Source organism: Paenarthrobacter sp. TYUT067 (genome assembly GCF_023656375.1).
Taxonomy (GTDB): Bacteria; Actinomycetota; Actinomycetes; order Actinomycetales; family Micrococcaceae; genus Arthrobacter.
The window spans coordinates 115,344-162,771 of the sequence record NZ_JAMOIT010000012.1 but is presented as its reverse complement, the minus strand read 5'-3'; the positions used below and the strand labels follow the sequence as shown (position 1 = coordinate 162,771).

Sequence of the window (47,428 nt, the reverse complement as noted above, 5' to 3'; positions counted from 1 at the left end):
GGTCTGGACTCCCAGGGAGTCCGGACCCTTTGTAGTTGGTTGGGTTTACCTGCAACACATGCTCGTCGTGCCGCAGGCCACAAAGTGCTCCGCCGTGAAGCGTCGTCATCTATCTTTCCCGGCCATATGGCCGGCCGCTTGTCCAAGCAGCGCCCGTCCGTAGTCGTTACCGTTGGGTGTACGCACTACCGTGTGCATGTGGAAAGGCGCCGGGGTGTCGTTGTTGAGGAACACACCGGTGTGGTGGTCGAGTTCCAGGATGGCTACAGGGCTTTGGATCCGGAAGTAGAAGGCTTCCTCGCCTCGCCAGCCGCCGATCCATGAGAACCAGGTGTCCTGGTAGTGTTCTTGGATTTCCCGGAGGCGGGCAGCGCGCGGTCCAGCAGGCAGGTAGGCAATGGAGTCCTCCACGAGTCTGTCCAGGAGGGCCAGGGCGGCAGGGGGCATGGATGGGACTGGAATGCCTTCATAGGGAATGACCCGGTTGTCCTGGAAGCAGCCTGCCAAGTGCCGTTCGTCTCCGGAGTGCAAACGCCCCTGCGGCATGGCGGGGTCTTGCATCTCTTGGTACACGGTCGCTTCGTCGCGAAGCTCAGCCGTGAGGGCGGACATCAGCTCCCGGGCCCACTGGATGCGTTCTTTGAAGACCCTGAGGCCTTGGAACGGTCCATCGTCAATGGTGTCTGGTTCGGCGCCGAGGAACACTGGAGAGATGACCATTTGGCTGCCCACTACCAGGCAGTTGAGAGCGACATGGTGGCCGAACAGCTGCCAGCCCCACGGCTCCGTTTCCGAGGGAGTTCCGTACAGGGCAAAGTTGTAGCTGTACTCGTTCATGAGCAGCGGCAGGTCCACCAAGTCTCCAAGGAAGCCGTTGATGCGCATGAGGTTGCGGGTCAGCGCATACCCTTCCGGGCTGAGGCTGGCCTCCACCACGGCCAGGGCGGCATCGCGGACTGGGCCGTCGCATTCATCCAGGCGAAGCCCGGTATCGTGTTGCAAGAATTCCGGGTTGGCCCAGCTCTGCCACTCGTGGGCGTCAACGGCGTAGCAGAGGCGGTCCAGCTGCGCGGACGGCAGCAGGGCCAGCAGCTTCCCGGCCGCGGCAACCATCCCCGACGTCGGAGCCTCTTCCCCGGGCAACGCTTCAGTCAGTGTGAACAGCCCTTCACGGACCACGCCATCGTTGGTCACGCCGACGAAGGGTGCTGGATACAGCTTCTTCCATCCCTCGATCATGGGGCCGGCAAAGGAATCGGCTTTGGCGGCTTCGGCATAGGCCCGCGCGTCCAGGCCGCGGAGTTTCGCTACGCGGGGGTGGTCCGGGGTGTACAGGTAGTCACGAAATGACGGCGTCGACATGGGTTGCCTCCTCGGTTTTCTGGCTTTCGGTGGGTGCCCACCCCGCGGCGATGCGGAGGGCACGTGCTGCTGAGGCAGCGGACGAACCCCGCCACGCGATGTGTTGATCGGGGCGGACCAGCACAGCGTCGGCAGCCCAGAAGTCGGACATCGCAGTCCCCCGGTTGTCAGGTCCTACTGCCAGCACCGTCACGGGTACGCCGAGTTCGGCAGCTGCGATCAGGATCGGCGCGTACGTGTTTTCGACGTCGCCACCCTGGTGGGATCCGGCGTCCACCAGCAAGGAGAACCCAGCCCCCAGGTGGTCGTAGATGGAGGTGGAGTCCGGCAACCATGCGTGGGGAAGCATGGCTCCGGGGCTGGCGGTGGGAACGTACCGGATGGGATCTTCCGCTGGCACGGGTGACCCATCCGGGACGACCAGTGAAGAGGCGGTGTAGTTGTAACCAAGCACCAGGCCCAGGGAATCGAACTCGCTTTGCTTGACACTGAGTGCTTCGTGCGCGCGGGCCCGGGCAGCTGCGCCGTCTTCGCCTTCAAGCTCCAAGGCAGGGTCCGCGAAATGGTAAGCCAGCGCCTTTCCATTGGCCGCGGCGTCGTTGATGGTGCGTTCGGCCACGGGTCGCCGTTCCAGGCCGTAGCTGTCCAGCAACGCCGGACCCGCCCACCCCTCCAAAGCGGCTGCAATTTTCCATGCCAGGTTGGCGGCGTCTCCGATGCACGTGTTGAATCCATGGCCACCCCACGGTGGGTTCTGGTGTGCGGCATCGCCCACCAGGAACACGCCGTCGTGACCGTAGGAGGGCGCCAGAAGCATGCGGGCAGTCCACGGGTCGGTGGCGATGACGTCAACCTCGACGTCGGCACCCACCAGGGAGCGCACCATCGCCACCGGGTCCAGTTCCTGCCCTTCCGGGGAGACGTCGACGCCTTGGATAATCGCCCACCAGGTCTGGTCCAGGTTCATGCGGCCTACCATGCCGGCTGTTCCGGGGCCGAGGACCCAATACTGAACAGCAGGATCCAGGCTGATGGTCCCGGCCAAGTCGCTGGAGCGGAAGAGGATGCTGATGTTGGAGAGCGCCGCGGATCCGCCCTCCAATCGGATCTCCAGGCCTCGGCGGACGGTTGACGAACCGCCGTCCGCGCCGGCCAGGAATCGGCACCTGACTGGCCGGCTGTTGCCTGCCTCGTCAGCCACGGTCACGTACTGACCACCGTGCGCGTGGGCGGCAAACTCCTCCACGCGCAATCCTGTCAAGAGACTGGCGTGTGGTGATGCGGCCACGGCTTTACGGAGCACCGTCTCCAGCACCGGTTGGGGTACCTGCTGCCCGCACTCCGGCTGCGGCCCGTACCGGCCTGTCTCAAGTTGGAAGGCATTCGGGAAACGACGTATTTCGCGTCCGGTCAGGGACGAACAGAAGATGACGTCCTGGGCGAAGTCCACGGGCAGCGGCGCCGCTTCCCGCAGCTGTGACGCCAGGCCGAGCCGGCGCAGGTGCGTCATGGTCCGGGCATTCGTTGTCTTGGCGCGCGGACGGTCTTGGTCGATGCTTGTGCGGGGCTCAATGACCACGCTTTGAATACCGCGGTGAGCCAGATCCAGGGCCAGGAAGAGTCCGCTGGGACCTCCACCGGAGATCAGGACGGGGACCTCGTGCGGAAGGTCAACCAAGCGCGCCTGGTTGATGGCGTTCATCAGGCCCTCGCCCGGAGTGATGGCTCACCGATGGGGGTCACCAGGGTGCCAAGTTTCTCAATCTCGACCTCGACTGTGTCTCCTGCCTGGAGCAGCCACTGCGGTGTTCGTGCGTATCCGACTCCCTCGGGTGTTCCTGATGCGATCACATCGCCGGGGTGGAGGGTGAGAGTTTCACTGATCAGCGAAATGATGGCCGGGACGGAAAAGATCATGTCGCGGGTGTTGCCGTTCTGGACCTCGGCGCCGTTGACCCGGGTGCGGAGCTGCAGGCCCTCGCGAAGGTCACCGACCTCGTCGCGGCTGACCAACGGACCCAAGGGGCCAGTGAAGTCGCCGTTCTTGCCGAGTGTCCACTGGGACGTGAGTTTCTGGGCACGTCGTGCAGTGATGTCGTTGAAAGTGGAGTATCCAAACACAGCTTCGGCGGCTGTAGCCTCGTCAGCGGACTCCACGCGTTTGCCGATGTACGCGGCTACCTCGCCTTCCCAGTCCAGGCCCGCCTCGCCGCCCGGAACCGGGACGGGAACGTGGCCCACGGAAAGGGACGCCGTCCACCGGCCAAACAGCGTGGGATACGGCGGGAGCTCCTGGTCCTTGTAACTGCCTTCTGCGGCGTGGGCCTTGTAGTTGAGACCCACGCAAATCACTCGTGCCGAGGCAGGGACCAGTGGCACTTCGGTGACGTCAGTTCGCTCGAAGCCCGCGCTGGCGTCCGTGACGATCGCCGATGCTTTCTCGTGCCAGCGGGCGGCGTCGGCCCAAAAGTCCGTGGCGGCCGCCAGTGGAAAGACGGAACTGCCGCTGAGGGCTGCTACCCAGGTGCCGCCGTCGTGGTTGATGCCTATGTACTGCATGGTGGGCCTTTCAGCTTCGCCCGGAGGCGGTTATTGGTAGGAGGGCACGGCAAGGAGACCCCATGGGGTGCTGCCGGGCTGGGTTGGAAAATTAGAGGCTGGCCGCTTGTTGGCGGAAGAACGCGACCGTGGCGGCCAGCGCCTTCTGCGCAGCTGCCGGACTTCCGTCCTTGAGCGACCACATGTGGTCGGCGTCGTCGATGAGGAGAAGTTCGACGTCGGCGCCTGCCTTCTGCAGCGCGGAGGCCAATGACTCCGATTGGGCGGCAGGGACGAAACGGTCGGCGGTGCCGTGGATCAACAGGAAGGGCGGAGCTTCGGAATCGACGTAGCTGATAGGGCTGGCTGCTGCTGCCTTGTCAGGGTTCGCCGCAAGGACCGCACCCACCAGCAGCTCTTCGCGGGATCCGGGATCGCTGGCGCGGGCGATTGCGTCAGGCAGGGCTTGTTCCCCCATGCGGGTCAGGTCTGTTGGCGGGTACCACGCGGCGACTGCCGCAACGCCGTTGACGCCCTCTCCCCTGAGCCCAACCAAGCCGGCAAGGTGCCCCCCTGCAGAGTCACCCCAGGCGTAAATACGGTCCGGATCCACACCGTACTGGTCTGCGTGGTCCCTGAGCCACTTCACTGCGGCGAGCGCATCCTGGAGCTGGGCCGGGAACAGCGCTTCGGCGCTCAAACGGTAATCGGCTGATGCCACCACGAACCCGGCATCGGTGAGGGCGTCGAAAGGCGCCAGACCGAAGGCGTCGCATCCGGGGCCCAGAGAGGATCGCTCGCCTACGCGCCAGCCGCCACCGTGGAAATGGACGACGGCGGGACGGAGGTTTTCGTGGCCGGTGTCCCTCGGCGGGGACTCCGGCAGGTAGAGGTCGAGCAAGAGCGGGCGCGAGCCGTCATCGCCGGTGCGGGCAAACTCGACGCCCTTTAAGTGGCGACCGTCCGTCATCGTTGACTCCCTCTGCTTCGTTGGCCGGATCCTCGATGTTCCGTGCCTTCTCTTCAAGGATGTCGAACTCGGGCCCGGACCAGAACCGTCAATTTCAATCATTGGAACCGCCAGCGGTCGCAAGCTCTGTTGCCAGGAAAGCCAGCCCTCGCTGGACGATGCCCAACGCCGCGGAGTGGTTGAGGTACCCGTGGGTGGCTCCCTCCTCGAGCCGGAACGCTACATCGATTCCCGCGCCTCGAAGGCTTGCGGCATACAGTTCAGCCGAGGGACGGAGGTCGTCGTATTCGCACGCAAGTATCGCGGCCGGCGGCAAACCTGAGGGATCTGAATTCCCGGGCACGGCATACGATGATGCCATGCCGGCGGGCCCGCCAATGTAGTTTTCCATCATGGCCGTGCAGTCTTCGGCTGAGAAGCGCAGGATGGGCGGCAGTGAAGCCATTACGGCGGATGCTTCCTTAAGCGGCGGCACCGTCGAGTGCAGGAACGGGTAGGCCAGCAGCATCTTCGCCGGCAGCTGCTTGCCTATGTCTTTCAGGTACATTGCGGCTCCGCCGGCCAGATTGGCTCCTGCGCTGGCCCCGCCAAGGCACAGGTTGTCGGGTTCGATGCCAAGGGCCGGGGCCTGCTCAACAGTCCAAAACCACGCAGCGAGGACATCCTCGTGCGGCACGGGAAAGTGCACGCCGTCCCTGGCAAGCCGGTAGTCAACGGACACCACCACGCCACCTGTCCTGGCCACGAGCTCGCGCGCCAGCTGGTCGGCTTCGCGCATCTGGACGTCACCGCCGCCGAAACCGCCACCGTGCAGCCAGACCAGGCCGGGAACACCGCCGTCGAACGCGTTCCCCCGAAGCGGCCCGTAAACGCGCAGCGGGCCGTACACACGCAACGGAACAGGGCCGTTGGGACCTGGCGCATGGGTGACCACCATAGGGACGTCGGGAGGCACATACGGGAGACCTGCACCGCTGAATGCCTCAAGCCGGTTCACGCCCGAAGGATCTGCCAGAAGCTCGGCGAAGGACGAGGCGCCTGCCACCGGCTCCATCAGCGCACCGAGTTCGGCATCGAGGCTCATTGCTGCCCGAATTCACGTCGGAAGAAGTCAACGGATGTCTCCAGAATCCAGTCAATTTGATCTTCCGCGAAGAAGAAACAGTGGTCGGCGCCGTCGATGGTGATGAGCTGGTTCTGTACCCCTTCGCGCACCAGCGCGTCGGCGAGAAGTTCGCTTTGGGAATGCGGCACCAGACCGTCCCTGTTGCCGTGAATCAGCAGGAACGGAGGGGCTCCGGCTGTGACATATCCAAGGGGGCTCGCGGCGTGCAGCAGGCCCGGATCCGGCGAGCCTCCCACCAGCATCGTTCCGGGATCAAGGGAAGCTCCTCCCGGGACCGCCGCCAGCAGCGGACCGCTCAGGAAAGACTCCGCTCCTTGCTGTCGCGGAACATCGTTGAGCGAAGAGACGCCGTAGAAGTCCACGACGGCGCCAATAGCGCTGGACTGGCCCTGCACGCCCAGGCCGCCTTCGAGGTCGTCCCGGGAGCCGGTGAGCCCGAGGAGTGCAGCGAGGTGGCCTCCGGCCGATTCGCCCCAAGCACCGATCCTGTCGGCATCGATATCGAAGACGGCCGCGTGGTGCCGCAAATACCGGACGGCTGCCTTGATGTCGTGGAGCTGGGCTGGAAACGGCGCTTCCAGGGAGTGCCGGTAGTCCACCGTCGCGCAGGCAATTCCGGCTTCGTTGAGGCGGCGGAACACCGAGTTCGGCGGGAACGTCGGCGGCAGCTCCCGACGGTCACCCAGCTGGAACGCTCCCCCGTGGATCCACACCACCATCGGGACAGCGGCCTCGGCAGCCTTCCGGGGCAACCACACGTCCATGGAAAGACGGCGGAAGCCGACGGTGATGGCGTAGCTTAGTTCCCGGTGCAGCAGCGACTCCTCCGACACCTCTTCAGGCTTCCCGGGCGCCTGGAAGGCTGGAAAGGGCGGCGGGGTGGGTACGCGGTGTGGATCGATGCTGATCTCGGCAGTCTCTGCTGGTGTTTCAAGGGTCACTGGTTGCTCCATGAGTCTTGGGTAGAAAGTCAGGCGTAATGGCAGGCGACGTCAGCTTCGCCCACGCGCCGGAGGGCAGGTCGTTCGGAGGCGCAGAGTTCGGTAGCCAGCGGGCAGCGTTGCCGGAAAGGACATCCACCCGGGGTCGCTGCCACAGCCGCGGCCGTTTTAACTCCCAGGGACTCACGAACAGCACGGCGCTCAGCTTGCTCGGCTGGGCGCGGCACCGGTGATGCCGCAACAAGGGCCTGGGTAAACGGATGCTTGGGTGATTCAGTGACTGCTGCGGTTGGACCGGATTCCATCACCTGCCCGCGATACAAGACCACCACCCGCTGGGCCAAGAACTGGACCACGGAGATGTCATGGGCGATGAACAAGTAGCTCAGACCGCGCTCATCGCGCAGATCAGCCAGAAGGTTCAATACTTGCGCCTGCGTTGACAGGTCCAATGCGCTGACCGCCTCGTCGCAAACCACCAGCTGTGGTTCGCAAATGAGGGCGCGTGCCACCGAAATACGTTGCCGTTGGCCACCCGAGAACTGGCTCGGGTAGCGGTCCACGGCTTCGCGAGGCAAACCGACCCGTTCCAGCATGTCCTCTGCCTTGGTGCGGGCCTCGCCGCTGGCGACGCCCCGGACGCGCAAGGGCTCTGCCAATGACGCACCAACGGTCTTCCGGGGATTCAGCGAAGAGTTAGGGTCCTGGAACACGGCCCTGAGCTCACTGCCGATGGCCCGGCGTTTGCCCGAACCGGCATGAGTGATGTCTTCACCCTTGAATTCCACGGAACCGCCGGATACCTTCTGGAGGCCCAGGACCGCTTTGCCAATGGTCGATTTGCCCGAGCCGGACTCCCCCACCAGACCCACCGTTTCACCGGGATGTATGGTCAAGCTGACACCGTCGACGGCGGGCGGCGCGGCAGCGGCTCTCCGTCCCCTGCCGTAGCGGACCACGAGGTCCTTGACCTCCAGCATCGGCTCCGGCCGGACGGTCCCGGGCGATGGGCTCAACAGCGGGGTTTCGATGCTCATGCCATGTCCTTTTCAACGATGTCCAGTCTGTGCCGGGCGGGTATGTCAGCCGGAACCGAGTGTTCTGATGGGATGTCGGTGGGCACCCACGCCAGTCCTTCCATGGCCAGTTCGTCGGCCTTGACGCAACGCACCAGGCCCGATTCGGTTCCCGAGGGAAGGAGGGGTACGGGTACTTGGCAGGCGGATCCTGCGAACTGGCAGCGTGCCGCGAACCGGCAACCTGTGGGCCAATCCTTGGGCTGCGGGACCTGGCCCTTGATGGTGGCCAGTCGCTCGGGCATGTCGTGCGCCGTGTTCGCGTGGGGATCAGCGGCAAGGAGCGCCAGGGTGTAAGGATGCCGTGGGCTGTCCAGGATGCTGGCTGTGCGGCCGTTCTCCACTACTTGACCGGCGTACATGACTGCAACCTGGTCGCAGATGTCGGCCACCACCCCGAGGTCGTGCGTCACCATGACCACGGACATGCCGGTGTCCCTCACAAGCGTCCGCAGGAGCGACAAAATCTCAGCCTGGACAGTGACGTCGAGGGCGGTGGTGGGTTCATCAGCCACTAGCAGGCGTGGATTACCGGACAACGCCAGGGCAATGGCGACGCGCTGGGCCATGCCGCCCGATATCTGGTGCGGGTAGGTCTTGAGGATGCGCTTGGCGTCTACGATGCCCACCTTTTCCAGCAGGCTCAATGCCTCCGCATTGGCTTGGTTCTTTCCCACCGAGCGCAATCTGCGAATGGCTGAGGTCAACTGGTAACCAACGGTGAACATGGGATCGAGTGCCCGCATGGGCTCCTGGGAGATGAGGGCGATGTCGCGCCCCCGGATACCTTCCATGTCCTTGTCCGTGGCGGCGGCAAGGTTCATGCCGTTCCAGAGAATCTGGCCCGCAGTCACAGCCACGCCGGACGGCAGCAGCCCCATGAGCGAGAGGGCGGTCATCGTCTTACCGCAGCCGGACTCGCCAACCAGTCCCAGGACGGTGCCGGGTTCGACGTCGAAGGAGACATCCGTGACCAGCGGAGTTCCGCCGTCGACCCCTACGGAGAGGCCGCGGACGCTGAGCTTGCCGGCCTCAGGCGCATCCTGAACGGGAGGAGCGGCTGCCGCTGCTGCAGCAGCTTGGACAGAGCGCTTGCGGCGGACCGCTGCCGAGGGCAGGTGCGAGGCCGTGGCGTTGGGGGCCTTTCCCAGTGCGTTGCCGATGGCGTTGGCGGACAGCACTGTCAGTGCCAGGACGACGCCAGTGGGAACCATGAGCCAAGGGGCGTCGTAAACGTGCTGGGATGCGCTCTGGATCATGCCGCCCCAGCTGGGCTGCGGGAGGGGTGGGCCGAAGCCGATGAAGGCCAAGCCGGCCTGGATCAGGAGGCCCACCGCGAAAATCAGCGCAGATTGCACCACTATGGTGGTGGCCAGACCGGGCAGTACATGGCGGGCACTGATGGCGAGCGGGCTCAGCCCATCCACCTTGGCAGCATCAACGTACAGCTGGTTTTGCAGGGACTTTGCTTGGCCGAGCATGACCCGGTAGATGCCTGCCGAGATCAGTACGCCGAGGATGGCCATGATCAGGGGGATGTTGGTACCGACGGCGCCAATGACGGCGAGGATAATGACAGTTCCAGGCAACGACATCATGATTTCGGTGACCCGGCTGATGACACCTTCGGACCGCTGGCTGTTGGCAGCTGCCAGCGCCAACAGGGTTCCGAGTCCGACGCCGACAATCACCGTGATGAAGGACGTCCCCAGCGTTTCGGCCGCTGAGGCGAAGATGCGGCTGAGGATGTCACGGCCCAGTTCATCCGTGCCCAGCCAGTGCGTGGCAGTGGGTCCGGAGAGCACGGCGGTGAAGTCCTGGTCTTCGGTCTTAAAGGGCAACCACCATGGCGCCGTGAGCGAAGCGACAACCATCGCGGCCAACCAGAGCGTCCCGGCGACGCCCCCTGGTGAGGTGAGCAGTCGATGCCCTGAGAGCTTCGTCAAGGCCGTCCTGCGCAGGGATGCCGGCGTTGTTGCTGGAAGTGTGGGAATCATGAGGCACGCAACTTCGGGTCAAGGAATTTGGTGGCGAGTTCGAGCACCAGGTTCACAGCCACGACAACAACCGTGGCGATGACCACCACACCCTGAACGGCCGGGGCGTCGTGGGTGCTGACGGACGTTTGAACAGCCTGGCCAAGCCCCGGCATGGCAAACAATTGTTCCGCGATCACGGATCCGCCGAACAGGCCGATGAACTGCAGGGCGATGCCTGCAACGATGGGCAGGCTCGCATACCGGAGGGCATGGATATAGAGAATTTTCCACGTGGGAGTGGCTGTGGCCCGGAGGGTCCGGATGTGTTCCTGCTGCAACGCCTCAAGCATCGAAGCCCTGGTCTGCCGGGCAATGAACGCACCGCCTCCAACGGCCAAGGTGATGACCGGCAGGGCGAGGGACATTGCCCAATCCTGCGGGGAGACTTCGAACGGGACGTAGCCGGTCGCCGGGAACACGGAGGACTGGACGGCGAAGAGATAAACGAAGATCACGCCGATCCAGAAGGCCGGCAGTGCCACGAGTAATCCAACAAACCCGCCGATCATTTGATCCAGGAAACCACCACGAACAGCTGCGGTGACCCCGAGGATGATGCCGAAGACTGCGCTGAGAACAGTGGCGCCCGCGGCGAGGGAAGCCGTGACGGGAAGTCTGTTGGCAAGATCGGCGCTAACGGACCGGCCGTCGATGAGGGAGTTTCCGAGATTGCCTTGGACGGCATCACCCAACCAACGGAAGAACTGGCTTACCAGCGGATCATTCCAGCCGAGCGTTTGGTTCAACTGGTCGATGGCCTCTTGCGAGGCTCCCGCCCCGAGAGCTACCGCACCTGGGCTGCCGGGCATCGCGTGGACCAGCAGGAATGCCAGTACCGCCACCACCAGCACGGTGGCAAGCGCCATGAAAAGGCGCTTGGTGACGAACATTGCCATGGTGACCTCCATTGGTCGGGCCGGGTGCCAGTTCCGGAGAATTGGCACCCGGTCGTTGGTGGATCAGTTGGTGGGTGCGTAAGAGGACAGCAGCGGATACACGTTGCTTCCAGCGAACTTCACCTGCTGGACCTTCTTGGTGTTGTAGCCCTGGTTGGTCAGGGACTCATAGAGCGGGATCATCCAGCCGGACTCCACCAAACGGGTGTTGAGCTTGGTGAGCGCGGCCTTTTTGGCGGCATCATCCTTGGCAGCGGCAACCTCTGCGGTCGCTGCGCTCAGTTGCTCGTCCGTTGCTTTCTGAACATTGGTGAAGCCATTCAGGATTGCGCCGTACATGAGGCCGACCGGGTTGTCCCAACCCAGCGGGGAGTACCCCAGCGGGGTAGTTGCCACAGCGGCAAAAGCCTCATCGGTGGAGGCTGCCAGCTTCACGTTCATGGTGATTCCGACGGCTGCCAAGTCCTTCTGCACTGCTTGAAGATCCGTTTGCGTCTGGGCTCCGGCAATGATGGTGAATTCAAAGCCGCTGCCATATCCAGCTTCTTCCAGGAGGCTCTTGGCCTTCGCTGGATCGTAGGCATACTTGGTGTTCAGCTCTTCGGTGAACCCTGCCGAATCCTTGGGCAGTGCGTTCCACGCCGGGATATCGCCCTTGTGGAGGGCATCCACCAGAGCTTGACGGTTGATGGCGTACTGGAAGGCCTGGCGGACCTTCTCGCTCGCAAACGCCGGCGCGGTCTTCCCGGTCTTGTCAAAGGAGATCATCGTCTGGACGGTGCCGCCGATCTGGGACACCCCAACGCCCTTGGACTTGGCGAAGTCAACTGTGGGCGAGGTCAGGGATGCGACGTCCGCCTGGCCCGAGACCAGCGCGTTGGCACGGGCCTGCGGGTCCATGATGACGCTGAACGTGATCTTGTTGTACGGGTACTTGGCGGCGTCCTGGTTCTTGTCGTTCTTGGTGAAGACGTACTTGTTGCCCTTGACGGTTGTTGCGCCGTCCAGCGTGTAAGGCCCAGAGCCATCAGGGGTGGTAGCCAGGCTGGCGGTGTCCGCAACGCCGTTCTTACCGACAATCATCCCCAAAGTGGACGTGAGGTTCTTTTCGAACCCCGGCTGGGCTTTGGCGAAGGTAATCGCCACCTGGGTGGGGCTGACCACGTCAACGGAGGTGACCTCCTGCGCTCCGCCCTTGGCGATTGCTGAGTAAGCACTGAGCGCGGCGTCACTCCGGCGATCAAGGTTTGCCTTGACCAATGCCGCGTCCAAGGTTGAGCCGTCGGTGAAGGTAACACCTTCCTTGAGAGTCAGCGTGAGGACGGTGTTATCCGCGTTGTAACTGAACTCCTTCGCCAGGCCCGGACCCACACCGCCGTCCGGCTGCAGTGTCATCAGGTTCTCGTACAGGCCTTCGAAGAACTGCCGTTGGGCATCCGAGACACGCAAGGGGTCGTAGCCGAACGAAGCGCTGTCGCTGTCGGTGGCAATGGTCAGCGTGCTCTTGTCCACGGTGGACGTGGCAGCTGTACCGCCGCCGCAGGCTGTCAGGGATCCGAGAAGGAGCGCCCCGGCCAGGACGGCCGCGCTCCGACGTGCAGGTGAGGTGAGGAGATTCATGTGCTGCGCCTTCGCATTCGTGATGGAATCGTGAGTCGAGATGTGGGACCGGCGGCCTGAACATTGTCGGCTGTGACCTGTTCGGGCCGATCCGTCGGCGCCCTCTCGTCAGATGGCTTCCGGTAACCGGCTTCTTCAAGAGTCGTAGGCGGGCAGCACTTCCCCCCACGTGAATTTCATTGGTTGAAACAGTATTGTGGTGGAGGTCACTCATGTTCTTGAAAGGATTCAGCTCTATGGCGGTCAGCGAGGGGAACGAGGCCGGAAGGCCGCTGCGCGGCAAACGTCCCAAACAGGGCGAACCCGTCATTGACCGCGCCCTGAGCCTGCTCGCCGTCTTCAGCGACCGGCGTCGCGCCTTGACCCTGTCCGACATGGCGAGACTGGCTGACATGCCGGCCCCCACTGCGTTGCGCCTGATCGCCCGACTCGTAGCCTGGGGCGCCTTGGAGCGTCTGGACGACGGCCGATACGTCGTGGGGGTCAGATTGTGGGAGGTAGCGTCGCTGTCACCGCGCGGGCACGGTGTCCGGGAGATCGCGCTGCCATACCTTGAGGACCTCTTCGCCGTGACGCGCCACCACGTACTGCTTGCCGTGCGGGACAAGAACGAGGCCGTCCTGATCGAGCGGTTGTCGTCCAAGGAAGCAACGGAAGTCGCCTACCGCGTCGGCGGACGTGCACCGCTAAGGTCGACGGCGGTGGGCCTGGTCTTGCTGTCCGGCGCGGACGCCGACTTTCAGGAGCTGGTCATCAACCAGCCACCCGACGTCGAAGTGGGCGTCGATTCGATGCCTGAAGGCCAGCTAAGACGCACGTTGTCCGACGTCCGCAGAACTGGCGTGGCCATGATCCGACGGTCAGCACCGTCGCATACCGTATCCGTCGCTTCACCAATTTTCGGTGCCGAAGGGTCCGTGGTGGCGGCGCTGTCCATCGTGGTTCCGGACGGCGCAACACCACCCAACGTACTGGCTCCTGCGGTACAAGCTACAGCGAGGGCGGTATCACGCAACCTGGGATACAACCCCGGGCCCAGCGAGAGTGTGCGGATGCGCTAAGAATTTAGCGCAGGCTTGCAGTGACACCAGCAGATGCTGTCCAGACCGGACCTGGTTCAGAGTTCGTCGGTGACATAGAACTGGAGCTGGGCCCGGACAGCGTCCACGAGGTCTACTTCGTCGGGCGCGAGCAGCCATTGCTGGTTGAGGCCGTCACGCAACCCGGCAATCTGAGTCGCCGCGATGTCCAAGGGGACATTTTTAGGCCGGTATCGGCCGGTTCTTTCAAGGTCTTCGAGTGCCGTGCGCGCTGCTTGCCTGACGAGGTGGTACCAACGGACGAAGTACCCGTGGGCGGGATGGGTCGGCGCGAGAGCTTCAGCTGCGACGATGCAATACATCGCAAGATCGGATGGGGAAGCGACGTCACGAGCAGTGAGGGCGACGAGACCGCGGAGGAAAGACACCCCGTTCCCGGCGCCGACGTCGATATGACGGTTGGCCCGTTCGACCCGGCGGTCCAGGACGGCTTCCAACAGTGCGGCCTTGTCGGGGAAATGGTGCGACATGCCGGTATGCGACATCCCGACCCGCACCGCTATTTCCCTCATGGACGCTCCGTTGAAGCCTTTGGCAGTGAACACCTCGACCGCGGCGTCAAGGATCTGCTCACGGCGTTGCTCCGAGGCCAGGGCTTGCTTGCTTACACGGCGCTTGACGGCGACATCTGAGGAAAGGGGCACGTCCCTATTCTCTCTCGTAGCGGTGGCGGTAGGTGCACGTTCGCGGGAACCGTGTTCCACTGCGTCAGCCTACCTTCCGTATCGGGATGATGAGCACAGCACCGATCAGGCCTGCGACAGCACCTGCGTAAAAGAGGGCACTGAAGTTTTGTGGAAGATCAGGCGACGTACCGATCGCCAGGAGCGCCGGCGCGATCGCCGGGACAAGGATCGAGGGAAGCGAGTTGGCAAGGGCCATGATTCCAAGATCCTTGGCGGTGTTGTCCGGATTGGGAAGAACCTGCGTCACGAGGGCGAAGTCCACCGCGAAGTACACTCCCTGGCCGAGGCCGAGGACCGCGAAGCCGATGAGGAATTCTTCGAAAGACTGGGCACTGGCCACCAAGACGAGACCAACGGCAAATACCACCGCAGAGGCCACTACGAACGGTTTCCGGCGGCCGGCTTTGTCCGAGGCCTTACCGGCGAGAGGTGCGGTCAGCAACGAGATTCCGGCCAGGACAAGCCCTGCCAGGAATACACGCTGCCCCACTTCGGCCGGCGGAATGTGAAGCTGCATGATCATGTACAGAGCCTGGTAACCATTGACCGCTGCGACTGCGAAGAAGATGAGGAGGCGGCTGCCGAACGCCAGGGCATAGCCACTGTTCCGGATCGGGTTCACCCAGAAAGTGCTCAGCACGTCCCTGACGCTCGTCCGCGGACGGGCTTCCACGGGTAGCCGCGGATCTCTCAGAACCGCCGCGAACACGATCAGGCCCACCGAAGCCACGGCAGCCGGCAGGAGAAACATCGCTGCAAATGAGGGAGCGACCAGCTGAGCCAGAAACAGGCCAACGACTGCTCCAATGCCGCCGGCGATGCCATACACCGCAGAGGCCGGACCGCGACGCTCGGGCGCCAACTGGTCGGCGATGGTCGCGCCGATAGCAGCCTGGGCGGAGCTTAGGCAAAGGGTCATCACCACCCAACCCGCTGTCAGAACTGCAGCGTTGGCAGCGACCAGGCAAATCACGGCACCGAGGAGGAAGAGGACGGCGCCGAGCACGAGGAAGGGCCGCCGTCGGCCAAAGCGGGACGTCGTGCGATCGCTGAGCCGGCCGAATACCGGGTTCCCGATCAGCGCGAACACGCCCGCAACGCCGCTAACGATCGAGAGCAGCGTTGTCGCATTCCCTGGGTCCAGTTCATTGGCCTTGAGCTGCAGGGTAAGGATGGCGGTGCCAAGTCATGCCGCGTAGGCCGCAACGGAGGCAATTCCCAAACCGATGAGATAGCCGGTTCCCGGGTTACGGAAATCGTTCGAGCCGCCCTGGGGCAGGGAGACCGCCGCCCCAGAGGCAGGTGTGGGGGCAGAAGGGACAGTGGAGTCCAGTGTCATGAAGAAGCGCCATTGCTCAAGAAAGTCCGACCGGCTGGCTGCCGATCAGCATCGACAGTATCGCATCATCTTCCAGTTGTTAAGTTTTTACCTTACAGCTGTTAGGCTTTTCGAGATTTGCCGGACCAAAGGAGCTTTCCATGACCGATTCGACCACCACCCTGCCCGTCAGTGCGTCTCCCCTGGAGGCAGCGAATGAGCGGGTCCGCAAGTCATTGGCTCACGGCTCGTGGGTCCAGCCCACGGAATCAGGGCCATTCACTCCCGGCTCGCGTCCGGCGTATCTCCTGCGCGCCGAGTTCACTGTCCAAGATCTTCAACCCGCTTGGCTGACCGCCACCGCCCACGGAATGTACGAGGTTTTCATCAATGGTGCGAGGGTCGATCAGGACGAACTGAAGCCCGGCTTTTCTTCCTACCGCCGCCGCTTGCCCGCGCAACGATACGACGTGGGGCGCCTTCTTCGTCAGGGCCTGAATGTTGTAGGCGTGATTTTGAGCGATGGATGGTTCAGGGGCCGCCATGGGTTTGAGCGGAGGGCCGACGGTTTTGGTACCGAAACCGGCGTCCTCCTCTCGATCGAAACGGGAGCCGGTCCCATCGCCGTCTCGGGCGCGGACTGGTTATCGCGTGAAAGCTGGATTCAGGCTGCAGATCTCATGGACGGCCAGCGGGAGGACCGGCGTCTCTACGATGCGGAATGGGCTGATGTCGGCGCCGATCTCTCGGCTTGGCAGCCAGTCGCCGTAACCGGAAGCGGCGCGGCGAACCCATCACGACTGGTCGCGGAGGACCGCCCGCCGATCCGCCGCATCGAGACTTTGCCGCCCCGCGAGACCACCTGGAACGCTGACGGAAGCGTCGTCGTCGATTTCGGCCAAAACATCAACGGCTGGGTGCGCCTGTCCACCCTCGGCCCGTGCGGCACTCAACTGACACTGAAGCATGGCGAGCACATGGCAGGCGATGGACAGGTGAATACGGATCACCTGCGTGCTTTCAGGTTCAGCGATCGCACGCTGCTCGAAGCAGGCCAGATTGATCAGGTCACCAGCAACGGCGCTGCGGGCGATGTTTTTGAACCGCGCCACACCACCCACGGCTTTCGCTACGTGCAGATCGACGGATACCCGGAACCAATGGACTTGGGCATCGAGGCGGTGGTGGTGCATTCAGACCTCCCCCGGGCAGGTCGATTCATCACCTCCGATGAAGAGCTCGCCGCCCTCCACGACAGCGTGGAGTGGAGCTTTCGGGGCAACGCGTGCGGCGTCCCCTCGGACTGCCCCCAGCGTGAACGGTCCGGTTTCACAGGTGACTGGCAGGTCTTCGTAGAGACCGCCTCGCGGATGTTCGACGTCGTGGACTTCAGCCGCAGCTGGCTTCGTGACCTCGCCACCGATCAGTGGGCTGACGGACGCGTCCCTACAGTCATACCGAACCCCGCGGGCGATGCCCCCTCGGGGATAGCGTTTGAGGATATGAGTGCGGGCTCTGCAGGGTGGGGTGATGCTGCCGTTCTTGTTCCGTGGGAGTTGTGGCGCCGAACAGGAGATGCCTCAATCCTCGCCGAAAGCTTCCCTGCGATGCAGCGGTGGGTCGACTTCGCAGCAGGCGCGGCAGCGGCGGGCAGGCATCCCGATCGCGTGGCCTCGCGCCCGGACGCCCGCCCTCACGAGCAGTATCTCTGGGACACCGGTTTCCATTTCGGCGAATGGCTCGAACCCGGAGTCACCCCAAACCCCGACCCCCGCACCGACCACGGCATCGTCGCAACCGCGTTCCTCCACCGCTCTGCCCACCTGCTGGCACTCACCGCCGATGTTCTGGACAAACGCGACGCCGCCGAACGGTACCGCTCGATTGCCGCCGGCGCCCTCGGCGCCTGGCGAGAAGAATACCTCCTCGGTAATGGAAAACTCGCCGTGGACAGTCAAGCCACATACACGCGGGCCCTCGCTTTTGGCCTCCTACCCGAAAACCAGCGCGCAGCCGCAGCCGCCCACCTCGCTCACCTGGTGGAAGCTGCAGGGAACACCGTCGGCACGGGTTTCCTGAGCACCGGCCAACTGCTCCCTGCCCTGGCAGATCACGGACAGGCGGCGGCGGCAATGCGCCTTCTGCGCTCCCACCAATCGCCGTCCTGGCTGGCCATGCTCGACCGGGGAGCGACCACGATGTGGGAATGGTGGAACGGCGTCGACGGGACAAAGGTCAGCGGCTCACTCAACCACTACTCCAAGGGCGCGGTGGCGTCCTTCCTGCACACCCACGTGGCGGGGCTGCGGCTCCCGAGCGAACCAAGCATCGACGACGCCGGCGGGAGGCTCATCCTGATCGAACCCGTGGCGATCGGCACCTTGGCAACCGCAGAAGCGCACTTGGACTTTCCCGTTGGCCGAGCCTCGGTCGCGTGGTCACAGCGCGGCGAAACAGCCGAAATCACCGTCATTGTTCCCCACCGCGCAGCTCTCCGCCTGCCCGACGGCACAACACGCACCCTTTCGAAGGGTACCCACACCATCCATACCGACATCACTGCACAGCGAGGAGCATAATGCCCACCTTCCAGAACCCCGTCGTCCGAGGCCACGCACCCGACCCGTCAGTCATCCGCGTCGGAGAGGACTTCTATCTCGCCAACTCCAGCTTCCGCTACCTCCCCGGAATCCCTATCCTGCACTCCCGCGACCTCGTGAACTGGCAAACCGTTGGCTTTGCCGTATCCCGCCCCGCCCAGTACCGCCGCGACGGCGAGCCGGGCGAGATCAACCTTTTCGCCCCTACCCTGCGCTATTACGACGGCGTCTTCTACCTCATCTGCACAAACGAGGCCGATAACCAAGGCAACTTCTACGTCACCGCAACCGACCCCGCCGGGCCCTGGTCAGACGCGATTTGGGTAGACCGCGAAGCGTTCGACCCCTCCCTCTTCCGCGACGACGACGGCCAGTGGTACTACCTCCGCCGCTCTTTGGAATTCGGAGCGACCGACGGCGCGCTCGGCCCCTTTGTGCAGGCGAACATCGACATCAAAACCGGGGAACTCGGAGAGATGCGCCCTATCACGGCTAACCGGCGCGGCTTTTCGTCCAATGACATCGAAGGCGCCCACCTGTATCGTCGCGGCGACTGGTACTACCTGTTCGCGGCCGAAGGCTCCAGCTGGAAAGGCCACATGCAGACCATCGGACGCAGCCGCTCGCCTTGGGGACCCTTCGAACCCGCACCGCACAATCCCGTTTTGACGCACGCGATTTGGTCGCTCACCCGTTCCAGACGATCGGTCACGCAGAACTCGTCGATGACGCCAGCGGGAACTGGTGGGCCCTCACTCTTGGCACCCGGCACCCTGCCTTCTCGTCCCACCACACCCTGGGTCGTGAGACGTTCCTCGTCCCGGCTACATGGGAAGAGGGAGACTGGCCTCATATCGGAGACGCCGGCCACGTGGCAGTTGAGTACCGCGACATCGATCTCCCCGGCGACCGTGTTGCTGCGGCGCCGGACGGCCGCGTCTCATGGATCAATGGCTGGCGCACCCTCGGCTCCCCCGAGGACTTGAAGGTCGCAGCGGACGGTTCCGTTACCCTCTCCGCCGGGGCCGACCTGAGCGACCCGAAACCGCTCGGAACACTCCTGCTCCCCCAGAACGAATACCACCAGGAATTCACCGCCACAGTAGTACCAACTGACGGCGTGGCGGCAGGAATCGCAGTCTGGGCGAACAGCTCCCACCACTACTCTGCACTCGTGCGCCGGGAGTCCGGCCAGCTCATCCTGCGGTTCCGCAAGCGCGTTCAAGACCTCACAGTCCAGGAAGAGCACGTCCTGGACAGCGATGAAGAGGTACGACTCACCATCGAAGCCGAAGCGTCGGTGTATCGGTTCTTCGCCGATGCCGGGGGCAAACGAACAGTGGTCGGCGAGGGTGCAGCGAGCCTGCTTTCTGCTGAAAACATCGCCTGGTTCACCAACGTCAACTTCATGCTGGCCGTCGTCGGAACCGACACCAACAAGGGCTCCGCTGTCTTCTCAAACGTCGCCCGCAACCCTCGCGAAACGGTCCCGCCACGCCCCTTCACCATCCCCCGCTGACCCCAAGGCTTGGCGGTCTGGATCAGAGTCGATCCGGCCCATGTCCTGCAACAGGGCCGCGGCGTCGTCTGTGCGGGTTGGCGTTGCGACTCCGCACGGACCCGCGTCCTGACCCACACCGCCGAGGTCCGGGACCACTTGGCGGCAGTCTTCTTCTGAAACGCTTAAGGCGCCGACGGCACTCAACCCTGAGGAAGCCCTCCGGAAGGCACATAACCTACGGACGAGCATGCTCGACAGCAACGACTTCCCCACCGACGAAGACTGCACCACACTCATCGCAAACTTCCAATTCCCGCACCTCCGCGACCGGCTCATGGCAGACATCCCCGGCATCAACGAACCACCCCAACACATCCTCTTCGCCCAAACCCACACGGCCCCGGACTGGTCACGTGTCGAATGGGCACAACAACTCCTCCTCCACGCCTACACCAGAACCAGCCCCCAACACTCAGCACCCATCCTCACCACCATCGGATACATCAACTGGTGGGAAGGCCGAGGATCCAAAGCACACCAATACCTCCAACTCGCCCTCGACACCGACCCCGGCTACCGCTTCGCCAGGCTCACCGACCACATGCTAGGAGCCGGCATCATCGCCGGCTGGAACACCAACAAAAGCACCGCCTACAAAACCCAACTTGACTCGCCCTAAGGCTCCTCATCGAGTTCGCCAACAGGGGCCGTGGCCGTCCTGCCAGACCTTCAAAATGAATCAACAGGCCGCGGCTGACTGAGCAGAGAGCCCGCCAACAACCCGCTTTTCGATAACCTCCCCAGACTTGGCGCTTCAGCTCTGGCTTCCGGTTGGTACGTGACGCAGTGGCAAGCTGTCCGCAAGGGCAGTGGTCAGCCACGGTTCATGCCTCGCCCTTCGTTCAGGGCATTCATTGCGGAAATGTGCTGCGCTAGGTAGTTGAGTCCTACATCCATCTTGGTTTGCCAACTCAAGGTGGCGGCCCGGAGTTCTCCGGCATCGATCGCCTCAAAGATCTCCGTGTTTTGGTCAAGAATAACCTTTGGCGAAAATGCATAACGTGCGCCCATGACCGCAAAATGCATGAATGCCTGCTTGGTGAGTGTCTCTAGAATTGCCGGTATTCGATTTAGACCAGATCCCTCAAACAATGAGATTTGGAAATCCATATCCAAGTGGTGGGCTCGGGTGACATCGTTGCGGCGAGCACAATCCCCGAGCTCATCAAGGTGGTGCTTCACACGGGATCGGTCTTCAGGGCTCCATCGGCTTGCCGCCCGGACCACGATCGCTCCCAAAGCGCGCCGAGCCAGATAGGTCTCTGATACGTCATCCAAAGAGGGAATTCGTACCACGATGGAATCTGATCTAGCGGCTGTCACCAACCCATCTTCAGTGAGAGCGCGAACGGCCGCGCGAATGTCCCGCACTGGCGCGCCAAGCAGGCGATTTAGCGCCCCTAGGGAAATTTCACTTTCGCCGGAAAAGGTACCGTCGACCAACCCCTGGCGAATTGTTAAAAGAATATCTTCGGCCAGCGCATTTCCGCCCCCTGGGAAGTCATCTCCGCTTGTACCCAGGACGCCAGACTCTTTACGGTCAACAGTCCATGAAAAGGGTGCCCGCCCGCTTTGGTACCAGCGGCGTATGCGCCATTCCAAGTCCGCCAATGACTCACCCGTTGGTGCTTCCGGCAGGAGGTCCAATGCAGCCACAAGCTTCTGCCATTGCCAGGCATCGGCGAAGCGAGCTGACCGCCGGACGCCGGCAGGCAAGGAATAGTTGCCACTGGTCAGAACCATGGATTCTTCAGTAAGGACGTAACCGCCGGAATCCAGCGATGACCACAGGTCCGGTCGGTCACCCGTGTAGCTCGGTTCGTGCCCGACACCTCGAAGAAGGTCGGCAGCCAGCACTGTCCGTAGCCGCCTCTTGCTGCTCGTAGACAGACTGGCCGGATAGCGGATACGCGACGCACGGGATGGATTGAGGACAAGACAGGACCCGGTCGGTCCAAGGGCGAATCCGACCAAAACCATTTGCCGATCCTTGAGCAAGGCCCTTATCGGCTCTATGTCCTGATCGGGCTCGGCGAACTCCTTCCAGGTCCGCGCCACGAACGACTGGCTCAGGCCGACAGCGTCCGCAACCTGGCGGCTGGAACCCTTGCTTGCCTGCATCCAGAGAGGCGCCGTCAGAACGGCGCGCTTGAGCTCTGCCCGATCATCTCCATTCCTCATGCGGCCAGTCTAGGGAAGCGTTGACTCAAAGACTCATTTCTGTTCCATTTTGCTCCTCGAGTATTCCCATCTTTCCTGGTGCTGCCAATGATTGAGACCAGCCACCAGACGCTTCGAGAAACCGGACCGTCCACGCAGTTACCAAGGAGAGCACATGTACGATGTCGCCATCATTGGCGGAGGTCCGGCCGGTCTGGCCGCGGCCTACAACCTTGAGCACGCAGGCCAAAAAGTGGTCTTGTTGGAAGAAACCGGCCGACTTGGCGGTCGTGCGAAAACCGTGGACGTCCACGGAGAACCGGTCAACATGGGGGCCATGTTCGTGTACGCCGGCACCGCGTCGCACGAGCTGGCAGTTGAACTCGACGTTGCCCTGGAGCCCTTCGAACCAACAACTTTCGGCATCCACGTCAACGGTGAAACTGTAGTCTCCCCGGACAACGACGACCTTGTGGAACGGCTCCCCCTCACAGAACACTCACGAAACGGACTCCGGGCTTTCATTCGGCGTGCAACATCGGAATATTACGCAAACACGGTGGATGGGCAGCTTCGCCCAGCCACGCCGGGGTTTGGCGAAGAATCCGCCCAATCACGAATCAGCGACCTGCCCCAAGACGTCCAGGAAATACTTACTGCAGCCATTCGCGGAGGCTCCGTTGCTCACCCTGCCGAACTCAGCGCAACCTATGCCCTGAGGTACTTCGCAAGTTATCTGGTGAAGGAAAAGAAGAACCGCGTGGTCTCACTAAGGGGCATGGAGGCGATCCCCGCAGCCTTGGCCAAGGCCCTGCAGTCCACCGAAGTCCGGTTGCATCACCGCGTGGAGACCCTTCACCAAAACGGTGAGGGACAGTGGAACCTACAAATCGCTAACGAATCTGAGGGCGGCGGAGGACGGAACGTGACCGCAAGGCACGTCATCATGGCGGTCCCAGCCCCCAGGATTTCCAGCATGGTGCAGTTGCCGGAATGGAAGAGCGCGGCACTGGACGCCGTGCAGACTCCCGGTTCAACCGAGCTCGGTGTTGTTGTGGACATCAGCGCACCGGAGCTGGCGGCTGTGGACGACTGGTCCTTCATTGCCACCCCAGGGCGCGCCTTCGATGTGATGATCAATCCGAGGCCGGGACGCAAGGACGGTACCGCTCAATTTGTCTGCTACGGCAATTCAGCCGGATACATCGAGGAAGCGAACGATGCCACCTCGGGCGTGCTGGAGCATTGGGTCGAAGAGTTCCTTACGGTGGCACCGCAGTTACGGGGGCGCGTCCTCGGGGCCAGCATCCAGTCTTGGCAGCACTGTTTCTCGCTGCTGACGCCTACACGCGCCACAGCCCTCCCCCAACTTCAGGCGCCGATCGATGGCACCCTTCACTTTGCCGGCGACTACTCCTCTGAGACCGCCGGCACCCATGGAGCGTACTCGGAGGCCAAGCGCGTCAGTCAAGCCGTCCTGCACGCAGCTTCTATCGCAGCGCAGTCGCAAGTTCCCACATAAGACCTATTGCATTAATCATTCAAGGATGTATTCTTTAGATGTGATTGATGCCACAGCCTGTTGCGGCTCACGTCACATCACCCCCCAAAGTGAGCGCGGCTGGGAAGCACCCAATGCGTCAGCTACTTGAAGGAAAACGAAAATGGGCTTAAGTTTTGGTACCAAAGCTCCCCCAACCGCCCTCTCAGGCGAGGTTGAGGTCTCCGGGCTTGGCAAAAAGTACGGCGTCATCGAGGTATTGAAGGACGTCAACCTCTCCATGGCGGAGGGTGAGGTCGTCTCCGTCATCGGACCGTCCGGTGCTGGCAAAAGCACCTTCCTGCGGTGCTTGAACTACTTGGAAAAGCCCAGCTCCGGCACTATCGCGATTGGTGGAGCTCGTGTTGTTGCCGGCGATAAGTTGCCGGACAAGACGAGCCTGGATCATCTGCGGCGAGTCACCGGTATGGTCTTCCAGAGCTTCAATCTATTCCCGCACCTGACGGTGATGGAGAACATCACGCTTCCACAGCGGAAGGTGCTGGGCTCCAGCAGGGAAGAAGCCGAAGCAGTAGCCAACCAGTTGCTCAAACGCGTTGGGCTTCCCGAAAAGGCGAAGGCCTACCCGGCCCGGCTCTCGGGAGGGCAGCAGCAGCGCATCGCCATTGCGCGTGCTCTCGCACTTTCTCCGAAGGTCATGCTCTTTGACGAACCGACGTCCGCCCTCGATCCTGAGATCGGTCTTGAGGTTCTCGCCGTCATGCGCGACCTTGCCGACGAGGGCATGACGATGTTGGTAGTTACACACGAAATGCACTTCGCACGAGACGTGTCGGACCGCATTATGGTGATGGGCAACGGCGGCGTCTTGGAAATTGGCCCCAGCCGGCAGGTGATGTCGGAACCGCAAAACGACCGCACCCGGCAGTTCCTCAAGGCCGTACTGGACAGGTGACGGGGCCATGATCATGCAACTGTTGTCTTCGATCGCCCAAGGCGTGGGCCTCACACTCTACGTAACGGGTGCCTCGCTCCTGATTGGCGGAATCATCGGCTTGGTCCTGGTGGGCGCCGCTAGGTCACCCATCAAAATAATCCAAGGTGCAGCCACTCTTTACATCAACATCGTCCGGGTCATCCCGCCGATTACCTGGCTGTTCCTGATCTACTTTGGTCTGCCGCAATACGCACTAAGGCTCTCCACACTTCAGGCAGCCATCGTCGGCTTCTCCATCATCGCTTCTGCCTTCATGGCAGAAATCTACCGCTCCGGTCTGCTCAGCATCCCCGATGGTCAGCGCGAAGCGGCCCATGCCTTGGGGCTAAGCGCAGTTACCACCGTGGGGCACATCATCACCCCACAGGCCTTCCGTGTAGCCTTGCCGGCGATCGCCACGTACGGCATCGGACTCTTAAAAGACTCCGCCCTCGCTTCCACCATCGGTGTACGTGAGATCACTTACTACGCACAGCAAAGCGCCAAACAGACGCACGAAGGCCTGCTCTCATTCGTCGTCGCCGGCGCGCTCTACATCATCATCAGCTTGGTGGTCGCACTCGTCGCACGCCGGGTAGATCTGAAACTGCGCAGAAAGATCGGAGTCGTCTGATGGACTTGATCACACAATGGCTTAGCTGGTTGCCGAACCTGGCGCCAGGACTGTCGGTCAGCCTTCAACTGACCGGGCTCGCATTGCTCATAGGGTTCCCCTTCGGGCTGCTCCTCGCCGTGATGGCGGAAGCAAAGTTCCTCCCCTTCCAATGGATTTCCTTCGCTTTCGTTGAGATCGGACGGGGACTACCCGCTCTGGTGCTGCTGTACCTGCTGTACTTCAGCCTTCCAGACGCCGGTATCACCCTGACATCCCTGACAACAGCGATCATCGCCCTGAGCTGGAACACCGGCGCCTACGCCTCGGAGTACTTCCGCGCCGGACTCGCTGCTGTCCCGCTAGGACAGAAGGAAGCAGCAATAACCTCCGGGCTCAGCGGTTGGACGGGGTTCCGCATCGTCATCCTTCCGCAGGCGCTCAGAATCTCCACGCCCCCTTTGGCCGGCCTTGCCGTCCTGGTCTTCCAAGGCAGCGCACTGGCCTTTGTCATCGCGGTGCCGGAACTGATGTCAAAAGCATTCGAAATCGGATCCATCACGTTCGAATACCTCAGCGTCTACACCCTTACCGCAGTGGTCTACGGATCCTTGACCCTGATCTTCCTGGGCCTGGTCCGGCTACTGGAACTGCGCCTGGGACGCCACCTGCTACGCAACTAATCCCGTTCCACATCCTTGGGGAACCTCCCCGACAACCCCAGCAAAGAAAGAGAAACCAATGTCACGAATTCCCCGCCCCCTCGTGCGCGCGCTTTCCGCCGGCACCGTCGCCGGCATGCTCGCCATGTCCCTCGCCGCTTGCGGCGGCAGCGAGGCAGCCAGCAGCTCCGACTGCACCCCCGCCCACGCGGACCTCAAGACCATCACCCAAGGTGAGCTCACGGTGGCCAGCTACGACTACGCACCCGCTACCATCCTGAGCGGGGAAAACGTCACCGGTATGGAAGGTGACCTGATCGCCGAGATCGCCAAACTCGAATGCCTCAAGGTCACCGTCAGCACCTCAGGAGGTGCCGGAGCTGTCATCCCGTCCGTACAATCCAAACGCGTCGACATCGGCTCGGGAAACTGGCTGCGGACCAAGGAACGGACCAAGATCGTCTACATGAGCACGCCACTGTGGAGCGATCCGCAGGCCATCGTCTCCAAAACCGGCCTCACAAGCGACGACCTGGAGGGCAAGATGATCGGCTCCGTCGCAGGCAACCTCTGGAACGACAGCATGTCCAAATGGCTCGGAGATAAGTTCAAGATCTACCAGGATGACGAGTCCATCTACTCAGATCTCAAAGCAGGCCGCATCGACGCCCTGGTGGCATCTTCAGCATCTGCAAAATACCGTTTCAAGGATGCCCCCATTGAGGGAGCAACGGTTGTGGACGTGAAGCCCAACGCGAATGTCCCGCAGTTCGCGTCGGTGGGCCAAGTTATGTTGCCCTCGGCACTCGACAATGACACCCTTGGCAAGGCGCTGGATGAGGACATCAAGAAGCTCCGCGAAAACGGGACCATCAAAACAATCCTTGAGAAGTACGGGATCGACCCCTCCGTAGGCGAGCCGGGCGCACCCAGCGAACTCTAACTACATCGCACAGCACCTTGGGCGGCGTCGGGTATTCAACCCGGCGTCGCCCCTTCTGGTCGTCCCGGAGATTCATGGCGGACCCGGTCTGCTCAAACCTTGGCCGGGCCCGCGTCGGGCATTATGGGCTTGGAGGCGGCTGCGTTTCGACTTACGCGCCCGTCCACGCGCCGGCCCTGACGACCAACACCTACACCATGAAGAAATAGGGCCAATTGGACTTAACCGGCTTCTCCCCGCCCGAATGGCTGACACATCCATGGCAACAACCCTGACGGGAAATCCGAGCTCGAGCGCGCAGAGGATGATCACCGCCAAAGGCCATCCAATGTGGACCCAGCCACCTGTCCAGGACATCGTCAGCCCAACCACAAGGCACTAAAACACGCCCCCACGAGCCTAATAGTCTGAGTTGTCCCTTGTTCCGGGTTCAACGAAAGCCTTGGCGATGGGCAGTGGTCCCGTGGGATCAGGGACACCTGGCATTCGACGCACGGTGCGTAGGCGGATGAGTGCGACGGCCGAGATGAGAAACCACGCAATATTCGCGACAACGGACGGCCAAGCCTCGTGGAAGGCGCCGTTGATGATGAATGCGCAAGCCCCTAGAAGGTTTGCGGTCTGAAAGGCCCTACCGGCCTTCAGCCAGCCCATGGACACGGACAGGAAGGCGCCAAGTATCGCTGCCGCGCCTGCCCAGCCGGCTGCTTCGAACAGCAATTCCATTGTTTCCTCTTGGTTGGGACGACTATTGCAAGTCCGAGTTGGTTACTTTGTAGTGGAATCCGGTGCGCTCCTCGGAAGCCCAGACCTCGTAGAACTCAGCCTTTTCGAAGAGCCTCCGGCCCTGGGTCAAGGTTTGGAGCCACAAGATGGTTCCGTCGTCCGTCACGGCATCGACGTATCCCCGGCACACCGAATGCCCCTGTTGCCTTAGTTCCACGCTGGTTCCGGTGAGGAGGGTCCAGTCGCTGATGCGCCGCTGATCCATGGTTGGGCGTCCTATCTGATCGATTGCAGAAAGCGGCCGCACACCCTGGCAAGGGTGCACGGCCGCTTCGTGGGAACAGGCTGTTTTCAGCCCCGGTTGTACATGACGTGCTTGGTCCTGGAGAAGTCCTCCAGGGCGTAGATGGACAGATCCCGACCGTAGCCGGAGCCCTTGAACCCACCCCACGGAACCTCATTGGCAATCACCAGGTGGGAGTTGACCCAAACGGTACCGAAATCGAGGCGACGCGGAACGGTCAGGGAGCGGGACGCGTTGTTGGTCCACACCGATGCCGCCAGGCCGTAGACGGTCTCGTTGGCGCGCGTAATGGCTTCCTCGTCGGTGCTGAAGGTCTCCACGGACACCACCGGCCCGAAGATCTCGGTGTACGTGATCGGAGCACCCGCCGGGACATCAGTCACCACGGTCGGTTCGATGAAGTACCCCGGTCCTTCGAGGGCATGGCCGCCGATTGCGATGGTGTGGCCTTCCTTGCGGACGTCCTCCAGTGCTTCCAGGACCCGGTCGTAGTGGGCTTTGGAGATCATGGAACCGATTTCGACGTCGTCTCCCGCGCCTGGGGCGCCAACGGAAATCTCACTAATTTCCCGGACCAGGATTTCGATGAACTTTTCTGCCACGGATTCGTGGACGAGCACCCGGCACGCTGAGCCGCATTCCTGTCCGCCGTTCCAGAAGCCCGCGGAGCGGACACCCTTCGCGGCCTCTTCAAGGTCGGCGTCGTCGAAAACCACCACAGGGGCCTTGCCGCCGAGTTCCAGGTGTACGCGCTTCACGGTGGACGCCGCGTTCGCGGCAACCTTCTGCCCGCTGCCGACGCTTCCCGTAATGGCAACGAGGTCCACACCCGGGTGTTCGGACAGCCGGTTTCCCACCACCCTGCCGGGCCCGGTAACAATATTTACGACGCCGGCAGGAACCTCGCGTGCGATGAGCTCGGCGAGCTTCAACGTAGTCAGCGGCGTCTGCTCCGAGGGCTTCAGGACCAGGGTGTTGCCGGCGGCGAGGATAGGCGCGATCTTCCATACGGCCATCAGCAGCGGGTAGTTCCACGGCGTGATCACACCCACCACCCCTACCGGCTCGCGGAAGACAACAGAGGTGTGGTTGTCCGCGTAATCTCCTGCGCCGAGGGCGGTGAAGGCGCGGGCAGCACCGGCGGAGAACCGGAAGGTGTCGATGGCGCTGGAGATGTCGTCTTCGGCCACGGCGGACGGCTTGCCGGTGTTGGCCGCTTCCAGGTTCTCCAGGATCTCACGGTTGGCCTCGACGATGTCCGCGATACGCAGCAGGACGGCGGAACGATCCTTGGGCGTCTTTGCCGCCCACTCCGCCCTGGCCGCAACGGCAGCTGCCACGGCGGCGTCGACATCTTCAAGGGAGCCGACCGGCACCTGGGTGATGACTTCTTCGGTAGCTGGATTGACGACGTCGACTGTTGCGTCCGAGGTGGAGGCGATGAATTCGCCGCCGATGAACTGGCCGAAGGGCGGAAGTGCCGGTGCCGGGAGGGTGCCCTCCCTGCGGACGCTGAACCGGGACGTTTCCGGCAAGGACGTTTCTGTGGTGGTCATGGCGTGCTCATTTCCTTTGCTTGGTGGCTATTTGGCAGCTGCGGCGGCGGCGGACTTTTCGTTCTGGTGCTCCCAGAAGTCGGCGCCTTCAATGCCCAATGCTTTTGGATCGAAGGTGGGATCGAGGCCGAGCTTCCGTTGCCGCTCGTAGTCCAGGTAGATCTTGCGGACCAGCGGGAACAGGAATACCAGGCAGATGAGATTGACCCAGGCGATGAGCCCCAGCCCGATGTCCCCGGCGGCCCACATGAGTTTTGCGTTGACGATGGATCCGACGAACACGATTGCCAGGGTCCCGATCTTCAGGACGTTCTTCCAGCCGTTTCCGGTCCGTCCATCCAGCAGGTACAGCAGGTTGGAGTTGGCCACGTAGAAGTACGCCAGAAGACATGTGAAGCCGAAGAGCAAAACCGCGACGGCGACGAAGCCTGCACCCCAGCCCGGGAGCATCGTGTCGATTGCTTCCTGGACCCAGTTGGCGCCAACGGGAACACCCGGGATGTTGTTGACGAGGAATCCGCCGGAGCCGTCGGAGACGTTGTACTTACCCGAGACCACCATCATGAGGCCGGTGGCCATGCAGATGAGCAGCACGTCGATGTAGATGCTGAACGTCTGGACCAGGCCCTGCTTTCCGGGGTGGGACGTGCGGGCGGCGGCAGCGGCGAAGGTCGCTTCACCCAAGCCGTTGGAGGAAGCGAAGACTGCGCGTCGAACACCCCAAGCCACGGCGGCACCGGCGATGCCACCCAGCACAGGATGAATGCCTACGGCCGACTGGAAGATCAGGACAACAGCCTCGGGAACCTTGTCCACGTTGATGGCGATGACGGCCAAGGCCAACAAGAGGTAACCGATGGCCAGAACGGGAACGAGTCCCTGCGTGACCTTGACCACGCGGGTGGTACCGCCAATGATCACCAACCCGATCAACACGGTGACAAGGATGGCGGGGGCCCAGCTTGGCAGGCTGAACGCCTTCTCCGCGCTGGCGGCGATGGTGTTCACCTGGAGACCAGGGAAGACGAACCCGTAGCCAATCACGCCCAGGACAGCGACGATAGCGCCCACCTTGGGAAGCTTCAGCCCGTACTTGATGTAGTACGGCATGCCACCAATGTCCTCATTGGCCTTCTTGCGGTCCTCATCGAGGACCTGGCGCTTGAAGGCCTGCGACAGGGTGGCTTCCGCGTACCCCACAGTGCATCCGACCAGACCTGTGACGGCCATCCACACCAACGCTCCGGGCCCGCCGGCGCTCACGGCGGTAGCAACACCGGCGATGCTGCCCACGCCCACGCGGCTGGCCAGTGCCAGAACCAAGGCCTGGAATGAGGACAAGCCCCCGTCTCCGTCCTGGGTCTCCTTGAGTTGGCGCAGCATGTCCGGAATTCGCCGGAACTGGATACCCTTGGTGGCCACCGAATAGGCGATACCCAGTCCAAGGACAACGTAGGCCATGGGCGCCCAGACAGCGTCCGAGACGCTGGACAGGAACTCCGCAAAATCGAAGTCACCCATGGATTAGCCGATGTTCTGTTTGAGCGATGACAGCTTGCCCAGCGCCCGCTCAACTTTGGCGAGATCATCGGCGTCGAGCCCTGCAGTTGGCCGCCGCGGCAATCCGGCCGGAAGGCCGGTCAACGTGAGGCCGGTCTTGACCGCCGGAATGAATGGCACGGTCAGCAGCGCATCGATCACAGGGTAGACGGCGTTCCAGAGTTCGCGGGCACCGGCAAGGTCACCTTCCGCGATCCGCTTGGTGACAGCCACGATCTCGTCAGGAACAACGTTCGCGGTGCCGGCCATAACACCTGCTGCACCCTCTGCGAGTGCGCTGTAGAGGTAGGCATCCCAACCGATGAAGGTGCCGATGACGTCGCTGTGGTGATGGATAAGCTGCAGCGCCTGCTCCCAGTTGGCGCTGGAGTCCTTGATGTAGAGGATGTTCTCCACTTCCTCGGCCAGGGCACGCACGGTTGCGGGGTCCAGGTTCACGCCGGTGACGGGCGGGATGTTGTAGAGCATCACGGGGATGGTGACCGAGCGGGCCACGTCCTTGATGTACGTGACGGTTTCTTCCAAGGACAGCGGCTCGTAGTACGGCGTGATGAGCATCAGCACGTCTGCGCCCAGTTGCTCGGCGGCCTTGGAGAGACGGATGGCTTCTGCGGTGGAGGTGGCGCCGGTGTTCGCGATGACCGGGACCCTGCCGTTCGTGTGCTCAATGACGGTCTTGATCAGCAGCAGGCGCTCTTCAGAGGAAAGCGCGCCAACCTCGCCGGTGGAGCCTGCGGCGACGACGCCGTCGACGCCGGCGTCAATGGAGCGGTCGACGATCTGGCGCAGGGTTTCGACGTCGATGGTCTCGTCTTGGTTGAACGGGGTGGAGAGAGCGGTGAGTACGCCGCGGAGTTCCTTGGACATTGAATGTTCCTCTTTCAATAGGGGTAGCTGTAGCGCTAAGAGTTGTGGGATCAGGCGACGGCCGACAGGCCGGACTTGGGGGATGCCTGGCGGTGGGTGGCCAGGACGCTGGCTGCTTCCTGGGCTGCTGAGAAGCCGGTGGTGATGGAGCTTTCCGTGTACAGCGTGCCTAGGTAGTCGCCTGCCAGGAAGACACGGTTGGTGCCGCGCATGAGCGTGGACTGGATCTTGGCCCGGCCCGGGAAGCAGTACGGGGAAGCGACCTTCCAGCGGTCCGTCTGCGCTTCCACCACACTGTCCGCGAAGCCATGGCCCAGCACTTGGTCAAGGTCCGCAAGGTGGGTCTGGATGACTTCCTCGTCGCTCTTGTCCAGCAATGCCTTGCCCAGGCTGGCCGGGGAGAACGTCATGAAGCTGCCGCCGGGTTTGCGGACGGATTCGGTGCCGCGCACAATGCTCGCTTGGTTCAAGGCGATGGCGAAGGAGCGCTTGGGCGCTGCGATGGCGTAGATATCATCCCAGGGACGTGCCGAGGTTTCGTTGGTCAGGAAGGCTGTACTGACGTGCGGTCCATATTTGATCTGGCTGAGTGCGCCGCGGAGTTCCTCGGGAAGATCCACGCCCACCTTGTGGGAAACATCCGCGGTAGTGGCGAGCACCACCGTGCGAGCTTCCACTTCCAGCTCCTTGCCGCCCTGGGTGTAACGGACCAACACCGAGTCCTTCTTGTGCACCACTTCGTTGACGGTGGCGCCAAGTTGGACCCGCTCACCCAACGAAACCGCAATGGACTCCGTCAGGGTGGACGGTCCACCAACGATGCCTTGGCTCAAGCCCTGACCGATCCCCAGCACCAAGCTGAAGTAGCCGATGCCGGCCCCGGCCGAGATCTCATCCATGTCCCCCGCCGAACGGGTAACCGTCGTCTTGAAGAGGGCGGCCGCGTCTTCGGAAAGGTCACCAATGAAATCCTGAAACGACTTGCTGTTCTCGAAATCGTAGATGCGCTGCTGACGCATGGCGCCTGATTCGCCTGCACGCTTGCGAACGACGCCGGTGTACTTGGCCACTCCGCTGACAACCTTGATTCCCGCTTTCAAGGTGTCAATCCGCGAGGACAAGGACATCGGAATACGGAAGGGGTAAGTGGCGATGTGTCCCTCGCGAATGAACTTCCCGTTCATGGACAATGCCTGCAGCGATCCCGGAATCTGGACCGCACTAACACCCACCTCACTCAGCAAAGAGTCCGTGGAGGAACCGGCACCCGCGAAGACGTGTCCGCCCCAGTTCAACCAGTAGTTGCCGCGCCGTTCAGAACGGATTCGCCCACCCACACGGTGTTCGGATTCGAGCACCAGAGTGTCCCAATGCCGCAAGCGCCATGCTGCTGAGAGTCCTGCGAGGCCACCGCCGACAATTACTACGTCTTTCATGGGATTGAACTTTCTTCTTCGAGGATCGCGGTACGCGGACCCGCATGCTGTCTTCGTCGGCAGCTGGAGAACGCTTATGTCACGTCTGTTTTATGAGGTGCATTCCAGGGGCTTGTGTGCCTGGTCACAACTAAAAGATACATCATTGTATGATTAATGCAATAGGTCTTTTGGGTAAAAAAATCCCGTCCGGCAGAATCTGCCGGACGGGATGCATGTCGTGACAAGGTCAGGCCCTCAACGTGATGAGCCTCCAAGGTAACCGTGCGGGACTCGTCGAGGAGACATCGACGGAGCGGTCCACCTGCTTGAGGTCTTCCTCCACAAAGAGGGTGCCCGATGCTATGCGGGCGTTATTCGACGCGATGACCCGGCCCGTAGGGCCAAGCAGGACCACGGTAGGATCCTGGAGTTGCAAGGCCCGAAGGAACACGCCCTCGAGCTTGGCGAGCGTCAGATCACACCCAAGGACGTGGGTTCCTTGCGGTGTAGGAGCAGGAACACACAGCGTGATGATATTGACGTTAATGCCGCCAATGTCCACGTAAGGTCCCACGGCGACAGGACTTCCCTTGGCAGAAGTCGTCGCAAACCATTCGCGGGTTGTGTAGTCGTAGTAATTCAGGGATTCGGGGTTGAGGTCGTGCGTGACCCAGCGCGGCTCTCCCCCAGTCTGCGCACCCCTCCACCATTCCAGCCACAGAGGTGCTTCGGGAAGACTGCCGGGTGCGTAGGCTATGCCGGCCCCGACAATCAGTGCCGAGTGCCGATTGATGAAGGTGGCCAAGTCCCTCTTCAGGAAAGCGTAGGCACTTCGCCGGGGCGCATCCTGGGCCTGCGTCGCCACGGCTGAAACAGTGGCCGCGATCTTCTCCAGATCGTCAAAAACACCGCCGACATTAGAGGAGATGGCTTCGGCTGTTCGCTCAAGAGCCCTATCTGTTGCTGCCAAGTCACGCATTTTCGTCGGACTCCATCGTCAATCTGAGGTGCTGTGCTATCAGGTACTCGGTCTCGGTACGGGAATGCAGCTCAGCTGCGGCCGAGGCGGCATCGGCGTCACGGGCCCGGATTGCCTCGAGAATAGCCGTGTGCTGCCCCTCGAGAACATCTTGGCTGTCGGCCTGCGCCGGATGGCTCCACCAGAGCGTCATCAACTCGGCTTCGAGCTGCAAGGAGGCCGACGTGAGACGGCTCGACTGCGCGGCAACACTCACCGCAACGTGAAAGCGGCTATCTACCCGTCTCCTGGCGCGCTCATCTTTCGTGTCCCGATGCCGTTGAACCAGGTCTTCGAGGTGGGCAACGTTCTGGGCGTCCGCTCGACTAGCCGCCAGCCGGGCGGACATGGAGGAGATTGCAGCACCCAGGTCACCCAAGTCACGCAGTGATTCCGTGCTGGCATCTCGCAATTTCCGCTGGAGCTGGGAGTCCGTCAGATCGATCTGGCCTCTAATGACACTGCCACCGCTCCGGCCCCTGCTGGTTTCGATCAGGCCTTTTGTGCGCAATGCAGCGAGGGATTGGCGGAGGGTGATGGGAGAAATGCCCAGCTCTGCCGCCAGGACCGATTCAGTGGGGAGCCTGTCACCTTCCGTCAGAATGCCCATCAGGATGGCCGTTTCGATCTGGTAGGAGACCTGATCCGCCCGGCCCAGGCCTTCGGGCTCACTCCCGCGCAACAAGAGCAGAAGATCCAAGGCGCGGGTTGAGAGTGCCGTACTCTCCATGGCAAACCCTCCTGTGATCGGTCCTGCGCGCACGAAGGACCTCCATACGCTATTTCCTTGAATCTTTACATATTTAGGAGGCGTTGGTAACAGGTATCGCGGCGCGCCCCAGCACGCACTGCCAAAAAATTCGTCCGTGGAGAGGACTTCATAACGCTGGGCATGAGGCGGACCATGGGTTGTGTACGCCGTCGTCAGGAGCTCCCAGTGTCAACCATGGATAATCCAGCGGCCCATCACATTGATGTCTCGCCCGCAAGCAAGCAACGCTTCATGGTCAGAATGGTCACCGTCCTTATCGGAGGCATGGTCTTGGACGGCTACGTCCTCGGCATCATTGGACCGGTGTCAGAGCGGATGGCCGATGACCTCCAGCTCGATGCGTTCTGGCAGGGGCTGATAGCTGCGGCAGCGCTGATCGGCATCCTGATCGGTTCTCCGCTCGGTGGCTTTGCCTCCGACAAGTGGGGCCGAAAGCCCATCTTCATGTTCGATATCGGGCTGTTCGCGATCGCCTCGGGAATGCAGTTCTTCGTCGACTCCGCCGCGCTGCTCATCGTGGTGCGATTATTGATGGGCATCGCCATTGGCACAGAGTACGCGGTCGGGTGGCCGATGATGGCGGAATTCTCGCCCACCCACCTACGGGGCAGGCTGATGGCCGCCATGGGCATCGCCTGGTACGCCGGATTCATGATCGCGTTCCTGATCGGGCACCTCCTCAATGAGTACACAGACCTGAGCTGGCACTTCATTCTTGGCACCAGCACCTTCATCGCGATCGCCATCTTCCTGGGCCGCCTTGGAATGCCGGAATCTCCCCGCTGGTTGTGGAGCGTCGGCCGCACGGACGAGGCCCGCGCACTTGCCGCAAAGTACCTGCCGGACGATGCCCTTGACGACGTCCAGCATGAGGACGTTCGCAAAGGCAGATTCGGGATGCTGTTCTCCAAGCAGTACTGGCGCTCTACCCTTTTCATTTCGGGTTTTTGGTTCTGCGCCGTGACACCCTACTTCGCTATCGCCACCTTCGCGGACAGCGTCCTGGAACAGTACGGCCTGGCCGGCGGTCTAGCTGGCGGCGTCGGGCTCTCCGCGATCGCCCTCGCCGGAGTCATCGTCACTTTCCTGCTCATCGAAAAAGTAGGCCGCCGCACGCTGACCGTCCCTCCCCAATGGCTCTGCACTGCAGTCCTCGCAATCATTGGGCTTTGGGCTGGCGCCCCCGCTATCGCCGTGCTCATCCTCTTCCTGGTCTTCTCCTTTTTCAACGCCGGATACAACACGCTGACGAACGTCTACCCAGGCGAAGTCCTCCCGACAGAAATCCGGGGAATCGGAACCGGGTTCGCGGCTGCCGTCAGTCGCGTTGGCGCAGGCATCGGGATCTTCCTCCTGCCCATGTCCATGGAATCACTGGGGGCAGGACCCACCATGCTGATCGCCTCCGCCGTCGCCCTTGCAGGCGCTGCACTCTCCCAATGGCTCGCCCCCGAAACCAAGGGAAAAACACTCACCGAAGCAGCCGCCGGGTACGCCCACTAAGTCTCGGAATCCGAGAGCGCGGACACACAATTCACTCACGAGGGAAGTCCGCCCCAGAGACCCTAGTGATCGTTAAGAGGACTCAAGGATGCCCGGTAATGAAAGCCGGTCTGCTCCTCCTGAGCCCACGCTTCATAGAACTCCGCCTTCTCGTAAATTCTTCGCTTGTCAGCCGGCGCAACGAGCCAGAGGATGGCTCCGTCATCGGTGACAGCATCCACGTGGCCAGAGCATACCGGCCGCCCTTGTTGACGTAGTTCGATGCGAGCCCCCACCAAAGTGGTCCAGTCGCTGATACGCCTAAGTTCCATGGGTGCCCCTCACGAGTTCATAGGTACTAGCGGACGTAGTCCGCTCCGGTGATATCTATCGTGGCGCCGGTGGCGTGGCGGGAACGGCCCGATGCCAGAAAAGTGATCACCTCGGCCACGTCCTGCGGCGGTGTGACTTCCCCTAGCGGCAGTCCTGCGAGCACTGAAGGATCTTCGGCGAGGTCCCCCGCGATGTCCGTGGCCACCCACCCCGGTGCGATGGCGTAGGCCAGGATGTTCTCTTTGCCGAAGCCGCGGGCAATGCCCTTGGTCAGCGCAAGCAGGCCGCCCTTCGCCGCACCGTAGGCGAGGTGATCGGCGTCGTCCCCTCGGTGCGCCGAGCGGCTGGTGACATTGACGATGATGCCGCCGCCCCGCCGTCGGAACCCCAAGATTGCCTCCCGGCAGAGGTCAGCCGGCGCCAGCAAGTTAAGTTCGTAGTTCGCCTCCCAGCCCAGTTGCCACGCGTCCGAGTCGTCAATGTCCGATGCCAGCCAGGCGCCGGCGTTGTTGACGAGAACGTCGATGCCGGAACGCCAGTCAGCGGCTTCCGCCCAGATTCTGGCACGCTCGGCAGGGTCAAGCAGGTTGCCCTGAACGAGGTTGACGCGTTGGCCGAGTCGGTCGGCGGTTGCCTGCGCGGAGTCTTTGTTGTTGGCGTAGTGCAGGACAACGTGGGCTCCTTCACGATGCATCGTCTCAACGGTTGCCCGGCCGATTCCGCGGGAACCGCCGGTGACTAAAACTGTCTTGCCCTCCAGCATTCCGGCGCTCATGCCACTGCCTGGGCGCCAGTAATCTCGACAACGGATCCGCAAATGTACGGCGCCTCATCGGAAGCCAGGAATGCAACGAGCGCAGCGATCTCCTCGGGCTTGCCGATGCGCCCGAACGGAACCAGCGCGTCCAGGTCAGCCACGGTCCGCCCGTTCCGGGCGAGTCCTGCTTCCAGCATTGGCGTGTGGACTTCGCCGGGTGCCACGGCATTGACGCGGACCCTGTGTGGCGCGTAGTCCCGTGCCAGGTTCTGCGTAAACGAGACCACAGCGGCCTTGGACACGTTGTACGCGATATGACCTGGTGCCGGGTACATGCCCCATTGCGAAGCGGTGTTCACGATCGCGCCGCCGCCTGCCTCGATCATGTGCGGCAGGACAGCTCGGCACAGGTGGAACAACGAGTCCACGTTCACCGCGAAGGACAAGTCCCAATCATCTTGACTGAGCGACAACAGGTCTCCACGGCGATTGATGCCCGCATTGTTGACCAGCACGTCCAGGCGGCCGTAAGTCGCTATGACGCGTTCCACGGCGGCTTCGGCCGCTGCAGAGTCGAGGAGGTCAAACACCAATGCTTCTGCGCTGAAACCCTCGGCGATCAGGTGCGCAGCAACCTGTTTCGCCGCCGTTTCATTGGCATCTGCCACAAAAACGTGCGCACCCTCTGCGGCCAATCGTCTGCTGATCGCCGAACCGATACCTCCAGCTGCTCCAGTGACCAGCGCAGACTTGCCTTCGAAGCGTCGGGTAAGTCCCGTCGTCGCCATGTAGCTATGCCTCCCGTGAAAAAATAGTGCGGTGCCACGGCTTGGCGGCAACACCGGTGAGATCAAACATGACGTGCTTGACCACGGTGTACTCGTCGAAGGAGTAGGTGGACATGTCCTTGCCGAAGCCGGACTCCTTGAAACCACCGTGGGGCATTTCGCTGATGATCGGGATGTGGTCGTTGACCCAGACGCAGCCGGAGCGAATTTCACGGGTGGCGCGGAGGGCGCGGTACACGTCCTTGGTCCATGCGGACGCAGCGAGGCCGTACGGGGTGTCGTTGGCCAGTTCGATCGCTTCGTCGTCGGTGTCGAAAGGGGTGACGGCGAGTACCGGGCCGAAGACTTCGTCGCGGAAGATTTCGCTGTCCGGGGTTGCGTCGGCCACCAAGGTGGGGCGGTAGTAGGAGCCGGCGGCAAGATCGCCGTCTTCACTGGAAGGTATGCCGCCGCCGATGACACGGGCGTAGCCGCGGGCCCGTTCCACCATCTCCGCCACCTTGTCCCTGTGGGTTTCGGAGACGAGGGGCCCCAGATCCGTGGTGGGATCGTCGGTGGGGCCAAGCTTTACCTGGGCGTAGAGGTCCGCGACGCCGGTGATGAACTTCTCGTACAGCGAGCGGTGCACGATCGCGCGGGTCGCGGCGGTGCAGTCCTGTCCTGTGTTGATCAGCGAACCGGCGACGGCGCCGTGAATCGCGGCTTGCAGGTCGGCATCGTCGAACACCACGAACGGTGCCTTGCCGCCGAGTTCCAAGTGGACGCGCTTGGCAGTGGTGGCGGCGGCGTCGAGGACCGTGCGGCCCACACCGGTGGAACCGGTGAAGGAAAGCATGTCCACGTCAGGGTGGCGGAGCAGTTCGGCGCCCACGGTGGAACCACGGCCGGTAATGACGTTCACGACGCCGGCCGGCAGTCCCGCTTCGGTCGCCACCTCGGCGAATAGCAGCGACGTCAACGGCGTGATCTCCGCCGGTTTGAGGACGATCGTGTTGCCGGCAGCGATGGCGGGCAGGATTTTCCAGGCAGCCATCTGGAGCGGGTAGTTCCACGGTGAGATGGAGCCGATGACGCCTATTGCTTCGCGGCGGATGGATGAGGTGTGGTCTGCCGAGTACTCCCCCGTTGCCTTGCCTTCAAGGTTCCGGGCGGCGCCGGCGAAGAACGCGATGTTGTCGATAGTGCCGGGAACGTCGAATTCGCGGGTCAGACGGATGGGTTTGCCTGCCTGGCGGGATTCGAGCTGCGCGAATTGCTCGGCGCGCTCTTCCATGAGCGCGGCGAACTTGGTCAGCACTGCGGAGCGCTCGGCCGGAGTGGCCCGGGACCACGCCGGGAACGCTTCGCGGGCGGCCTGGACGGCCAGCTTGACGTCGTCGCTGCCTGCCAGGGTGATGGTGTCCACCATGGTCCCGTTGGATGGATCGATGACATCAACTGTTTCACCGGTGCTGCCTTCGATGAGCTTGCCGTTAATGAACTGGCTCACAACTCCTGCTTTCTGTGGTTTTTGGGTGCGCGAGATGGCAGATAATGGCAATGCCGTCGCGCGGAGAGGTAGGTTAGGCGCCGGGCGCCCAGATGTCCCCGACTGTGTAGCCGGACGGGAAGGGGTCGGTGGGATCGAGCAGCCACTGACTCCGGCCCGTCACCCAGCCACGGCCGGTGATGGTCGGGAGGACCGCTTCCCGTGAGCCGACCGTCGTCGTCCCTGTCAGGCGACCGATGAATTCGCTGCCGATGATGCTGTGGTGGGAGAAGTCCTCACCAATGGCCAGTTGGCCGCGTGAGTGCAGTGCCGCCATCCGCGCGCTGGTTCCGGTTCCGCAGGGCGAGCGGTCCAATGCGCCGGTCCAGGTGCTGGGATCGTCCGCCACCAGCTTGCCGTTCGAGAGGACAACGGTGTTGCGGTCTTGCCGTCCTGGCACACGGTCGCCAGAGTGAAGCATGATCAGGTTGACGCCGGAGATCGCAGGGTTGTCCGGGTGGGTGACGTGGATTTGCTCCAGGGCAGCCAGCTTAATGAGTGCTCCGGCGCGGGCGAGTTCCTTGCCGTTGTCAGGGCTCAACTCGAGGCCGAGGTCCGCTACCCTGGCTTGGGCGAAGAACTGCCCGCCGAACACGACGTCGACAGGAACCGTCCCTAGCTCCGGTACCTGCAGCGGGAAGTCGAGTTCGACGACGAACGCCGGCACGTTCACCACGGTCACCGAGAGGACCTTGCCGTTTTCTACGCGGGCCACCGCCGTTACGACACCCACTGCGGTGTCGATGGTGACCGTCGTTTCCGGGCCGCGCACGGGGACGATGCCCTCTTCCAATACGGCCGTGACGGCGCAGATGGTGTTGGAGCCGGACATCGGAGTGAATCCGCCCTGCTCCAGGACCACGATGCCGAAATCGGAGCCCTCGTTGACCGGCGGTAGGAGAATTACCGAGCACAGGCCAGGGTAGCCGCGCGGCTCGTGAAGCATGAGCCGACGCAGCCAGTCAAGGTTTTCCTTGCAGTACTGCAGACGCTCCGCCATGGTCTCACCGTGGACGAGGCCGGCGGCGGAGGTCAGGATCCGCCCCGGCTCGCCCTCTGCGTGCACCTCGATGGCGTCGAGGGCGAGCGGGGCGGCGCTCATGCTGCTACTGCCGGGAGAACGCCGGCGGCGCGCAGGATCCCGGCGAAGCGTTCACGCTCTTCGGCGGGCAGGGGCTGGATGGGCAGACGGGCCGGACCAACGGGTTCGCCAATGAGTTCCAATCCGGCCTTAATGCCCGCCACGTAGTTCACAGACTCAAGGAAATCGCTGATGGCCCAGAGGTGCTTCCACAGTTCGCGGGCGCGGACCAGGTCCTTCTCCTCGGCAAGGGCGTTCCAGAATTCGACGGCGAGTTCCGGAACTACGCCTGCGGTGCCCCAGACGGAGGCCTCGGCGCCGGAGGCGATGCCGAAGAAGGTGAGGGTGTCCCAGCCGTTGAAGGCCTTGATGCGGTCGGTGCGGGCCGCGAGGAGCTCGGCCAGGCCCACGGCGTCATCGGAGGTGTTCTTGATGTAGTCCACGCCGTCAATGTTGCCCAACTCGGCGAGTTCAGCTGCGGTGAGCTGGATGCCGGTGGCACCGGGAACGTTGTAGTAGACGATCGGGATGCTGATTGATTCTGCCACCGCGCTGAGGAAAACCTTCAAGGTGTTCAGGTCCAGGGGATCGTAGAACGGCGGGACCAGCATGATGGCGTCCGCGCCAACCGTTTCCGCGTGCTGTGCAAGGTCGATGGCACCCTGGGTGGACAGGGCACCGACGCCGGCTACTACGGGGATGCGGCCGTCCGCGCCCTTGACGTAAAGCTCGATGACGCGGCGGTATTCGTCGGCGGAGAGTGTGGTGAATTCTCCAGTGGTTCCCGTGGGCACGATGCCGTGAATGCCGGCTGAGATCAGTCGCTCGACCTGACGCTGCAGTGCCGGTTCGTCGAGAGCGCTGCCGTCCTCCGTAAACGGGGTCGTGACTGCTGCGAGGATGCCCCGGAGGTCCTTGGTGGTGTGAGACATGTTCTATAAGTCCTTTTCTGGGGATTGAGTATTTCGGCCGCCTGGATGCGGCGCGTGAATGTGGGTGAGGTGCTACAGGGCCGAAACGGGTTGTTGCCGTTGGACGCCCCGAAACCGATCGGCCCTGAAGGGCTGAAGGGTGGACGCCGCGCGGCCTTTCAGGATCAGATCAGTGAGGGCAGAAGCGGTGCCGGGTGCCAGAGTGATGCCCATCATTCCGTGGCCCGTGGACACGAAGGTGTTCTGAAGCTGTCCGAGGTGGCCGATGACCGGAAGTCCGTCCGGCGTCATCGGCCGCATTCCGGCCATGGGTGCCGGCTTTGTTGAGGGCGGTTCCCAATTGCGGAAGTACTTTGCAGGGGCCCGAAGTATCGCATCGACGCGGACTTGGTTGATCTTCTCGTCGAGTCCGCCGAACTCCATGGTGCCCGCCAGGCGCAGGCGCTCATTGAAGGGGGTCACAGCCACCTTCGCGTCCCAGAGATTAACTGCGCTGCGCAGGCCCAGTGCGGGAACCTCGACGCTGTAGCCCTTGCCCGGACGAACAGGGAGTGCCACCCCGAACTGCTTGGACAGGTTCCCGCTCCAGGCGCCGGCAGCAAGGACGAAGTTGTCAGCGGTGTACCGGTTCCCGCCGCTTTGCACGGCGGTCACCCGGTCCCCGTTTCGCTCAACCGTATCGATCGGCGAGTTCTCGACGATCTTCACGCCCATCGCCAGCAGACGATGGTACAAGGCGGTCGCCATGGCTCCCGGATCAAGATGGCGCTCCTGCGGGAAATAGATCCCGCCGAGGACTCCGTCGGTGAGCAGGGGCTCCTGCTCGTGGACTGCGTCCCGGTCCAGCACCTTTGGCTGACGTCCGTACTGGGAAGCCAGGTCCAGGTTGTCGATGTGGTGGTCGAAGTTATCCTTCTCCATGAATGCCATGAGCAGGCCGTCGGTGTGCAACTCGAAGTCCATGCCATCGGCCCGGTATTCATCAAAGATCCCGAGGGTATCGGCCGCAAGGCGGAGATGACCCTCAAAGCCGGCCCGTTGGTCGCGGGCGTTGGACTTGCGCCACATGCCAAACATGAACTTCAGGAAGTCCGGCTGGAGTGACGGTTTGATGTAGAGCGGACTGTCCGGTCGCAGCATCCACTTCATGGACTTGAGGACGACGCCGGGGCCAGGCACGGGTGCTGATTCCGCCGGACAGATCCAGCCTGCGTTGACCTTCGAAGCGCCTAAGCCCGTGGCCCGGGCGTCGATGACGGTGACGGTCTCGCCTTCGCGGGCCAGGTGGTAGGCCTGCGTCAGGCCGATGACGCCTCCCCCAATCACTACGGTGTGCACTGTGTTTCCTTTCGTGGTGACTCGTCCGATTCTGCGAGGCCGTGCGGCTTAGAACCGGACCGCGTCAACGAACTTCTTCAGGTCGGGGTTATCGCAGTTGTCGAAGGCTTCCTCGGGGGTTGCGTTGACGGCGATCTCACCGTTGTGGAAGAACACCAGACGGTCAGCAGCTTTCGAGGCGAAGGCCATGTCATGGGTCACCAGGGCTACAGCGATTCCGTCTTCTTCCTTCAGGCGCCGCAGGACGTCGAGGACCTCCGCGGCGACGGGTGGATCCAGTGCTGACGTGATCTCATCACACAACAACAATTTTGGCTTCATCATCAGTGCCCTGGCGATAGCTACGCGCTGCCTTTCACCGCCGGAGAGCTGCGTGGGTCGGCTGAGGATGTGCTGCTTCATGCCGACCTCGTCCAAAGCGGACTCTGCACGGTCTTTAGCCTCGGATGCTGCGATGCCCCGGGTCTTGCGTGGAGCGAGGGTGAGGTTATCCAGAACGTTCATGTGCGGCCACAGCGTGTAGGTCTGGAAAATCATCCCTACATTCGCACTGGCCTCGGCCCAATCCTTGGTGCGGGTTGTTCCTTCGAAGACCGTCTTGCCGTCGATGCTCATTTCTCCGGCATCGGGATCCGTGAGGCCCGCAATGGCACGTAACAGGGTCGATTTGCCGGAGCCACTCTTACCGATGATGACGGTGATGTCGCCCCGGTGCATGTCGAAGTCGACATTTTTCAGGATGGACCGGTGATAGAAGCTCTTTTGGAGTCCCCGTGCCTGCACCAGAACCTGGCCGGTGTCGACAGGGATCCTGGAGTGAACCGGAACGGCCACCGTTTCTCCCTGCGGTTCGAGATTGATGTGAGTCATGATGTAGCTACTTTCGTGCCGGGCATCATCCGTGCCAGCAGGTTGGGGCCTTGCTTGAAGCCGGGCCCGGCGGTGCTCTGCATGCGCCGCTCGATGGCGCTGGTAATGAGGGAAACCGGAAAGGCGATGGCGAAGTAGATCAAGGCCGCCAGCGTGAAAATTTCCAAGGCCCGATAGTTCTGCGCCGAAATGGTGTTCGAGACGAACATCAAATCTGAAACTGCGATGGTAGAGACCAGCGCCGTGTCCTTGAACAGTGAGATGTTCAGCGACAGGATCACGGGCAGCTGCTGCCGCATGGCCTGGGGAACGATGATGTACCGCAACTGCTGGAAACGGTTGAGCTGCAGCATGCGCCCAGCTTCAACCTGCTCCACCGGCACGGACTGGAAGCCGCTGCGGTAGGTTTCGGCCATGAACGCCGTCAGGTTCGCAGTGAGGGCGATCAGCGCGGAGACGTATCCAGGGAGGGTGACACCGGTCAGGGCAGGGAGGGCGTAGAAGATCCAGAAGAGCTGGACCAACAAGGGGGTGCAGCGGAACAGTTCAATGTAACCTTGGGCCGTCCAGCGGATGACCTCGATCTTGGACATGCGCCCGACTGCTACCGGAATGGCGAGGATCATGCTGATCACGATCGTGATGATGGTGATCTGGAGCGTCAGCCCCAGTCCTTGGATCATGCTGGGGAGTGCTCGGGCCACTACATCCCAGTCGAAGTTGTATCCGTTCATTGATTACTCCTAGGTGGAGGCTACTTCTTAAGAAGATCGCCCAGGTTGTCGATCTCGACGTAGTTGACCTTGGCGTAGGCCTGCGTGAGCTCTCCACTCTTCTGGGCACGTTCGATAGCGACGTTCACGATCTGGAGTGAGCGCGGGTCGATGGTCGAAGGGACACCGTAGGCGGCGGAAGCCGAGTAAATCTCGGGAGACGGAACCACGATCTTCAGCGAGCTGTCAGCCTGGGCCTGGGACTCTGCGGTGGGAAGGTCGGTGAACTCGGCGATGACGCGCCCGGATTGCACGCCCGAAATGGCATTTGAGTAGCTGTCCACGGACATGATGGTGGAGGTATGTCCCTGGAGTGCCTTCTCCGGAGCCGATCCTTGGGCGGTGGCGATCTGACCGCCGTTTGCGATGATGTCCTCTGCCGTTTTGAAAGGCGAGTCCGCCCTTACGACGAAGACACCTTGGTACTGGTACACGGGATCAGTGAATCCGATGGCGAGCGAGCGCTCCACTGTGTAGTCCAGGTTGGCCGCGAAGTCATAGCGGTTGGCCTGGAGGCCGGCCACGATGTTCTTCCACTCCGCCGCGACGGGAACCAGCTTTACGTCAAGCTGTTTTGCCAGTTCCTGGAGCGGAATCAGGTTGGGGCCACCCAGAGTGCCGTCCGCTTCCTGCACCGTCATGGGCGGTGCGATGGCCACGCCGACCCGGAGCTCACCGCGCTTCTTGATCTCTTCGATGAAGTTGCCCTGGGCGGCACCGGTGGATGCGCTCGCAGAGCTCCCCCGGAAGCCGGAACCGATGTAACCGCCAGCGATGGAAACCAAGATCACGGCGAGTACCGCAAGAACGATTTTGCTTGTCTTTGTCATGGTGCACTCTCTTCTGAGAAACGGCTTTGTAGCGAGGAGCCCGACTCAACCTCGTTGTTTTATTGTCAGGCAATTTGGCTATGTGACAACGCTACTACTGTGAGCCGCGGCACGTCTACCCCCAAATTTGGGTTGCACCGAAATGAGTCGCAGAGAAGATCTACCGGTGCTATTTAGGAAACCGCTGCACGTAGCGGCAAACGCGTACAGGCCCCTGAGCAGGGCAACGAAACGCATGCTCGTCCGACCCGACGCGGAACTGGAATCCACTGCCGACGCGGCCCATGGCAATTGAACAACTCCGGCGCCTTCGGCACCGAGGCAGCGGCTTCACGAACGACGGCTGCGCTGGCCGCCACCTCCAGACCGAAATGGAGTCGGGCAGGGACGCAGCTTAGAGCCGGAACGTGGAGAAGGGCGGGACCCCAGAGTCCCCGCCCTTCTCCACAATCATCCAGACTTAGCCGAGTGGGAACACGCGACCATTCTGTATGCCGTCCACGGACTTCACATAGGCCCGGCCCACGTCCTCCGAGGAGATCTTCGCGAAACCCGGGAAGAAATCGTGGTAACCGGTAGCATCTTCCAGTACCGATGGGCTGACCGCGTTGATGCGGATCCCCCGGGGAAGCTCAGCAGCCGCGGCCATGACGAACGACTCCAACGCGCCGTTGGCAAGCGACGCGGCAACGCCGGTGTTGATGGGCTCTCGGGCCAGCACCCCGGTGGTCAGGGTGAACGAACCGCCGTCGTTGACGTAAGGAGTCCCCAACAGCACGAGGTTGACTTGCCCCAGCACCTTGTCAGCCACGCCTGCCTCAAAGTCTCCCGCCGTGAGCTCGGCCAGCGGCTTGAAGGGCACGACGCCGGTGCAAGCGACCACGGCGTCCACCTTGCCGACGCTTTCGAACATGGCCGAGATGGATTCGGCGTCTGCAAGGTCCACCTGCACATCGCCGCTCCGCGAGGCCTGGATAACCTCGTGTCGGGCGTCCAGGGCGGTCGCTGCCGCCGTACCCAGTAGTCCGGTTGCGCCGATGACCAATACCTTCATGCTGTTTCCTTGTCCTGTTCGAGCAGCTTGATCAGCTGCTCTGCGCTACCGATGGTGTGGACGGAAAATGCCGCCTCGATTGCTTCCATGTCGCCGGAACGCATGCTGCGAACCAGCTGCTCGTGCACTTCGTGGGCTCGAACGGGGTCTGCCCGTGTGGCTTGGTCCTGCGCGAGCGCGATAGTCAGATGGGCCTCCGTGACCGGCCAGAGGCGCAGCAGAAGAGCATTTTCAGAAGCAACCCAGAAACTTCTGTGGAAAGCGATGTGAGCCTCATGGAGGACAACAGGGTCCGGATGGAAAGCAATCTTGTCGAACGCTTCCCATGCGGCATCCACAATCGCCATCCGGCGCCCTGTGGTGTCTTCCAGGATGGACTCCGCGGCAAGCATGTCCAACGCCATTCGCGTTCTGGCGATGTCGAGGATATCGGCCGTGTCCAAAGTTGCTACACGGAGACCTCGGTAGGGCTCCTGGATCAGCAGCCCCTCCTGGGCCAACTGGGTCAGCGCCTCGCGAATAGTAGGCCGGCTGACATTCAACATGGAAGACAACTTGACCTCGGTGAGCTTGTCGCCGGGCTTCAGGGTCCCAGCAACGATGGCGCGCCGAATCTCCTTCATGACGGCGTCGCGCCGCGAAATGGAAGCTACTGGAGATAGGCTCGTCGCATCGTTCATTATGTATCGCCCCACTGATATGTGCGCTGATTGTCAGACGATGCAAGACTACCGGGTAATGGGGCTAATAGCG

44 protein-coding genes and 1 pseudogene are annotated in these 47,428 nt (G+C 62.4%); 11 read left to right on the top strand and 34 right to left on the bottom strand.

Annotated features, from left to right (window positions below):
* Positions 1-105: 105 nt before the first annotated feature.
* From MOD31_RS12805 to MOD31_RS12760, 10 genes are all read right to left on the bottom strand, one after another.
* Positions 106-1,362 (bottom strand): DUF3500 domain-containing protein, encoded by a 1,257-nt coding sequence (locus tag MOD31_RS12805; RefSeq protein ID WP_250820832.1) that lies wholly within the window; start codon positions 1,360-1,362, stop codon positions 106-108.
* Positions 1,340-3,064 carry an FAD-dependent monooxygenase gene (locus tag MOD31_RS12800; protein WP_250820831.1) on the bottom strand — a complete coding sequence of 575 codons (1,725 nt, stop codon included), beginning with the start codon at positions 3,062-3,064 and terminating at the stop codon, positions 1,340-1,342. The genes MOD31_RS12805 and MOD31_RS12800 overlap by 23 nt, the downstream gene beginning before the upstream one ends.
* Positions 3,064-3,921, bottom strand: coding sequence for a fumarylacetoacetate hydrolase family protein (locus MOD31_RS12795; RefSeq protein ID WP_250820830.1), 858 nt, complete (start codon positions 3,919-3,921; stop codon positions 3,064-3,066). Before MOD31_RS12795 ends, MOD31_RS12800 begins: the two co-directional genes overlap by 1 nt.
* Positions 3,922-4,012: 91 nt before the next feature.
* The gene (locus MOD31_RS12790) at positions 4,013-4,870 is read right to left on the bottom strand and encodes an alpha/beta hydrolase (protein ID WP_250820829.1); all 858 of its coding nucleotides are present in this window, start codon (positions 4,868-4,870) and stop codon (positions 4,013-4,015) included.
* Between the two features lie 94 nt (positions 4,871-4,964).
* Positions 4,965-5,954: an alpha/beta hydrolase fold domain-containing protein gene (locus MOD31_RS12785; RefSeq protein ID WP_250820828.1), complete on the bottom strand. Its 990-nt coding sequence runs from the start codon at positions 5,952-5,954 to the stop codon at positions 4,965-4,967.
* Positions 5,951-6,937, bottom strand: coding sequence for an alpha/beta hydrolase (locus tag MOD31_RS12780; RefSeq protein ID WP_250820827.1), 987 nt, complete (start codon positions 6,935-6,937; stop codon positions 5,951-5,953). The genes MOD31_RS12785 and MOD31_RS12780 overlap by 4 nt, the downstream gene beginning before the upstream one ends.
* A gap of 29 nt (positions 6,938-6,966) precedes the next feature.
* Positions 6,967-7,974, bottom strand: a complete 1,008-nt coding sequence (locus MOD31_RS12775; protein ID WP_250820826.1) for an ABC transporter ATP-binding protein — start codon at positions 7,972-7,974, stop codon at positions 6,967-6,969.
* Positions 7,971-10,010: a dipeptide/oligopeptide/nickel ABC transporter permease/ATP-binding protein gene (locus MOD31_RS12770; protein WP_250820825.1), complete on the bottom strand. Its 2,040-nt coding sequence runs from the start codon at positions 10,008-10,010 to the stop codon at positions 7,971-7,973. The genes MOD31_RS12775 and MOD31_RS12770 overlap by 4 nt, the downstream gene beginning before the upstream one ends.
* The gene (locus MOD31_RS12765) at positions 10,007-10,960 is read right to left on the bottom strand and encodes an ABC transporter permease (RefSeq protein ID WP_308196368.1); all 954 of its coding nucleotides are present in this window, start codon (positions 10,958-10,960) and stop codon (positions 10,007-10,009) included. Before MOD31_RS12765 ends, MOD31_RS12770 begins: the two co-directional genes overlap by 4 nt.
* A 51-nt stretch (positions 10,961-11,011) precedes the next feature.
* The gene (locus tag MOD31_RS12760) at positions 11,012-12,568 is read right to left on the bottom strand and encodes an ABC transporter substrate-binding protein (RefSeq protein ID WP_250820823.1); all 1,557 of its coding nucleotides are present in this window, start codon (positions 12,566-12,568) and stop codon (positions 11,012-11,014) included.
* Positions 12,569-12,804: 236 nt separating this feature from the next.
* On the opposite strand from MOD31_RS12760, the gene MOD31_RS12755 reads away from it, so the two are divergent.
* Entirely contained in the window at positions 12,805-13,629 is an 825-nt protein-coding gene (locus tag MOD31_RS12755) for an IclR family transcriptional regulator (RefSeq protein ID WP_250820822.1), read from the top strand.
* 56 nt (positions 13,630-13,685) lie between these two features.
* On the opposite strand, the gene MOD31_RS12750 is transcribed toward MOD31_RS12755, so the two are convergent.
* The 3 genes from MOD31_RS12750 to MOD31_RS12740 all read right to left on the bottom strand — a co-directional run bounded on the left by MOD31_RS12750 (position 13,686) and on the right by MOD31_RS12740 (position 15,693).
* A complete protein-coding gene (locus MOD31_RS12750; protein WP_250820821.1) occupies positions 13,686-14,312 on the bottom strand; it encodes a TetR/AcrR family transcriptional regulator in 627 nt (208 codons plus the stop codon).
* A gap of 64 nt (positions 14,313-14,376) precedes the next feature.
* A complete protein-coding gene (locus tag MOD31_RS12745) occupies positions 14,377-15,474 on the bottom strand; it encodes an MFS transporter (RefSeq protein ID WP_284705401.1) in 1,098 nt (365 codons plus the stop codon).
* Between the two features lie 66 nt (positions 15,475-15,540).
* Positions 15,541-15,693 (bottom strand): hypothetical protein, encoded by a 153-nt coding sequence (locus tag MOD31_RS12740; RefSeq protein WP_250820819.1) that lies wholly within the window; start codon positions 15,691-15,693, stop codon positions 15,541-15,543.
* 140 nt (positions 15,694-15,833) lie between these two features.
* Here MOD31_RS12740 and MOD31_RS12735 point away from each other — a divergent pair, with 140 nt between their 5' ends.
* The 4 genes and pseudogenes from MOD31_RS12735 to MOD31_RS12720 form a co-directional block, all read left to right on the top strand.
* Positions 15,834-18,251, top strand: a complete 2,418-nt coding sequence (locus MOD31_RS12735; protein ID WP_250820818.1) for an alpha-L-rhamnosidase — start codon at positions 15,834-15,836, stop codon at positions 18,249-18,251.
* A complete protein-coding gene (locus MOD31_RS12730; RefSeq protein ID WP_250820817.1) occupies positions 18,251-19,258 on the top strand; it encodes a glycoside hydrolase family 43 protein in 1,008 nt (335 codons plus the stop codon). Before MOD31_RS12735 ends, MOD31_RS12730 begins: the two co-directional genes overlap by 1 nt.
* The gene (locus MOD31_RS12725) at positions 19,144-19,791 is read left to right on the top strand and encodes a hypothetical protein (RefSeq protein WP_250820816.1); all 648 of its coding nucleotides are present in this window, start codon (positions 19,144-19,146) and stop codon (positions 19,789-19,791) included. Before MOD31_RS12730 ends, MOD31_RS12725 begins: the two co-directional genes overlap by 115 nt.
* Positions 19,792-19,987: 196 nt before the next feature.
* Positions 19,988-20,452, top strand: a pseudogene (locus tag MOD31_RS12720) (DUF4192 family protein); the annotation flags it as partial.
* Between the two features lie 194 nt (positions 20,453-20,646).
* On the opposite strand, the gene MOD31_RS12715 reads toward MOD31_RS12720, so the two are convergent.
* Entirely contained in the window at positions 20,647-21,954 is a 1,308-nt protein-coding gene (locus tag MOD31_RS12715) for a GntR family transcriptional regulator (protein ID WP_250820814.1), read from the bottom strand.
* Between the two features lie 214 nt (positions 21,955-22,168).
* On the opposite strand from MOD31_RS12715, the gene MOD31_RS12710 reads away from it, so the two are divergent.
* The 5 genes from MOD31_RS12710 (at position 22,169) to MOD31_RS12690 (ending at position 26,688) form a co-directional block, all read left to right on the top strand.
* Positions 22,169-23,515, top strand: a complete 1,347-nt coding sequence (locus tag MOD31_RS12710; protein ID WP_250820813.1) for an NAD(P)/FAD-dependent oxidoreductase — start codon at positions 22,169-22,171, stop codon at positions 23,513-23,515.
* A 142-nt stretch (positions 23,516-23,657) separates the two neighbouring features.
* Complete coding sequence (locus tag MOD31_RS12705; protein WP_250820812.1) at positions 23,658-24,449, top strand: amino acid ABC transporter ATP-binding protein; 792 nt, start codon at positions 23,658-23,660, stop codon at positions 24,447-24,449.
* Between the two features lie 7 nt (positions 24,450-24,456).
* A complete protein-coding gene (locus tag MOD31_RS12700) occupies positions 24,457-25,104 on the top strand; it encodes an amino acid ABC transporter permease (protein ID WP_250820811.1) in 648 nt (215 codons plus the stop codon).
* Entirely contained in the window at positions 25,104-25,766 is a 663-nt protein-coding gene (locus tag MOD31_RS12695) for an amino acid ABC transporter permease (protein ID WP_250820810.1), read from the top strand. The genes MOD31_RS12700 and MOD31_RS12695 overlap by 1 nt, the downstream gene beginning before the upstream one ends.
* A 58-nt stretch (positions 25,767-25,824) precedes the next feature.
* A complete protein-coding gene (locus MOD31_RS12690; RefSeq protein ID WP_144653094.1) occupies positions 25,825-26,688 on the top strand; it encodes an ABC transporter substrate-binding protein in 864 nt (287 codons plus the stop codon).
* 399 nt (positions 26,689-27,087) lie between these two features.
* On the opposite strand, the gene MOD31_RS12685 is transcribed toward MOD31_RS12690, so the two are convergent.
* The 8 genes from MOD31_RS12685 to MOD31_RS12650 form a co-directional block, all read right to left on the bottom strand.
* Entirely contained in the window at positions 27,088-27,414 is a 327-nt protein-coding gene (locus MOD31_RS12685; protein WP_250820809.1) for a hypothetical protein, read from the bottom strand.
* A gap of 22 nt (positions 27,415-27,436) precedes the next feature.
* Positions 27,437-27,679, bottom strand: a complete 243-nt coding sequence (locus MOD31_RS12680) for a hypothetical protein (protein WP_250820808.1) — start codon at positions 27,677-27,679, stop codon at positions 27,437-27,439.
* A gap of 86 nt (positions 27,680-27,765) precedes the next feature.
* Positions 27,766-29,274, bottom strand: a complete 1,509-nt coding sequence (locus tag MOD31_RS12675; protein WP_250820807.1) for an aldehyde dehydrogenase family protein — start codon at positions 29,272-29,274, stop codon at positions 27,766-27,768.
* A 27-nt stretch (positions 29,275-29,301) separates the two neighbouring features.
* Positions 29,302-30,795 (bottom strand): sodium:alanine symporter family protein, encoded by a 1,494-nt coding sequence (locus tag MOD31_RS12670; RefSeq protein WP_250820806.1) that lies wholly within the window; start codon positions 30,793-30,795, stop codon positions 29,302-29,304.
* 3 nt (positions 30,796-30,798) lie between these two features.
* On the bottom strand, positions 30,799-31,701 hold the full coding sequence (gene dapA / locus MOD31_RS12665; RefSeq protein WP_250820805.1) for a 4-hydroxy-tetrahydrodipicolinate synthase: 903 nt from the start codon (positions 31,699-31,701) through the stop codon (positions 30,799-30,801).
* 50 nt (positions 31,702-31,751) lie between these two features.
* Positions 31,752-33,137 carry an NAD(P)/FAD-dependent oxidoreductase gene (locus MOD31_RS12660; protein WP_250820804.1) on the bottom strand — a complete coding sequence of 462 codons (1,386 nt, stop codon included), beginning with the start codon at positions 33,135-33,137 and terminating at the stop codon, positions 31,752-31,754.
* 229 nt (positions 33,138-33,366) lie between these two features.
* Positions 33,367-34,098, bottom strand: coding sequence for a cache domain-containing protein (locus MOD31_RS12655; protein ID WP_250820803.1), 732 nt, complete (start codon positions 34,096-34,098; stop codon positions 33,367-33,369).
* A complete protein-coding gene (locus MOD31_RS12650) occupies positions 34,091-34,867 on the bottom strand; it encodes a FadR/GntR family transcriptional regulator (RefSeq protein WP_250820802.1) in 777 nt (258 codons plus the stop codon). The genes MOD31_RS12655 and MOD31_RS12650 overlap by 8 nt, the downstream gene beginning before the upstream one ends.
* Positions 34,868-35,083: 216 nt before the next feature.
* Here MOD31_RS12650 and MOD31_RS12645 point away from each other — a divergent pair, with 216 nt between their 5' ends.
* Positions 35,084-36,412 carry an MFS transporter gene (locus MOD31_RS12645; RefSeq protein WP_250820834.1) on the top strand — a complete coding sequence of 443 codons (1,329 nt, stop codon included), beginning with the start codon at positions 35,084-35,086 and terminating at the stop codon, positions 36,410-36,412.
* Between the two features lie 62 nt (positions 36,413-36,474).
* On the opposite strand, the gene MOD31_RS12640 is transcribed toward MOD31_RS12645, so the two are convergent.
* The 12 genes from MOD31_RS12640 to MOD31_RS12585 all read right to left on the bottom strand — a co-directional run bounded on the left by MOD31_RS12640 (position 36,475) and on the right by MOD31_RS12585 (position 47,298).
* Positions 36,475-36,723, bottom strand: a complete 249-nt coding sequence (locus MOD31_RS12640) for a hypothetical protein (RefSeq protein WP_144653103.1) — start codon at positions 36,721-36,723, stop codon at positions 36,475-36,477.
* Positions 36,724-36,749: 26 nt separating this feature from the next.
* Positions 36,750-37,499: an SDR family NAD(P)-dependent oxidoreductase gene (locus tag MOD31_RS12635; RefSeq protein ID WP_144653104.1), complete on the bottom strand. Its 750-nt coding sequence runs from the start codon at positions 37,497-37,499 to the stop codon at positions 36,750-36,752.
* The gene (locus MOD31_RS12630; RefSeq protein WP_144653105.1) at positions 37,496-38,269 is read right to left on the bottom strand and encodes an SDR family NAD(P)-dependent oxidoreductase; all 774 of its coding nucleotides are present in this window, start codon (positions 38,267-38,269) and stop codon (positions 37,496-37,498) included. The genes MOD31_RS12635 and MOD31_RS12630 overlap by 4 nt, the downstream gene beginning before the upstream one ends.
* 4 nt (positions 38,270-38,273) lie before the next feature.
* A complete protein-coding gene (locus tag MOD31_RS12625; RefSeq protein ID WP_250820801.1) occupies positions 38,274-39,758 on the bottom strand; it encodes a gamma-aminobutyraldehyde dehydrogenase in 1,485 nt (494 codons plus the stop codon).
* A 73-nt stretch (positions 39,759-39,831) separates the two neighbouring features.
* Positions 39,832-40,899, bottom strand: coding sequence for a proline racemase family protein (locus tag MOD31_RS12620; protein ID WP_144653107.1), 1,068 nt, complete (start codon positions 40,897-40,899; stop codon positions 39,832-39,834).
* Positions 40,896-41,810: a dihydrodipicolinate synthase family protein gene (locus tag MOD31_RS12615; protein WP_144653108.1), complete on the bottom strand. Its 915-nt coding sequence runs from the start codon at positions 41,808-41,810 to the stop codon at positions 40,896-40,898. Before MOD31_RS12615 ends, MOD31_RS12620 begins: the two co-directional genes overlap by 4 nt.
* 72 nt (positions 41,811-41,882) lie before the next feature.
* A complete protein-coding gene (locus tag MOD31_RS12610) occupies positions 41,883-43,148 on the bottom strand; it encodes an FAD-binding oxidoreductase (RefSeq protein WP_144653109.1) in 1,266 nt (421 codons plus the stop codon).
* A gap of 48 nt (positions 43,149-43,196) precedes the next feature.
* Positions 43,197-44,018, bottom strand: coding sequence for an amino acid ABC transporter ATP-binding protein (locus tag MOD31_RS12605; protein WP_250820800.1), 822 nt, complete (start codon positions 44,016-44,018; stop codon positions 43,197-43,199).
* A complete protein-coding gene (locus MOD31_RS12600) occupies positions 44,015-44,752 on the bottom strand; it encodes an amino acid ABC transporter permease (RefSeq protein WP_144653111.1) in 738 nt (245 codons plus the stop codon). The genes MOD31_RS12605 and MOD31_RS12600 overlap by 4 nt, the downstream gene beginning before the upstream one ends.
* A 20-nt stretch (positions 44,753-44,772) precedes the next feature.
* Positions 44,773-45,621: an ABC transporter substrate-binding protein gene (locus tag MOD31_RS12595; protein WP_144653112.1), complete on the bottom strand. Its 849-nt coding sequence runs from the start codon at positions 45,619-45,621 to the stop codon at positions 44,773-44,775.
* Positions 45,622-46,081: 460 nt separating this feature from the next.
* On the bottom strand, positions 46,082-46,675 hold the full coding sequence (locus tag MOD31_RS12590; protein WP_144653113.1) for a short chain dehydrogenase: 594 nt from the start codon (positions 46,673-46,675) through the stop codon (positions 46,082-46,084).
* Positions 46,672-47,298 (bottom strand): GntR family transcriptional regulator, encoded by a 627-nt coding sequence (locus MOD31_RS12585; protein WP_250820799.1) that lies wholly within the window; start codon positions 47,296-47,298, stop codon positions 46,672-46,674. The genes MOD31_RS12590 and MOD31_RS12585 overlap by 4 nt, the downstream gene beginning before the upstream one ends.
* Positions 47,299-47,428 lie beyond the last annotated feature (130 nt).

Excerpts from the sequence above, each read along its gene's own strand:
- MOD31_RS12805 (WP_250820832.1), bottom strand. The coding sequence starts at position 1,362 with ATGTCGACGCCGTCATTTCGTGACTACCTGTACACCCCGGACCACCCC.
- MOD31_RS12800 (WP_250820831.1), bottom strand. The coding sequence starts at position 3,064 with ATGAACGCCATCAACCAGGCGCGCTTGGTTGACCTTCCGCACGAGGTC.
- MOD31_RS12795 (WP_250820830.1), bottom strand. The coding sequence starts at position 3,921 with ATGCAGTACATAGGCATCAACCACGACGGCGGCACCTGGGTAGCAGCC.
- MOD31_RS12790 (WP_250820829.1), bottom strand. The coding sequence starts at position 4,870 with ATGACGGACGGTCGCCACTTAAAGGGCGTCGAGTTTGCCCGCACCGGC.
- MOD31_RS12785 (WP_250820828.1), bottom strand. The coding sequence starts at position 5,954 with ATGAGCCTCGATGCCGAACTCGGTGCGCTGATGGAGCCGGTGGCAGGC.
- MOD31_RS12775 (WP_250820826.1), bottom strand. The coding sequence starts at position 7,974 with ATGAGCATCGAAACCCCGCTGTTGAGCCCATCGCCCGGGACCGTCCGG.
- MOD31_RS12770 (WP_250820825.1), bottom strand. The coding sequence starts at position 10,010 with ATGATTCCCACACTTCCAGCAACAACGCCGGCATCCCTGCGCAGGACG.
- MOD31_RS12765 (WP_308196368.1), bottom strand. The coding sequence starts at position 10,960 with ATGGAGGTCACCATGGCAATGTTCGTCACCAAGCGCCTTTTCATGGCG.
- MOD31_RS12760 (WP_250820823.1), bottom strand. The coding sequence starts at position 12,568 with ATGAATCTCCTCACCTCACCTGCACGTCGGAGCGCGGCCGTCCTGGCC.
- MOD31_RS12755 (WP_250820822.1), top strand. The coding sequence starts at position 12,805 with ATGGCGGTCAGCGAGGGGAACGAGGCCGGAAGGCCGCTGCGCGGCAAA.
- MOD31_RS12740 (WP_250820819.1), bottom strand. The coding sequence starts at position 15,693 with ATGACACTGGACTCCACTGTCCCTTCTGCCCCCACACCTGCCTCTGGG.
- MOD31_RS12735 (WP_250820818.1), top strand. The coding sequence starts at position 15,834 with ATGACCGATTCGACCACCACCCTGCCCGTCAGTGCGTCTCCCCTGGAG.
- MOD31_RS12730 (WP_250820817.1), top strand. The coding sequence starts at position 18,251 with ATGCCCACCTTCCAGAACCCCGTCGTCCGAGGCCACGCACCCGACCCG.
- MOD31_RS12715 (WP_250820814.1), bottom strand. The coding sequence starts at position 21,954 with ATGCAGGCAAGCAAGGGTTCCAGCCGCCAGGTTGCGGACGCTGTCGGC.
- MOD31_RS12710 (WP_250820813.1), top strand. The coding sequence starts at position 22,169 with ATGTACGATGTCGCCATCATTGGCGGAGGTCCGGCCGGTCTGGCCGCG.
- MOD31_RS12705 (WP_250820812.1), top strand. The coding sequence starts at position 23,658 with ATGGGCTTAAGTTTTGGTACCAAAGCTCCCCCAACCGCCCTCTCAGGC.
- MOD31_RS12700 (WP_250820811.1), top strand. The coding sequence starts at position 24,457 with ATGATCATGCAACTGTTGTCTTCGATCGCCCAAGGCGTGGGCCTCACA.
- MOD31_RS12695 (WP_250820810.1), top strand. The coding sequence starts at position 25,104 with ATGGACTTGATCACACAATGGCTTAGCTGGTTGCCGAACCTGGCGCCA.
- MOD31_RS12690 (WP_144653094.1), top strand. The coding sequence starts at position 25,825 with ATGTCACGAATTCCCCGCCCCCTCGTGCGCGCGCTTTCCGCCGGCACC.
- MOD31_RS12685 (WP_250820809.1), bottom strand. The coding sequence starts at position 27,414 with ATGGAATTGCTGTTCGAAGCAGCCGGCTGGGCAGGCGCGGCAGCGATA.
- MOD31_RS12680 (WP_250820808.1), bottom strand. The coding sequence starts at position 27,679 with ATGGATCAGCGGCGCATCAGCGACTGGACCCTCCTCACCGGAACCAGC.
- MOD31_RS12675 (WP_250820807.1), bottom strand. The coding sequence starts at position 29,274 with ATGACCACCACAGAAACGTCCTTGCCGGAAACGTCCCGGTTCAGCGTC.
- MOD31_RS12670 (WP_250820806.1), bottom strand. The coding sequence starts at position 30,795 with ATGGGTGACTTCGATTTTGCGGAGTTCCTGTCCAGCGTCTCGGACGCT.
- dapA (WP_250820805.1), bottom strand. The coding sequence starts at position 31,701 with ATGTCCAAGGAACTCCGCGGCGTACTCACCGCTCTCTCCACCCCGTTC.
- MOD31_RS12660 (WP_250820804.1), bottom strand. The coding sequence starts at position 33,137 with ATGAAAGACGTAGTAATTGTCGGCGGTGGCCTCGCAGGACTCTCAGCA.
- MOD31_RS12655 (WP_250820803.1), bottom strand. The coding sequence starts at position 34,098 with ATGCGTGACTTGGCAGCAACAGATAGGGCTCTTGAGCGAACAGCCGAA.
- MOD31_RS12650 (WP_250820802.1), bottom strand. The coding sequence starts at position 34,867 with ATGGAGAGTACGGCACTCTCAACCCGCGCCTTGGATCTTCTGCTCTTG.
- MOD31_RS12645 (WP_250820834.1), top strand. The coding sequence starts at position 35,084 with ATGGATAATCCAGCGGCCCATCACATTGATGTCTCGCCCGCAAGCAAG.
- MOD31_RS12640 (WP_144653103.1), bottom strand. The coding sequence starts at position 36,723 with ATGGAACTTAGGCGTATCAGCGACTGGACCACTTTGGTGGGGGCTCGC.
- MOD31_RS12635 (WP_144653104.1), bottom strand. The coding sequence starts at position 37,499 with ATGAGCGCCGGAATGCTGGAGGGCAAGACAGTTTTAGTCACCGGCGGT.
- MOD31_RS12630 (WP_144653105.1), bottom strand. The coding sequence starts at position 38,269 with ATGGCGACGACGGGACTTACCCGACGCTTCGAAGGCAAGTCTGCGCTG.
- MOD31_RS12620 (WP_144653107.1), bottom strand. The coding sequence starts at position 40,899 with ATGAGCGCCGCCCCGCTCGCCCTCGACGCCATCGAGGTGCACGCAGAG.
- MOD31_RS12615 (WP_144653108.1), bottom strand. The coding sequence starts at position 41,810 with ATGTCTCACACCACCAAGGACCTCCGGGGCATCCTCGCAGCAGTCACG.
- MOD31_RS12605 (WP_250820800.1), bottom strand. The coding sequence starts at position 44,018 with ATGACTCACATCAATCTCGAACCGCAGGGAGAAACGGTGGCCGTTCCG.
- MOD31_RS12600 (WP_144653111.1), bottom strand. The coding sequence starts at position 44,752 with ATGAACGGATACAACTTCGACTGGGATGTAGTGGCCCGAGCACTCCCC.
- MOD31_RS12595 (WP_144653112.1), bottom strand. The coding sequence starts at position 45,621 with ATGACAAAGACAAGCAAAATCGTTCTTGCGGTACTCGCCGTGATCTTG.
- MOD31_RS12590 (WP_144653113.1), bottom strand. The coding sequence starts at position 46,675 with ATGAAGGTATTGGTCATCGGCGCAACCGGACTACTGGGTACGGCGGCA.
- MOD31_RS12585 (WP_250820799.1), bottom strand. The coding sequence starts at position 47,298 with ATGAAGGAGATTCGGCGCGCCATCGTTGCTGGGACCCTGAAGCCCGGC.